Origin of the sequence: Streptomyces sp. AgN23 (assembly GCF_001598115.1) — a bacterium.
Classification (GTDB): Bacteria; Actinomycetota; Actinomycetes; order Streptomycetales; family Streptomycetaceae; genus Streptomyces; species Streptomyces antimycoticus.
Genome location: NZ_CP007153.1, coordinates 9516482 through 9574152 on the forward strand (window position 1 = coordinate 9516482; position 57671 = coordinate 9574152).

Here is a 57671-nt window from a genome sequence, read left to right on the forward strand (position 1 = left end):
GCCACACGTCCGGGCGTCCGCTACCGCGCCTTCGACCTGGTCCCCGACGCCGGGCCGGACCGCATCGGGGAAATGCTGCGCGAAGTGAGCGAGCTGTTCGCGGCCGGAACGCTGCGGCCCGCCCCCGTACGGCCGTGGCCGCTCAGCCGGGCGCGGGACGCGCTACGGCAGCTGAGCCAGGCCCGGCACACCGGCAAGCTGGTGCTGGACGTACCCGCCGCGGTCGACCCGGAGGGCACCGTACTGATCACGGGCGGCACCGGCACCCTGGGCGCCTACATCGCCGAACACCTCGTCCGCACCTGGGGGATGGGCCATCTGCTGCTGGTGAGCAGGCGCGGGCCGGATGCCCCGGGCGCCCGCGACCTGGCCGCCCGGCTGGAGGAGCTGGGCGCGCGGGTGCGCCTCGCGGCGGTGGACGTCACCGACGGCACGGCGGTGGCGGAGCTGGTGGCGGGCATCGACCCCGGGCATCCGCTGACCGGAGTCATCCACGCCACCGGTGTGCTGGACGACGCGGTGGTGACCTCACAGACGCCCGAACGGCTGGCCCGGGTCTGGACGGCCAAGGCCACGGCCGTGGCCCATCTGCACACGGCCACGGCCCATCTGCGGCTCGGCATGTTCGTCCTCTTCTCCTCCGCCGCGGGCACACTCGGCAGCCCCGGACAGGCCAACTACGCGGCGGCCAACGCCTTTTGCGACGCACTCGCCGCCCATCGGCGGGCCGCCGGGCTGCCCGGCGTATCGATCGCGTGGGGCCTGTGGGCGGACGCCAGCGGGATGACCGGACACCTGGCCGGGGCGGATCTGGCCCGCATGTCCCGTACCGGCGTCGCCGCCCTGAGCACCCGACACGGCCTGGCCCTGCTCGACGCCGCCGTCCAGCACGGCGGTGACCATCTGGTCGCCGCCCACATGGACACCCGCACCCTCGCCGGACTGCCCGCCGACAGCCTGCCCGCCACGCTCCGCGCCCTGGCCGCCACGGGCGGCGGTGGCGGCACCGGGCGGCGCACCGCGGCGGCGGCCGGGGAAGGCCGCCAGGTCGACTGGGGCGCCCGGCTCGCGGGCCTGTCCCCGGCCGAACGGCACCGACTCGTGCTCAACCTGGTCCGCGGCCACGCCGCCACGGTCCTCGGACACGCCGATGTGGACGCGGTACAGGCCGAGGCCAGCTTCAAGGAGCTGGGCTTCGACTCGCTGACCGCCGTCGAACTGCGCAACCGGCTCGCCGCCGCCACCGGTCTGCGGCTGCCCGCCGCCCTCGTCTTCGACTACCCGGAGGCGGCCGTACTCGCCGACTACCTGCTGGAACGGCTGGCACCCGGCGACGGAGCCGCGCCGGGCCGGGACGGCGTCGACCCGGTCCTCGGCGAGCTGGCCAGGCTGGACACCACCTTGGCCACCCTCGTCACGGACGACGAAGGCCGGCAGCGGATCGCCAAACGGCTGGGCGCCCTGCTGGCGACATGGAACGGCAGCGGGTCCGGCGCCCCGGCCGACGCGACCGACTTCGACGCCCTCGAAGCCGCCTCGGACGACGAGATGTTCGAGCTCATTGACCGTGAACTGCCCTGATGGAGGCGCGGAACTGATGTCGGGTACCGAAGAGAAGCTCCGCCAGTACCTCAAGAAGGTCACGGCCGATCTGGGACAGACGCGTCGGCGGCTTCGCGAGATGGAGGAGCGATCACAGGAGCCGGTGGCCATCGTGAGCATGGCCTGCCGGTTCCCCGGCGGGATCGCCTCGCCCGAGGACCTGTGGGAGCTGGTCGCCTCGCGCGGGGACGCGATCGGGGAGTTCCCGACCAACCGCGGCTGGCACCCCGAGGCCCTCTACCACCCGGACCCCGACCACTCCGGCACCAGCTACGTCCGCCACGGCGGATTCCTGGACCGGGCCGACGGCTTCGACGCCGCCTTCTTCGGCATCAGCCCGCGCGAGGCCCTGGCGGCCGAACCCCAGCAGCGCCAACTGCTCGAAGTCTCTTGGGAGTTGCTCGAACGCGCGGGAATCGATCCCACCTCGCTCAAGGGCACCCAAACCGGGGTCTACGCGGGCGCCGGAATTCTCGGCTTCGGCACCCCGCAGATCGAAAAGAGCGCGGAAGGATATCTGCTCACCGGAAACACCCTCAGCGTCGTCTCCGGCCGGGTGGCCTTCACGCTCGGTCTGGAGGGGCCGGCGGTGACGGTGGACACCGCCTGCTCGTCATCGCTGGTCGCCATGCACCTCGCCTGCCAGGCGCTGCGGCAGGGCGAATGCACCCTGGCCCTGGCCGGTGGCGTGACCGTGATGACCACCCCGAACACCTTTGTGGAATTCTCCCGCCAGCGCGGACTGGCCCCCGACGGCCGCTGCAAGCCCTTCGCGGCCGCCGCCGACGGCACGGGCTTCTCGGAGGGCGTCGGGCTCCTGCTGCTGGAGCGGCTCTCCGACGCACAACGCAACGGACATCGGGTGCTCGCGGTGATCCGGGGCTCGGCCATCAACCAGGATGGCGCGTCCAACGGGCTGACCGCGCCCAACGGCCCGTCCCAGCAACGGGTGATCCGCCAGGCCCTGATCAACGCCCAGCTCTCCTCCGCCGAGGTGGACGCGGTGGAGGCACATGGCACGGGCACCACACTCGGCGACCCGATCGAAGCCGAGGCGCTGCTCGCCACTTACGGCCGGGACCGGCCGGAGGACCGGCCGCTGTGGCTCGGCTCGCTGAAGTCCAACATCGGCCATACGCAGGGTGCGGCGGGTGTGGCCGGTGTGATCAAGATGGTGATGGCGCTGCGCCATGAACTGCTGCCCGCCACGCTGTACGTCGATGAACCGACCCCGCACGCGGACTGGTCCGGCGGCGCGGTACGGCTGCTCACAGACCCGGTGGAGTGGCCGACGAACGAGCAGCCGCGCCGTGCCGGGGTCTCCGCGTTCGGGATCAGCGGCACCAATGCGCATGTGATTGTGGAGCAGGCGCCTGAGAGGGATGTGGAGTCGGCGTCCTCCGAGGTGAGTGGGGTGGTGCCCTGGGTGGTGTCGGGGCGGAGTGTGGAGGCGTTGCGGGGGCAGGCGGCGGCGTTGGCTGAGTGGGTGGGTGGCTCGGCGGAGTTGTCGTCTGTGGATGTGGGTTGGTCGTTGGTGACGACGCGGTCGGTGTTTGAGCATCGGGCGGTGGTGGTGGGTGAGGGCTGTGGTGAGTTGGTGGCGGCGGTGGAGGCGTTGGCGGGGGGTGTGTCGCATCCGGGTGTGGTGGAGTCGGGTGGGGCGGCGTTGGCGGGTGATGTGGGTCCGGTGTTGGTGTTTCCGGGGCAGGGTTCGCAGTGGGTGGGGATGGGTGCGGAGTTGCTGGCGGTGTCGCCGGTGTTCGCGGCGCGGGTGGGAGAGTGTGAGCGGGCTCTTTCGCCGTATGTGGACTGGTCGCTGGGGGATGTGCTGCGCGGCGCGGAGGGTGCGGCGGATCTGGGGCGGGTGGATGTGGTCCAGCCCGTTCTGTGGGCGGTGATGGTGTCGCTGGCTGCGGTGTGGGCGGGGTATGGGGTGTGTCCTGGGGCGGTGGTGGGTCATAGCCAGGGTGAGATTGCGGCTGCGGTGGTGGCGGGGGCGTTGTCGTTGGAGGACGGCGCGAAGGTGGTGGCTTTGCGGAGTAGGGCGTTGCGGCGGTTGGCCGGTGGTGGGGCGATGGCGTCGCTGGGTGTGGGTGAGGAGCGGGCGGGCCAGTTGCTGTCGGGTCTTGGCGATCAGGCCGCTGGTGTAGGCGTGGCGGCTGTCAATGGGCCCTTTTCCAGGGTGGTTTCGGGTCCGCCGGAGCAGGTGGCTGCTGTCGTAGCCGCGTGTCTGGAGGTGGGGGAGCGGGCGCGGTTGATTGAGGTGGATTATGCCTCGCATGGTCCTCAGGTGGAGGAGATCCGGGATGAGTTGAACGAGGTCCTGGCTGGCATCCGTCCGCTTGATGCGTCGGGTTCGGGTACGGCGTTCTATTCGACGGTGACCGGTGGTCGTGCTGTTACTACCGGCCTGGACTCGGGCTATTGGGTGTCGAATTTGCGGGAGCGGGTGCGGTTCACCGATGCGGTTCAGGCGTTGCTGGCGGACGGGCATCGGGTGTTCATCGAGGTCAGTACGCATCCCGTGCTCACTCTGGGTCTTCAGGAGACCTTTGAGGAAGCCGAGGTCTCGGCCGTCACCGTGCCGACCCTGCGCCGCGATCACGGCGGCCGGGCCCAGCTCCTCCACTCACTGGGCCAGGCGTTCATCGCTGGGGTCGAGGTGGACTGGCGGGCCGCGTTCCCGGCCGACCCCACGCCTCGTACGGTCGACCTGCCCACGTACGCCTTCCAGCACCAGCGTTACTGGATGAACGGCTCGGGCGCGGTCGGCGACCCCAGCGGCCTCGGCCTCGTCGCCGCGGACCATCCGTTGCTCGGCGCTGCCGTGGAGCTGGCCGATGGCAGCACCCACCTGCTCACCGGGCGTATCTCGGCCGGTGGCGGTGACGACTGGCTTGGCGAACACATCGTGGCGAACGCAGTCCTGGCCCCGGGCGCTGCGCTGGTGGAGTGGGCACTGCGGGCGGCCGACGAGGTCGGCTGCGGTGGGATCGAGGAGCTGGCTCTCCAGGTGCCGTTGGTGCTGCCGGAGTCGGGCGGGCTGCGCATCCAGGTGGTGGTGGGCGCGGCGGCGGAGGACGGGCGGCGCGATGTGCGGATCTACTCCCGTCCGGACGGCGAGGGTGACGCGGGCGCCGATGCGGGCTGGCTGTGCCACGCCGAAGGGGTGCTGAGCCCGGCACCGGAAGGCGCGGGCCAGTCGGCCGAGGGACTGGGCGGAACATGGCCTCCAGCGGGTGCGAAACCGGTGGATCTGGTGGGGTTTTACGAGCGTTCCGAGGCGGCGGGCTATGCGTACGGGCCGTCGTTCCAGGGGCTGCGCGCCGTGTGGCGGGACGGCGCTGACCTGCTGGCCGAGGTGGCGCTGCCCGAAGCGGCGGGGGAAGCCGACGGCTTCGGCATCCACCCGGCGCTACTCGACGCGGCCCTGCACCCGGCCCTCCTGCTCGACACCGGATCCGAGCGGGAGGGGGACGGCGGCCAGGTGCTGCTGCCGTTTGCCTGGAACGGGGTGTCGTTGTGGGCCGCTGGAGCGAGCACGGTACGCGTGCGGATCACCCCGCATGGGGACGGCGCCGAGGGTGAGCGCGGGCTGCGGCTGGTGGTGGCCGATGCCGTGGGCGACCCCGTTCTGACGGTCGACTCCCTGGTGACGCGACCGGCGTCCGTAGAGCAGTTGCGGGGGGCCGCGGCGGCACGTGGTGTGGACGGTCTGTTCGTTCTGGACTGGACCCCACTGCCACAGCCCACAGGGGCCGATGGGCCGGTGGCCGGTCGCGATGATTGGGCGGTGCTGGCGACCGAGGGGGCGCATCCGGATCTGGAGGGGCTTCTCGCGGCACTCGATGACGGGAAGTCGGCCCCGGCCGTAGTCCTCGCCGAGTTCCCGCGCTCGGACGCCGACGCCGACACCGCGACCGATATGGCGGCTGCTGGTCTGGCGGTGGCACAACACGCCCTGGAACTGGTGCAGAAGTGGCTGGCCGAGCCGCGGCTGGCCGATGCCCGGTTGGTCGTGGTGACGCGTGGCGCGGTCGCCGTCACCGACGCCGAGGGCGGTACGGATGTGGCTGCCGCCGCGCTGTGGGGTCTCCTGCGGAGCGCGCAGGCGGAGAACCCGGGACGCTTCGCTCTGCTCGACCTCGGACCGGATCTCGACCTCGGACTGGATCTCGACCTCGAACTGGATGTAGATCGAGCCCTCGGCCTTCACCTGCGGGACGCCATCACACAGGCGGTGGACCTGGATGAGCCGCAGTTGGCCGTACGGAACGGCCGGGCGTGGGTGCCACGGCTGGTCCGTGCCTCCGCCGACAGCGGCCCGAAGGAGCGGGGCACCCCGGCGGCGCTCGATCCTGACGGCACCGTGCTGATGACGGGCGGCACCGGCACCCTGGGCGGCCTGGTGGCCGAGCACCTGGTGCGCACCTGGCGGGTCGGCCATCTGCTCCTGGTGAGCCGTCGCGGGCCGGACGCCCCGGGGGCCCGCGAGCTGGCCACCCGCCTGGAAGGGCTGGGTGCGCGGGTGCGGGTCGCCGCCGTGGATGTCACGGACGCGTCGGCGGTGGCCGAGCTGGTGGCGGGGGTCGATGCCGAGCATCCGCTGACCGGAGTCATCCATGCCACGGGGTTGCTCGACGACGCGGTGATGACCTCGCAGACGCCCGAACGGCTGGCCCGGGTGTGGGCGGCCAAAGCCACGGGCGCGGCGCATCTGCACGCCGCCACCGCCGGCCTCCCGCTGTCCCTGTTCGCGATGTTCTCATCGGCCGCTGGGGTGATGGGTAGCCCGGGCCAGGCCAACTACGCGGCGGCGAACGCCTTTTGTGACGCCCTCGCCGCCCACCGTCAGGCCCGTGGCCTTCCCGGGCTGTCGGTGGCCTGGGGCCTGTGGGCCCAGTCCAGCGAGATGACCGGAAAGCTCGCCGCGACGGACCGGGCTCGGATGTCCCGCTCGGGCATCGCCGCGATGTCCAGCGAGAAGGCGCTGGGCCTGCTGGACGCCGCCTGTACGCAGGGTGGCCCGCTGTGTGTCGCCGCCGCCGTCGATCCGGCTGGGGTGGCTGGTGGGGATCTTCCGGCGGTGTTGCGGGGGTTGGTGGCCGGTCGCACCGGGCGGCGGATGGCGGCTGGTGAGGCAGGGGTTTCGGGGTTGGTTGCGCGGTTGGTGGGGTTGGGGGCTGCTGCTCGGTTGGATGTGGTGGTGGAGGTGGTGCGGGGTGGTGTGGCGGTGGTGTTGGGGTTTGGTTCTGCTGGTGAGGTGCGGGTGGATGCCGCGTTCAAGGAGTTGGGTTTTGATTCGTTGACGGCGGTGGAGTTGCGTAATCGGTTGTCGGTGGTGACGGGGTTGCGGTTGCCGGCGACGCTGGTGTTCGACTATCCGACGCCTCGGGTGCTGGCGGAGTATCTGTGCACCCGGCTGACCGGCGAGACCGCCGGGTCGGCCGCGCACGCGCCCGTCGTAACGGCGGCCGACGCAGATGAGCCGATCGCCATCGTCGCGATGACCTGCCGATTCCCGGGCGGGGTCAGGTCCCCGGAGGAGCTCTGGAATCTGGTCGCCTCGGGCCGTGACGCCATCGGGGAGTTTCCGACCGGCCGAGGCTGGGATCTGGACGGGCTCTTCCACCCCGACCCGGACCACCCCGGCACCTCGTACGCGCGCAAAGGCGGGTTCCTGTACGACGCCGATGCGTTCGATGCGGCGTTCTTCGGGATCAATCCGCGGGAGGCGTTGGCCACCGATCCGCAGCAGCGGTTGCTGTTGGAGGCGTCGTGGGAGGTGCTGGAGCGGGCGGGGATCGACCCGGTGTCGTTGAAGGGAAGTCCGACCGGTGTGTATGCGGGTGTGATGTATCACGACTACGCGGCCGGGCTGAGCGGCGGCGACGCGCGGCTGGAAGGCTACGCGATGCTGGCCAGTTCCGGCAGTGTGGTGTCGGGGCGGGTGGCGTACACGTTGGGCTTTGAGGGTCCTGCGGTGACGGTGGATACGGCGTGTTCGTCGTCGTTGGTGGCGATGCATCTGGCGGCGCAGGCGTTGCGGCAGGGCGAGTGCACGCTGGCGTTGGCCGGTGGGGTGACGGTGATGGCCACCCCGGATGTGTTCACCGGTTTCTCCCGCCAGCGTGGCCTGGCTCCCGATGGCCGGTGCAAGCCCTTCGCGGCGGCCGCCGACGGGACGGGCTGGGGCGAGGGCGCGGGTGTTCTGCTGCTGGAGCGGCTGTCGGATGCCCGGCGCAACGGTCATGGGGTGCTGGCGGTGATCCGTGGGTCGGCCGTCAATCAGGATGGTGCGTCCAACGGGTTGACGGCGCCGAACGGTCCCTCGCAGCAGCGGGTGATCCGCCAGGCGCTGGCGAGCGCCGGGCTGACGGTCTTGGATGTCGATGCGGTGGAGGCGCATGGCACGGGTACGACGCTGGGTGATCCGATCGAGGCGCAGGCGCTGCTGGCCACCTATGGTCAGGATCGCCCGGCTGGGCAGCCGTTGCTGCTCGGCTCGATCAAGTCCAACATCGGGCATACGCAGGCGGCGGCGGGTGTGGCGGGTGTCATCAAGATGGTGCAGGCCATGCGCCATGGGACGTTGCCTGCCTCCCTGCATATCGATGAGCCGAGCCCGCATGTGGACTGGGACAGCGGTGCGGTGCGGCTGCTGACTGAGGCGGTGGAGTGGCCGGACGGTGAGCGGCCGCGCCGGGCCGGTGTGTCCTCGTTCGGCGCCTCCGGCACCAACGCCCATCTCCTTCTGGAACAGGCCCCCGAGCCGGTCGAGCGTGTCACGACCGGACCCGTGATCTCCCCCGACGTGCGGGCGGTTCCATGGATGCTCTCCGCGCGGACTGCGGAGGCGCTGCGTGGCCAGGCCGCCGCGCTGGCCGAACGCATGGCCAACTCCCCCGAGATGACGGCGGTCGAGGTGGGCTGGTCACTTGCCACCACGCGGTCGGTGTTCGAGCATCGGGCGGTGGTGGTGGGTGATGACCGCGCCGAGCTGTTGGCCGCCGTGGAGGCGCTGGCGAGCGGTGAGCCACATCCGGGGGTGGTGCTCCCCGACAGTGGCGCGGCGACGGGCAAGACGGTGTGGCTTTTCAGCGGTCAGGGCAGCCAGCGCCAGGGGATGGGGGCCGGGCTGTACGAACGGTTCCCGGTGTTCGCCACGGCGTTCGACGAGGTCTGCGGGCTGCTCGACCCCCACCTGGAACAGCCCCTTCGCGACGTGGTTTTCCACGGTGTGGCCGAGCGGCCGGGGTTGCTGGACCACACCACCTACGCCCAGGCCGGACTGTTCGCCCTGCATATCGCCCTGGCCCGCCTGCTCGACTCACTCGGCGTACGCCCCGACGCGGTCATCGGCCACTCCATCGGCGAGATCGCGGCCGCCCACGTCGCCGGAGTCTTCGACCTCCCCGACGCCTGCCACCTCGTCGCCGCCCGCGCCACCCTGATGGGTGGGCTTCCCGAGGGCGGAGGCATGGTCGCCATCGCGGCCACCGCCGACGAACTCGCCGAGGACCTGGCCCGATACGACGGCCAGGTGGGCATCGCCGCCCTGAACACCCCCGGCAACACCGTCGTCTCCGGCCCGGTCGAGTTGGTCGCCGACATCGGCGACGTCTGGGCGGCGAAGGGCCGCAAGACCAGGACCCTGACCGTCAGCCACGCCTTCCACTCCCCGCTGATGGACCCGATCCTGGAGCCGTTCGCGCAGACCATCGACGGCCTGACCTTCCACCGGCCCACCCTTCCGGTGCTCAGCAACCTCACCGGTGAGCCGGCCGACGAGGAGATGGCCACGCCCGGCTACTGGGTGTGCCACATCCGCCAACCCGTCCGCTTCCACCCCGCCATCTCTCATATCGCGCCCGAAACCGGTGTCTTCCTCGAACTCGGCCCCGACCCCGTCCTCGCCACCGCGACCCAGCACACCCTTCAGCACCTCACCGCCGACGAGGCGACGACCGACGCCGACACCCACGTGGGCGGAGTCGGGGCAGGGTGGCCGACTCCGCTGGTCACAGCCACTCTGAGCCGTAAGCGACCCGATGGGCACGCACTCGGCCACGCCCTCGCCCAACTGCACACCCATGGCACCGATGTCGACTGGGCCCACTGGTTCCCGGCCGACCCGGCGCCCCGGACGGTCGACTTGCCCACGTACGCCTTCCAGCGCGAGCGCTACTGGCTGGCCCAGGGCGGTGGCGTCGGGGATGTGGGCGCGGCCGGGCTGCAACGGGTCGAGCATGCGCAGCTGCCGGCGGCCGTTGGGCTCGCCGATGGCGGGCTGGTGCTCACCGGCCGGATCTCGGCCGGTGGCGCCGGGGGCTGGCTGGCCGAGCATGTGATGGCGGGCGCCGTGCTGGCGCCGGGCGCGGCGCTGGTGGAGTGGGCGCTGCGGGCCGCCGATGAGGCGGGTTGCGGCGGGGTGGAGGAGCTGGCGCTCCAGGTTCCGCTCGTCCCGCCCGCGTCCGGTGGGCTGCGCGTCCAGGTGGTGGTCGGCCTGGCCACCGAGGACGGGCGGCGTGATGTGCGGGTGTACTCCCGGCCCGACCGCGATGTCGAGCCCGGTGCCGAACCGGGCTGGGTATGCCATGCCGAGGGCGTCCTGAGTCCGCCGCCCCCGCAGGGCCCCGCGCGCGCCCCGGTGGACGAGCCGGGCGGGGTATGGCCCCCGGCGGGCGCGGAGCCCGTACGGCTCGACGGGTTCTACGAGCGCGCCGCCGCGTCGGGGTACGCCTACGGGCCGTCGTTCCGTGGCCTGCGAGCGGTATGGCGGAATGGCGCGGATGTGTTCGCCGAAGTGACGCTGCCCGAGGCCGCCGGAGAACCCGAGGGATTCGGTATCCACCCGGCACTGCTGGATGCCGCGCTCCATCCGGCGTTCCTCCTCGACCGGCCCGTGCAGGAGCACGAGGACGGCCGGGTGTGGCTGCCGTTCGCCTGGAACGGCGTGTCGCTGTGGGCGGGCGGTGCCACGACCGTACGGGTCCGGCTCTCGCCCCGGGAGCAGGAGGCGGGTGGCGCCGAGGGCGAGCGGGGTCTGCGGGTCGAGGTGGCCGACGCCCTGGGCGGTCCGGTGCTGACCGTCGACTCGCTGGTGATGCGACCGGCCGACATCGACCAACTGCGGCCCTCCGCCGGGCCTGAGGTGGACGGGCTGTTCACCCTGGAGTGGACGCCCCTGCCCGTCCCCGCACCGGACACCGGCGCCGGACATCGGGAGCCGGATCCGGCGGACGGCGGCGAGTGGGTGGTTCTGGGCTCGCAGGAGCGCGGACCGATCGTGCCGGGCGCGGTACACCATCCGCATCTGGCGTCGTTGGTGTCCGCCCTCGACGGTGACGGCCCCGTCCCCTCGGTGGCCATCGCGTATCTGCCCGCGCTCGGCGGCCCGTCCGGCGGGGACGCGGGTACGGACCTGGCGGCCGCCGGTCTGGCGGCCTCGGAGCGGGTGCTGGAACTGGTACGGGGCTGGCTGGCCGAACCGCGTCTGGTCGACGCCCGGTTGGTGGTGGTCACGCGGGGAGCGGTCGCCATCGACACCTCCGAGGCCGAGGGCGCCTCCGAGACGGGGGGCGCCTCCGACACGGACGGCGCCTCCGACACGGACGGGGCCGGAGACGGTGGCCTGGACGTGGCCGGGGCCGCCGTGTGTGGGCTGGTGCGCAGTGCGCAGGCGGAGAACCCGGGGCGATTCCTTCTGGTCGATCTCGACCCGGACTCCGAGCCGCTCGAAGAGAGTGTGCGCAGCGCCGTGGTGTGGGCGGCGCACCTGGACGAGCCGCAGGTCGCGCTGCGGGCGGGGCGGCTCCGGGTGCCCCGGCTGATGCGTGCCGGTGGCGTGAGCAGCGGGGGTGTGGCCGCACCGGTGGGACAGCCCGCATGGCGGCTGGAGCTGACCGGCGCGGCCACGGTGGAGAACGTGAAGCCGGTGCCGTGCCCGGAGGTGCTCGAGCCGCTCGGACCGCGTCAGGTGCGTGTGGCGGTGCACGCGGCCGGTATCAACTTCCGCGACGCGCTCATCAGTTTGGGCATGGTCCCGGGCCAGACCGGGCTCGGTGGCGAGGGCGCCGGTGTGGTGCTGGCCCTCGGCCCCGAGGTGACCGGGCTCGCGGTGGGCGACCGGGTCATGGGGGTCTTCGACCGCGCGTTCGGTCCGACGGCGGTGACCGACGCCCGCATGGTGGCGCCCGTTCCCACCGGGTGGACCGCTCCGCAGGCGGCCTCGGTGCCGGTGGCGTTCCTGACCGCCTGGTACGGGCTTGTGGAGCTGGCCCGGCTCCAGGCCGGAGAGACGGTCCTGATCCATGCCGCGACCGGCGGTGTGGGCATGGCGGCCGTACGGATCGCCCGGCATCTGGGCGCGGAGGTCTACGCGACGGCGAGCCCCGGCAAGCATGAGGTGCTGGAGGCGATGGGCATCGACGAGGCGCACCGGGCGTCGTCACGCGATCTGGACTTCGAGGAGGCGTTCCGCGAGGCCACCGGCGGGCGTGGCGTCGATGTGGTGCTCAACAGCCTCGCCGGCCCCTTCGTCGACGCGTCGCTGCGGCTGCTGCGCGAGGGCGGCCGGCTGATGGAGATGGGCAAGACCGACCTCCGTGACCCCGAGCGCGTCGCGGAGCAGCACCCCGGGATGACGTACCAGGTCTACGACCTCATCACCGACGCCGGGCCCGAACACATCGGCCGGATGCTGGGCGAACTGGGCGAGCTGTTCGCCACCGGAGCTCTGCGACCGCTGCCGGTGCGGACCTGGCCGCTCAGCCGGACACGTGAGGCGCTGCGCCATCTCAGCCAGGCCAAGCACACCGGCAAGCTGGTCCTGGACGTCCCCGCCCCGGTGGACCCGGACGGCACCGTCCTCATCACCGGTGGCACCGGCACCCTGGGCGCGCTGGTCGCCGAACACCTCGTACGCGCCTGGCGGATCGGGCATCTGCTGCTGGTGAGCCGCCGGGGCCCGGACGCGCCGGGCGCCCGGGACCTCGCCGACCGGCTGACCGCCCTCGGCGCGCGGGTACGGATCGTCGCCGCCGATGTCACCGACGCGGTGGCCGTGGCCGATCTGGTGGCGGGGGTCGACCCGGGGCATCCGCTGACCGGAGTCATCCATGCCGCGGGCGTGCTGGACGACGCGGTCGTCACCGCGCAGACTCCCGAGCGGCTGGCGCGGGTCTGGGCGGCGAAGGCCACCGCCGCCGCACATCTGCACGCCGCGACGGCACACCTGCGCCTGGGCGCCTTCGTGCTGTTCTCGTCGGCCGCCGGGGTCATGGGCAGCCCGGGACAGGCCAACTACGCGGCGGCCAACGCCTTCTGCGACGCGCTGGCGGCCCACCGCCAGGCACGGGGCCTGCCGACGGTCTCGGTGGCCTGGGGCCTGTGGGCCGAATCCAGCGAGATGACCGGCGGCCTCGCCGACGCGGACCTGGCCCGGATGTCCCGCTCGGGCGTCACCGCGATGACCGCCGACCATGCCCTCCGGCTGCTCGACGCGGCGGCCGAGCACGGCGGCCACCAGCTGATCGCGGCGGACATGAACACCCGCACCCTCGCCGGACTGCCCGTCGACGGCCTCCCCGCCACGCTCCGCGCCCTCGCCGCATCCGGCGCCGGTGGCGCGGCGGCGCGGCGTACGGCGGCGGCGGCCGATGCGCGGCCGGACGACTGGGCCGGCCGGCTGGCGGGCCTGTCCGCCGCCGAACAGCACCGCGCGGTCCTCCAGTTGGTCCGTGGCCATGTGGCCACCGTGCTCGGGCATGCCGACGTCGAGGCGGTGCAGGCCGACACCAATTTCAAGGAGCTGGGCTTCGATTCCCTGACCGCCGTCGAACTGCGCAACCGGCTCGCCGCCGCCACCGGTCTGCGGCTGCCCGCCGCCCTCGTCTTCGACTACCCGGAAGCGGCCGTGCTCGCCGACTACCTGCTGGAACGCATCGCCCCGGCGGTCGGGGCCGCCATGGGCCGGGACGGCGCCGATCCGGTCCTCAACGAACTGGCCAGACTCGAAGCCACCCTGATCGGCCTCGAGCTGGAAGACGACGATTCGGGGGCCGTCACGGCACGGCTCGAAAGCCTGCTGGCGAAGTGGAAGGCGACACGAAAGCCGGCGGAGGAAGAAATGACCGCCGCGGAGAGGCTGGAGTCCGCGTCCGCGGCCCAGGTTCTCGACTTCATCGACAACGAACTGGGTGTGTCCTGAATGTGCCGGGCGCGACGATCGCTGAGGCCGGGTGAAACCTCATGGTGAACGTGAATGAAGAGAAACTGGTCGAGTATCTCAAGCGCGTCTCCGCGGATCTGCACGATACGCGTCTGCGTCTGCGCGAGGTGGAGGAGCGATACCACGAGCCGATCGCGGTCGTGAGCATCGCGTGCCGGTTCCCGGGCGGAGTGAACACGCCCGAGGACCTGTGGCGGCTGGTCACCGACGGTGTGGACGCCATCGGGGACTTCCCCACCGACCGCGGCTGGGATCTCGACAGCCTCTATCACCCGGACCCGGACCACCCTGGCACCACGTATGTCCGCCGGGGCGGATTCCTCTACGACGCCGACCGATTCGACCCCCAGTTCTTCGGCATCAGCCCGCGCGAGGCGCTCGCCACCAGCCCCCAGCAGCGACTGCTGCTGGAAACCGCCTGGGAGGCATGCGAACGGGCGGGAATCGACCCGGTGTCCCTCAAAGGCTCCCGGACGGGCGTCTACGCCGGTACGGCGACCACCGGCGGCGCCACATCGGGTGACCTCCCGCAGAAGGGATCCGAGGGATACGCGGGCAACGCACCGAGCCTGCTGTCGGGCCGGGTCTCCTACACCTTCGGCCTGGAAGGACCGGCCGTCACGGTGGAGACGGCGTGCTCGTCATCGCTGGTCGCGATCCATCTGGCCTGCCAGGCGCTGCGGCAGGAGGAATGCACCCTGGCCCTGGCCGGCGGCGTGACGGTGATGGCCACCCCCGAGGTGTTCACCGGCTTCTCCCGGCAACGGGGGCTGTCCCCGGACGGGCGGTGCAAGGCGTTCTCGGTGAATGCGGATGGCACGGGGTGGGGCGAAGGCGTCGGACTCGTCCTGCTGGAGCGGCTCTCCGACGCCCGGCGCAACGGGCATGAGGTGCTCGCCCTGATCCGTGGCTCGGCCATCAACCAGGACGGCGCCAGCAACGGATTCACCGCGCCGAACGGCCCCTCCCAGCAGCGGGTGATCCGCCAAGCCCTCGCCGGCGCCCGGCTGGCCCCGTCCGAGGTGGACGCGGTGGAGGCGCATGGCACGGGCACCAAGCTGGGCGACCCGATCGAGGCCGACGCGCTGATCGCCACTTACGGCCGGGGCCGGCCGGAGGACCGGCCGCTGTGGCTGGGCTCGCTGAAGTCCAACATCGGCCATACGCAGGGTGCGGCGGGTGTGGCCGGTGTGATCAAGATGGTGATGGCCCTGCGGCACGGCGTACTCCCGGCCACCCTTCATGCCGAGGAGCTGACGCCCCATGTGGAGTGGGACGGCGGCGGGGTGCGGCTGCTGACCGAGGCGGTGGAGTGGCCCGCGGGTGAGCGCCCGCGCCGTGCCGGTGTGTCGTCCTTCGGGATCAGCGGCACCAATGCGCATGTGATTGTGGAGCAGGCGCCTGAGAGGGATGTGGAGTCGGCGTCCTCCGAGGTGGGTGGGGTGGTGCCCTGGGTGGTGTCGGGGCGGAGTGTGGAGGCGTTGCGGGGGCAGGCGGTGGCGTTGGCTGAGTGGGTGGGTGGTGCGGCGGAGTTGTCGTCTGTGGATGTGGGGTGGTCGTTGGTCACCACGCGGTCGGTGTTTGAGCATCGGGCGGTGGTGGTGGGTGAGGGCTGTGGTGAGTTGGTGGCGGCGGTGGAGGCGTTGGCGGGGGGTGTGTCGCATCCGGGTGTGGTGGAGTCGGGTGCGGCGGCGTTGGCGGGTGTTGTGGGTCCGGTGTTGGTGTTTCCGGGGCAGGGTTCGCAGTGGGTGGGGATGGGTGCGGAGTTGCTGGTGGTGTCGCCGGTGTTCGCGGCGCGGGTGGGGGAGTGTGAGCGGGCTCTTTCGCCGTATGTGGACTGGTCGCTGGCGGATGTGCTGCGCGGCGCGGAGGGTGCGGCGGATCTGGGCCGGGTGGATGTGGTCCAGCCCGTTCTGTGGGCGGTGATGGTGTCGCTGGCTGCGGTGTGGGCCGGATACGGCGTGCGTCCTGCGGCGGTGGTGGGTCATAGCCAGGGTGAGATCGCGGCGGCTGTTGTCGCGGGAGCGCTGTCCCTGGAAGACGGTGCCAAGGTGGTGGCGCTGCGGAGTAGGGCGTTGCGGCGGTTGGCTGGTGGTGGGGCGATGGCGTCGCTGGGTGTGGGTGAGGAGCGGGCGGGCCAGTTGCTGTCCGGCCTGGGCGATCAGGCCGCTGGTGTAGGCGTGGCCGCAGTGAACGGGCCTTCCTCCACGGTGGTTTCGGGTCCACCGGAGCAGGTGGCCGCTGTCGTAGCCGCGTGTCTGGAGGTGGGGGAGCGGGCGCGGTTGATCGAGGTGGATTATGCCTCGCACGGTCCTCAGGTGGAGGAGATCCGCGATGAGTTGAACGAGGTCCTGGCTGGCATCCGTCCGCTTGATTCCTCCGGTTCGGGTACGGCGTTCTATTCGACGGTGACCGGTGGTCATGCTGTTACTACCGACCTGGACTCGGGCTATTGGGTGTCGAATCTGCGGGAGCGGGTGCGGTTCACCGATGCGGTTCAGGCGTTGCTGGCGGACGGGCATCGGGTGTTCATCGAGGTCAGTACGCATCCCGTGCTCACTCTCGGTCTTCAGGAGACCTTTGAGGAAGCCGAGGTCTCGGCCGTCACCGTGCCGACCCTGCGCCGCGATCACGGCGGCCGGGCCCAGCTCCTCCACTCACTGGGCCAGGCGTTCATCGCTGGGGTCGAGGTGGACTGGCGGGCCGCGTTCCCGGCCGACCCCACGCCTCGTACGGTCGATCTGCCCACGTACGCCTTCCAACGCCAGCGCTATTGGGCCACTGCCACCGGCGGAGTCGGCGATGTGGGTGCTGCGGGGCTGCAGCGGGTGGAGCACCCGTTGTTGCGGGCGGCGGTGGGCCTTGCCGACGGCGGGCTGGTGCTGACCGGACGGGTGTCGGCCACCGGTGGCGAGGGCTGGCTCGGTGACCATGCGGTCGCCGGAGCGCCGCTGGTGCCGGGCGCGGCGTTGGTGGAGTGGGCACTGCGGGCGGCCGACGAGGTGGGCTGCGGCGGCATCGAGGAACTGGCGTTGCAGGTCCCGTTGGTGCTGCCGTCGTCGGGCGGGCTGCGGGTGCAGATCGTCGTGGGCGAGGCCGCCGAGGACGGGCGGCGCGATGTGCGGGTGTACTCCCGGCCCGACCGGGATGCCGAGCCCGGCGCGGGTCCGGACTGGGTGTCCCATGCGGAGGGTGTCCTGAGCCCGCCGGCCGCGCCGAACGCGGCCGAGGTACTGGGGGGAGTCTGGCCTCCCGAGGGTGCGAAGCCGATGGATGTCGAGGGGTTCTACGAGCATGCCGTGGCGGCGGGCTATGCGTACGGGCCGTCGTTCCAGGGGCTGCGCGCCGTGTGGCGGGACGGCGCTGACCTGCTGGCCGAGGTGGCGCTGCCCGAGGCGGCGGGGGACGCCGACGGCTTCGGCATCCATCCGGCACTGCTCGACGCCGCACTGCATCCGATGCTGCTCGCCGCCGACGCCGAGTCGGCCGACGACGATGGAATGCGACTGCCGTTCGTCTGGAACGGTGTCTCCCTGTGGGCGGCGGAGGCGACCACGGTCCGGGTCCGGCTTTCGCCCCGTCAGCCCTCTCCCGATCAGGACGGTGCGGTGACAGAGGGCGGGCTGCGGGTGGTCGTGGCCGATGCCATGGGCGCCCCGGTGCTGACGGTCGACTCCCTGACGATGCGGCCCGCCGATCCTCGTCAGCTGCGGTCCGGGGACGGACGTGGCGTCGATGGGCTGTTCACACTGGACTGGATCCCGATGCCCGACGTGTCGGAGCTGGACACCTCCGACGCGATGGGCTGGGTCGTGCTGGGCGAGGACGTCCTGCACCTGGCCGAGGAGCCCGGACTCGGTGATGGGGGAGTGGTGTGCCATCCGGGTCTCGAAGCCTTGGTCGCCGCGCTCGATGACGGAGCGCCTCCTCCCGCCTTCGCCGTGACCCACCTGCCCGCAGGCGGTGGCCTGCCGGAGGCCGGAGCCGCGGCGAGGGCGGCTGATGGCTTGGCTGCCGTCGGCCGAGCGCTTGAGCTCGTGCAGAGGTGGCTGGCCGAACCGCGGCTGACCGACACCCGGTTGGTGGTGGTAACGCGCGGTGCGGTGTCGACCGAAGCCCCTGAAGATGGGGATACCGGCGCCGAAGAGCTGAATGTGGCCGCGGCAGGGCTGTGGGGCCTGCTGCGGAGTGCGCAGGCGGAACACCCGGACCGGTTCGTCCTGCTCGATCTCCACCAGGCCACCGATCCGACGGTGGGTGATGTGGCGGATGCCGTGGCTCGTGCCGTACGGGCGGATGAGCCACAGGCGGCTCTGCGTGCCGGGCGGTGGATGGTGCCCCGGCTGATGCGCGCACGCCACACCGAGGGTGCCGCCGAGAGCGAATCCGGCGGGCTGACCCCTGGCGGGCTCGACCCCGACGGTACGGTGCTGATCACCGGTGGCACGGGCCTGCTGGGCGGTCTGGTGGCCGAGCACCTGGTGCGTACGTGGCAGGTCAAGCATCTGGTCCTGGTCAGCCGACGTGGCTTGGACGCGCCCGGCGCACCGGAGTTGGCCGAGCGGCTGAGCGACCTGGGCGCGCAGGTGCGAATCGCCACGGTGGATGTCACGGACGGTGACGCGGTCGCCGACGCGGTGGCCGGTATCGACCCGGCGCGTCCGCTGACCGGTGTCATTCATGCGGCCGGGCTGCTGGATGACGCGGTGGTCACCTCGCAGACCCGGGAACAGGTGGCCCGGGTGTGGGCGGCGAAGGCCGCAGCGGCCGCCCATCTGCACACCGCCACGGCAGATCTTCCGCTTCGTATGTTCGTGATGTTCTCCTCGGCAGCCGGGGTCGTGGGCAACGCGGGTCAGGCCGGATACGCGGCGGCGAATGCGTTTGTCGATGCCCTGGTCGCCCATCGCCGGGCGCTGGGACTGCCCGGACTTTCGCTGGCATGGGGGCTGTGGGCCCAGGCCAGCGAGATGACCGGGCATGTGGGCCAGGCGGACCTGACGCGACTGCGCGGGATGAGGCCGTTGTCGTCCGAGCGCGGGCTGGCTCTGCTGGACGCCGCATGCAGGTTCGCGAGCCCGCTGATGGTGGCCGTGGACTTCGATCCGGCTGGGGTGGCTGGTGGGGATCTTCCGGCGGTGTTGCGGGGGTTGGCGGCCGGTCGTACCAGGCGGCGGACCGCCGAGGGCGGCCCGTCGGCCTCGGGGTTGGCTGGGCGGTTGGTGGGGTTGGGGGCTGCTGCTCGGTTGGATGTGGTGGTGGAGGTGGTGCGGGGTGGTGTGGCGGTGGTGTTGGGGTTTGGTTCTGCTGGTGAGGTGCGGGTGGATGCCGCGTTCAAGGAGTTGGGTTTTGATTCGTTGACGGCGGTGGAGTTGCGTAATCGGTTGTCGGTGGTGACGGGGTTGCGGTTGCCGGCGACGCTGGTGTTCGACTATCCGACGCCTCGGGTGCTGGCGGAGTATCTGTGCACCCGGCTGACCGGCGAGACCGCCGAGTCCCGGGCACCCGTCGCGGCGAGGGCAGATACGGACGATCCCGTGGCGATCATCGGCATGACCTGCCGTTTTCCGGGAGGCGCGAACTCCCCCGAAGCGCTGTGGGACCTGGTCGCCTCGGGGAAGGACGTGATCGGGGAGTTTCCGACCGGCCGAGGCTGGGACCTGGACGGGCTCTTCCATCCGGATCCCGATCACCCGGGCACCAGTTATGCCCACGAGGGCGCCTTCCTCCATGACGCCGATGCGTTCGATGCGGCGTTCTTCGGGATCAATCCGCGGGAGGCGTTGGCCACCGATCCGCAGCAGCGGCTGTTGCTGGAGGCGTCGTGGGAGGTGCTGGAGCGGGCGGGGATCGACCCGGTGTCGTTGAAGGGAAGTCCGACCGGTGTGTATGCGGGTGTGATGTATCACGACTACGCGGCCGGGCTGAGCGGCGGCGACGCGCGGCTGGAAGGCTACGCGATGCTCGCGGGTTCGGGCAGTGTGGTGTCGGGGCGGGTGGCGTACACGTTGGGCTTTGAGGGTCCTGCGGTGACGGTGGATACGGCGTGTTCGTCGTCGTTGGTGGCGATGCATCTGGCGGCGCAGGCGTTGCGGCAGGGCGAGTGCACGCTGGCGTTGGCCGGTGGGGTGACGGTGATGGCCACCCCGGATGTGTTCACCGGTTTCTCCCGCCAGCGTGGCCTGGCTCCCGATGGCCGGTGCAAGCCCTTCGCGGCGGCCGCCGACGGGACGGGCTGGGGCGAGGGCGCGGGTGTTCTGCTGCTGGAGCGGCTGTCGGATGCCCGGCGCAACGGTCATGAGGTGCTGGCGGTGATCCGTGGGTCGGCCGTCAATCAGGATGGTGCGTCCAACGGGTTGACGGCGCCGAACGGTCCGTCGCAGCAGCGGGTGATCCGCCAGGCGCTGGCGAGCGCCGGGCTGTCGCCGTTCGACATTGATGCGGTGGAGGCGCATGGCACGGGTACGACGCTGGGTGATCCGATCGAGGCGCAGGCGCTGCTGGCCACCTATGGTCAGGATCGCCCCGCCGGGCAGCCGTTGCTGCTCGGCTCGATCAAGTCCAACATCGGGCATACGCAGGCGGCGGCGGGTGTGGCGGGTGTTATCAAGATGGTGCAGGCCATGCGCCATGGGACGTTGCCTGCCTCCCTGCATATCGATGAGCCGAGCCCGCATGTGGACTGGGACAGCGGTGCGGTGCGGCTGCTGACCGAGGCGGTGGAGTGGCCGGACGGTGAGCGGCCGCGGCGGGCCGGTGTGTCCTCGTTCGGCGCCTCCGGCACCAACGCCCATGTGATCCTCGAACAGGCTCCCGCTCCGCCCGAGGCGGATGAACAGACGGAGCCGGTCTCCTCCGACACGGGCACGGTCTCATGGGTGCTCTCGGCGCGGAGTGCGGAGGCGCTGCGCGGCCAGGCTGCCGCCCTGGCTGCTCGTGTGGACGGTGCAGCCGAGCTCTCATCCGTCGATGTGGGGTGGTCGTTGGTCACCACGCGGTCGGTGTTTGAGCATCGGGCGGTGGTGGTGGGTGATGACCGCGTCGGGCTGTTGGCGGCGGTGGAGGCGTTGGCGGGGGGTGTGTCGCATCCGGGTGTGGTGGAGTCGGGTGCGGCGGCGTTGGCGGGTGTTGTGGGTCCGGTGTTGGTGTTTCCGGGGCAGGGTTCGCAGTGGGTGGGGATGGGTGCGGAGTTGCTGGTGGTGTCGCCGGTGTTCGCGGCGCGGGTGGGGGAGTGTGAGCGGGCGTTGGCGCCGTATGTGGAGTGGTCGCTGACGGATGTGTTGCGTGGTGCGGAGGGTGCGGCGGATCTGGGCCGGGTGGATGTGGTCCAGCCCGTTCTGTGGGCGGTGATGGTGTCGCTGGCTGCGGTGTGGGCCGGACACGGCGTGCGTCCTGGGGCGGTGGTGGGTCATAGTCAGGGTGAGATCGCGGCGGCTGTTGTCGCGGGAGCGCTGTCCCTGGAAGACGGTGCCAAGGTGGTGGCGCTGCGGAGTAGGGCGTTGCGGCGGTTGGCTGGCGGTGGGGCGATGGCGTCGCTGGGTGTGGGTGAGGAGCGGGCGGGCCAGTTGTTGTCCGGCCTGGGCGATCAGGCCGCTGGTGTAGGCGTGGCCGCAGTGAACGGGCCTTCCTCCACGGTGGTTTCGGGTCCGCCGGAGCAGGTGGCCGCTGTCGTAGCCGCGTGTCTGGAGGTGGGGGAGCGGGCGCGGTTGATCGAGGTGGATTATGCCTCGCATGGTCCTCAGGTGGAGGAGATCCGGGATGAGTTGAGTGAGGTTCTGGCCGGTGTCCGTCCGCTTGATGCGTCGGGTTCGGGTACGGCGTTCTATTCGACGGTGACCGGTGGTCGTGCTGTTACTACCGACCTGGACTCGGGCTATTGGGTGTCGAATTTGCGGGAGCGGGTGCGGTTCACCGATGCGGTTCAGGCGTTGCTGGCGGACGGGCATCGGGTGTTCATCGAGGTCAGTACGCATCCCGTGCTCACTCTCGGCCTTCAGGAGACCTTTGAGGAAGCCGAGGTCTCGGCCGTCACCGTGCCGACCCTGCGCCGCGATCACGGCGGCCGGGCCCAGCTCCTCCATTCCCTCGCCCAGGCGTTCACCGCCGGGGTCGACGTCGACTGGCCCACGCTGTACCCGAGTTCCCCGGCACCCCGTGTGGTCGCACTGCCCACCTACGCGTTCCAGCGCGAGCGCTACTGGCTCGACGGCCACGGTGGACGCGTCGGGGACCCGGCCGACCTCGGGCTCGTCTCCGCCGGACATCCGCTGCTGGGCGCCGCTGTGGAGCTTGCCGACGGCCGTGGCCATGTGCTGACGGGCCTGATTTCGGCGCGTACGCATGCGTGGCTCGGTGAGCATGTGGTGGCGGACGCGGCGCTGGTCCCGGGCGCGGCGCTGACCGAATGGGTGCTGCGGGCGGCCGATGAGGTCGGCTGTGGCGGTGTGGATGAACTGGCCCTGCGGGTGCCGCTGGTCCTGCCGTCGTCGGGCGGGCTGCGGGTGCAGATCGTCGTGGGCGAGGCCGCCGAGGACGGGCGCCGCGATGTGCGGGTGTACTCCCGGCCCGCCGGTGAAGGGGACTCCGCCACGGGATGGGTGTGCCATGCGGAGGGCGTGTTGACCGCACCCTCGGACCGTTCCGACGAGGCGCTGGGACTGGGCGGGGCGTGGCCCCCGGCAGGCGCGGCACCGCTCGGCGTCAAGGGGTTCTACGACCGGGTCGCCGCCTCGGGGTATGCCTACGGGCCATCGTTTCAGGGGCTGCGGGCCGTATGGCGGGACGGCGCGGATGTGTGCGCCGAGGTGGCCCTGCCCGAGGCCGCCGGGGAGCAGACCGGATTCGGCATCCACCCGGCGCTGCTGGACGCCGCGCTGCATCCCGCACTGCTGATCGACCAGCTCGACGCGGACAACACCGAGACCGGTACCGAAGCCACCCATGGCCGCGTCTGGCTGCCGTTCGCATGGAACGGTGTGACGTTGTGGGCGGCCGGGGCCAGCACGGTCCGGGTTCGGCTCTCTCCCCAGCAGGAGAATGCCGAGGGCGAGCGCGCACTGCGGCTGACCGTGGCCGATGCCGTCGGCGCTCCGGTGCTGACCGTGGACTCCGTGGCGATGCGGCCCGCGAACGTCGATCAGTTGCGGGCGGCGGTGGCCCACGGCAGCCACGGTACGGACAGCCTGTTCACCGTCGATTGGACTCCCCTGCCGCTCGCGGCCGGGGCCGAAGAGGCGGCGGCCGGGGACGACGGCTGGGCTGTTGTGGGCGCCGGCGGCCACCAGGATCCGGCTGCGCTGGTCGCGGCACTCGCTGATGAGGAGCCCGTCCCGCCGGTCGTCCTCGCCGATATGACCGTCCTGACCAGCTCCATCGGTGCGGGCGCCGAGGAGGCGTCGGCCGAGGCGCTCTCGGCGACGGAACGGGCGTTGGAACTGGTGCGGAGGTGGCTTGCCGAACCGCGGTTGGCGGAGGCCAGGTTGGTGGTGGTCACGCGAGGCGCGGTCGTGGTCGACGGCCCCGAGAGCACCACCCGGGTGGACCTGGCCGCGGCCGCCGTGTGGGGCCTCGTACGCAGCGCACAGTCGGAGAACCCCGGCCGGTTCGTCCTCCTCGACCTCGACGACGACGACCTGGACGCCCAGGCCAACGCCGACCCCAATGCCGACCCCGACGCCACCCCCCACACCGACGCCATGCGCATCGCCGTGGCGCGCGCCGTGGAGATGGACGAGCCCCAGCTGGCCCTGCGTGCCGGCCGGGTGCTGGTGCCCCGTCTGGTCCATGCCGGTGCCGGCGGCGCCGGGCTGGTGGGCCCCGTGGAGCAGCCGGAGGCATGGCGGCTGGACACGGCGGGCACGGCGACGCTGGAGAACGTCGTACCCGTGCCCTGCCCCGAGGTGCTGGAGCCCCTGGGCGCTGGCCAGGTACGGATCGCCGTGCGCGCCGCCGGTGTCAACTTCCGTGATGTGCTGGTCGGTTTGGGCATGGTGCCCGGACAGACCGGACTCGGCGGTGAGGGCGCCGGAGTGGTGGTGGACATCGGCCCCGAGGTGACCCATGTGTCCGTGGGCGATCGGGTGATGGGCGTTCTCGACCAGGCGTTCGGACCACTGGCGGTCACCGACGCGCGGTTGCTGGCGCCGATTCCGGACGGCTGGAGCTTCCGGCAGGCGGCGGCCGTACCGGTGGCCTATCTGACCGCCTGGTACGGACTGACCGGCCTCGCCGGGCTCCGGCCAGGGGAGTCGGTGCTGATCCATGCCGCGACCGGTGGTGTGGGGACGGCCGCGGTGGGGATCGCGCGCCATCTGGGCGCGGAGGTCTACGCCACGGCGAGCCCGGGGAAGCATGCGGTGCTGGACGCGATGGGCATCGATGAGGCGCACCGGGCCTCCTCACGGGATCTGGACTTTGAAGCGACGCTCCGGGAGGCCACGGGTGGCCGAGGCGTGGATGTGGTGCTCAACAGTCTCGCCGGGCCCTTCGTGGACGCCTCGCTCCGTCTCCTCCGCGAAGGCGGCCGGTTGCTGGAGATGGGCAAGACCGATATCCGCGACCCGGAGTTCATCACCGCCGAGCATCCCGGGGTGTCCTACCGGGTCTATGACCTGATCACGGATGCCGGTCCGGACCGTCTCGGGCACATGCTGCGCGAATTGGGCGAGTTGTTCGCCTCCGGACTCCTTGAGCCGCCACCGGTACGGGCGTGGCCGCTCAGCCGGGCGCGTGAGGCGCTGCGGTATTTCAGTCAGGCCAAGCACACCGGCAAGCTGGTCCTGGACGTCCCCGCCCCGGTGGACCCGGACGGCACCATGCTCATCACCGGTGGCACCGGCACCCTCGGCCGACACGTGGCCGAACACCTCGTCCGGGCCTGGAACATCCGCCACTTGCTGCTGGTGAGCCGCAGCGGTATGGACGCCCCCGGTGCGCCGGAGCTGCTGGCCCACCTCACCGACCTGGGCGCCGAGCCCCGGATCGTGGCCGTGGATGTCACCGATGGCGCCGCGGTGAACGACCTCGTCGCGGGCGTCGATCCGGCGCACCCCCTGACCGGTGTCGTCCACGCGGCGGGTGTGCTGGACGATGCGATGGTCACCTCGCAGACCCCGGAGCGTCTGGCACGGGTGTGGGCGCCCAAGGCCGCGGCCGCGGCCCATCTCCATGCCGCCACCGCGCAGCTGCGGCTGGGCATGTTCGTGATGTTCTCCTCTGCCGCGGGGGTGATGGGCAGCCCGGGCCAGGCCAACTATGCGGCGGCCAACGCCTATTGCGACGCCCTGGCCACCCACCGCCAGGCCATGGGCCTCCCGGCGGTCTCGGTGGCCTGGGGACTGTGGGCCGACGCCAGCGGGATGACCGGGCATCTGGACGAGGCGGACCTGGCCAGGATGTCCCGCTCCGGCATCGCCGCCATGTCCGGTGACCAGGCGCTGGGGCTGATGGACGCCGCCTGCTGGCACGGTGCCCCGCAGCCCGCGGCCGTTCAGCTCGACCTCCGGTCCCTGGCCGCCCAGCCCGCGGACACCCTGCCCGCCCTGCTGCGCACACTCCTCGCCAACGGAACGACCACACGTCGTACCGCCGCCACTGGGGCGCCCGCCGCCGGACTGGTCGCCCAGCTCGCGGCGGTGCCCGTGGAGGAACAGCACCGGATCCTGCTCACGCTGGTGCGCACGCAGGCCGCGGCGGTCCTGGGCCACACCGACGCCGGGGCGGTGTCCGCTGACACCCCCTTCAAGGATCTGGGCTTCGACTCGCTGACCGGCGTCGAACTGCGCAACCGGCTCGCCGCCGCCACCGGGCTGCGGCTCCCCGCCACCGTCGTCTTCAGGCATCCGACCCCCTCGGCCATCGCCGCCGAACTGCGCGAGAAGCTGTGCCCCGCGCAGGCGGAGACCTCGGCCTCGGCGCCCGTCTTCGGCGAGCTGGAGAGGCTGGAGGCGGCGATGGCGCGCCTCGTACCCCACGACGAGGCCCGCGACCGGCTGGCGAAGCGCCTCGAGGCGCTGTTGTGGCGCCTGACCGACGGCACACCGGCCGAGGCCACCGGCCGGCACCACCCCACCTCGGACGACGGCGCCCTCGACGCCGCGTCGGACGACGAATTGTTCGAGTTCATCGACAGGGAACTGCCCTCTTGATCGTGAGTGAGGACTGATGTCGGGTACGGAAGAGAAACTCCGCCAGTATCTGAAGCGGGTCACGGTGGATCTCGGGCAGGCTCGTCAGCGGCTGCGCGAGATGGAGGAGCGATCCCAGGAGCCGGTGGCCATCGTGAGCATGGCCTGCCGTTATCCGGGTGGTGTCGGCTGCCCCGAGGAGCTGTGGGAGCTGGTGGCCTCCGGTGGCGACGGCATCACCGCGTTCCCCACCGACCGGGGTTGGGATCTGGAGGGCCTCTACCACCCCGACCCCGACCACCCCGGCACCAGCTATGTCCGGCACGGCGGCTTCCTGGACGGCGCCGACCGCTTCGACGCGGAATTCTTCGGCATCAGCCCGCGCGAGGCCCTGGCGATGGATCCGCAGCAGCGGCTGCTGCTGGAAGTGGCCTGGGAGCTGTTCGAACGCGCGGGGGTCGACCCGGTGACGGTGAAGGGCAGCCGGACCGGTGTGTACGCGGGCGTGTCCAGCCAGGACTATATGTCCCGGATGCCCCGCGTCCCCGAGGGCTTCGAGGGCTATGCCACCACCGGCAGCCTCACCAGTGTGGTCTCCGGCCGGGTGGCGTACACCTTCGGCCTGGAGGGCCCGGCGGTGACGGTGGACACGGCGTGTTCGTCGTCGCTGGTGGCGATGCATCTGGCGAGCCAGGCGCTGCGCCAGGGCGAATGCGATCTGGCACTCGCGGGCGGGGTCACCGCGCTCACCACTCCGACCGCCTTCGCCGAGTTCTCCCGGCAGCGCGGGCTGGCCCCGGACGGCCGCTGCAAGTCCTTCGCCTCGGCGGCGGACGGCACGGGCTTCTCCGAGGGCGTCGGCCTGGTGTTGCTGGAGCGGCTTTCCGACGCGCGGCGCAGCGGGCATCGGGTGCTGGCACTGATCCGGGGCTCGGCCATCAACCAGGACGGTGCCAGCAACGGTCTGACCGCGCCCAACGACGTATCGCAGGAACGGGTGATCCGTCAGGCGCTGGCCAGTGCGCGTCTCGCCGCCGACCAGGTCGACGCGGTGGAGGCCCATGGCACGGGGACTTCCCTCGGCGATCCGATCGAGGCACACGCACTGCTGGCCACCTACGGGCAGGACCGGCCCGGTGAACGGCCCTTGTGGCTGGGATCGCTCAAGTCGAACATCGGCCATGCCCAGGCGGCCGCCGGAGTGGCCGGTGTCATCAAGATGGTGATGGCGCTCCACCACGAGACGCTGCCGGCCACCCTGCACATCGACGAACCGACCCCTCATGTGGAGTGGGAAGGCGGCGGCGTACGGCTGCTGACCGAACCGGTGGTGTGGCCGAGGGGCGAACGACCCCGCAGGGCCGGAGTGTCCTCCTTCGGGATCAGCGGCACCAATGCCCATCTGATCCTGGAACAGGCCCCCGAGCCCAGCCCCTCTGACCAGCCGGGGCCCGCCACGCCCGCGGCCGAGGCAGGGGTGCCCTGGGTGTTGTCCGCCCGCGGCGCCCAGGCCCTGCGGGGGCAGGCGGCGGCGCTCGCCCGCCGGATGGCCGCCGATCCCGGGCCGTCCATCGCCGATGTGAGCTGGTCGCTGGCCACCACCCGATCGGTGTTCGACCACCGGGCCGTGGCCGTGGGCGAGACCCGCGAGGAGCTGATGGCGGCTGTGGAGGCGCTGGCCACCGGCGGGACGCACCCGGGCCTGGTCCACCACGGTGGCGCCGCCGTGGCGGGGGACCTGGGGCCGGTGCTGGTGTTCCCCGGCCAGGGCTCGCAGTGGGCGGGTATGGGCGCCGAACTGCTCGACGCCTCGCCCGTGTTCGCGGCCCGCGTGGCGGAGTGCGAACAAGCGCTGGCGCCGTACGTCGACTGGTCCCTCACCGATGCGCTGCGCGGTGCCGACGGGGCGGCAGACCTGGGCCGTGTCGATGTGGTGCAGCCCGTCCTGTGGGCCGTGATGGTGTCGCTCGCCGCGGTGTGGGCAGGACACGGCGTACGTCCCGGGGCGGTGATCGGGCACAGCCAGGGCGAGATCGCGGCGGCCGTGGTGGCCGGGGCCCTGTCACTGGAGGACGGCGCCAAGGTGGTGGCGCTGCGCAGCAAGGCGTTGCGGCGGCTCGCCGGTGGCGGGGCGATGGCCTCCCTCGGAGTGAGCCGGGAGCGGGCCGGGAAGCTGCTGGCCGGCTTGGGCGACCAAGCGGCGGCCGTCGGCGTGGCGGCCGTCAACGGCCCCTCCTCCACGGTGATTTCCGGACCGCCCGAGCAGGTTGCGCACGCCGTGGCGGCCTGTCAGGAAGCGGGCGACCGGGCGCGGCCGATCGAGGTGGACTACGCCTCGCACAGCCCCCAGGTGGACGAGATCGCCGACGAGCTGGCGGAGGCCCTGGCGGGTGTCCGGCCGGTCGCGTCCAAGGTGGCGTTCTACTCCACGGTCACCGCCCGCCGGATCGACACCACCGGGCTGGACACCGCGTACTGGGTGACCAACCTCCGCGAGCCGGTGCGGTTCGCCGACACCGTCCAGGCGCTGTTGGCCGATGGCCACCGCGTGTTCATCGAGAGCAGCACCCATCCCGTACTGACCGTGGGAATGCAGGAGAGCTTCGAGGAGGCCGGGGCCGACGCGGTCACCGTACCCACGCTCCGGCGCGACCACGGCGGCCGGGCGCGGCTGATCGAGTCTCTCGCGCTGGCCTTCACGGCGGGCGTCGCGGTCGACTGGACCACCCTCCACCCCACAGGCCCTGTCGCCCCGCGCACGGTCACACTGCCCACCTACGCCTTCCAGCGGGAGCGGTACTGGCTGGCCGACTCGGTGTCCTTCGCCACCGAGTCCCCGGCGGACGAGGAGGAGTCCCGGTTCTGGGCCGCGGTGGAGGGAGAGGACCTGAGCGCGCTCTCCGAGACGCTGAGCCTCCCGGACGACACCGGCCACCGGACCTCCCTGGGCACCGTGCTCCCCGCGCTCTCGACATGGCGTCGCGGCCGGCGCGAGCGCTCCGCCGTGGACTCCTGGCGCTACCGCGTCGAGTGGCGGCCCGTCACCTACGCCGCCCCCGCCGCCGTAGGCTGCTGGCTCGTGGTGCACCCGAAGGGCGCCGCCGACGGCTGGACGGACGCCTGCGTACGGGCGCTGGGCGCGGATGGCGGCCAGGCGCACGGGCTGGAGCTGGCCGAGGACACCGACCGGGAGGAGCTCGCCGAGCTGCTGCGCCTCCGGTGGGCCGAGGAGATGCCACCGACCGGCGTCCTGTCGCTGCTGGCCCTGGACGACGACGCGCGGCCACCGCTGCCCGGCGTGGCCCCCGGCCTGACCGGCACGCTCACCCTGCTCCAGGCGCTGGTGGACGCCGCCGTCACCGCCCCCCTGTGGTGTGCCACCCGCGGCGCGGTCGCCATCGACGACTCCGACCCCCTGGACGCTCCCCACCAGGCCCAACTGTGGGGGCTGGGCAGGGTGGCCGCCCTGGAACACCCCGACCGGTGGGGCGGGTTGGTGGACCTGCCCGCGAGCCCGGACACCCTGGACGCGGAGCGGCTGCGCGCCGTGCTCACCGGGGCCTGCGGCGAGGACGAGGCGGCGCTGCGCCCGACCGGTGGGTACGGCCGACGGCTGGTCCCGGACCCGATCGGCGGCCGTGCCCCGCGGCGCACCTGGAAGCCCCGGGGCACCGTGCTCATCACCGGAACCGCCGACGGACCCGCCGCCCACGTCGCCCGCCACCTGGCCGCCGACGGGGCGGAACACCTCGTGATGCTGTGCCCGGGCGAAGCCTCCGGCGCCGTGGAGCTGAAAGCCGAACTGGAGCTGAAGGCCGAACTGGACGCGCTCGGCGCCGGACTCACCGTTGCCGGCCACGCGCCCGCCGACCGGGAAGGCACCGCACGCCTCCTCGAGCGTGTGGCGGAGGAGAACGGACGGATCGGGACCATCATCCACACCTCGGCCTCCGGCGAACTGGCCCCGTTGCTGGAACTCACCCCGCGGCGGCTGGCCGAGGAGATCCGCGCCCATCTGGACGACACCGGGTGCTACCTGGACGAACTCTGCGGTATGGGACCCGAGGACACCGTGGTCTACTTCTCCACCGTCGCCGCGTCCTGGGGCAGCAAGGACCACGGCGCCTACGCGGCCGCCACCGCCTGCCTCGACGCGCTGGCCCGGCACGACCGGGCCGAGGGCCGGTCCACCGTCTCGATCGCGTGGGGGCTGTGGGATCTGCCGTACGGCGGTGACACATCGGACGCGCCGACGGCTCCGCACACCGAGCGCTCCCGGCGGCAGGGCCTGTCCCCGCTGGAGCCACGGCCGGCGCTGACCGCACTGCGCCAGGCGCTCGACCACGACGATCCGCGCGCCACGATCGCCGATGTGGAATGGGAGCGCTTCGCGCCGCTGTTCACCCTCGCCCGCCCCAGCAGGCTCTTCGACGACATCCCTGCCGCCCGCCAGGCCATCGAGGCCGCGCGGGGATCCGCGGAGGACACCGGCACCGACGAGGCGTCGGCGCTGCGGCGGGAGCTGGCCGCCCTGCCCGAGGACGAGCGGGTCGAGCGGCTGCTGGCGCTGGTACGTGCCCATGTGGCCGCCGTACTGCACTATCCGGCGCGGGAGGCGGTCGAGCCGGACCGCCCGTTCAAGGAGCTGGGGTTCGACTCCATCGCTGCCGTGGAACTCAGGAACCGGCTGCGCGCCACCACGGGGCTGAGCCTGCCGACGACGGTGGTCTTCGACTATCCGACACCCCGGGCGCTGGCGGGCCATCTGCTGACCGAGGTGGATCCGGGGGAGGCAGGCGCCGCGGCACATCCGCTGTCCGGACACCTCGACGAGCTTGAGGCCGCACTCGCCGGGCTGCCGACCGGCGATCCGCGGCGGGCCGGTCTGGTGAACCGGTTGCAGGCCCTGGTGTGGAAGTACACGGCGACTGCGCAGGAGGCCGACGGACCGGCGGACGAGCAGGATCTGACAGCGGCCACCGCCGACGAGGTGTTCGCCCTCATCGACCGCGAACTCGGAGTCTGACCGGTGGTCGCGGGCCCCGCGCCCGCGGCCACCGCGCGCGCGAACTCCCCGTACGCGGACCGTACGGGGAGTTCGCGTACGGGCGGTCAGCGAGCGCCCCGGGCAGTCAGCGAGCGCCGCGGGGAGTCAGCGAGCGGCGCGGACCGGCTGGACGCCGCGGGCCAGGTCGAGCAGATCGTCGGCCACCCGCCGCGGACGCTGGGCGTGCAGATCGTGCTCGGAGTCGAGATATTCCCGCATCGTCGCGTGGCGCAGATCGGCCGTGGTCTCCCTGATGCGGGAGCGGATGCGGTCCGCCCATTTTCCGTCCGCGCCCTTGGGAATGGCGGGCATCAGCAGGGTGGGCACCGTGATGGCCGCGTACCACGGCCTCGGCGGCTCGTTCCAGATGCTGTGCAGGATCGACATGTGCTGCTCGGTGGACATGCGCCGGGACAGCGAGCCGTCCGGGTTCACCAGCATCGTGTCCACCGCGGCCTCGATCGCCGCCGGGGACCAGTCCGGGTGGATGGCGCGGAAGTACTCGCTCACGCTCTGCACGGTGGCGCCCTCCAGGGACGCGGGCCGCAGGGCTCCGACGAACGCGTCCCAGGAGGCGAACGCCTTGGCCGGCTCCAGCCAGCCGCCGTCCACGAGGGCCAGCGCGGCCACCAGCTCGGGGTGCTCGGCGGTCAGCCGCACCGAGACATTGCCGCCCCAGGAGTGACCGGCCACCACCACCCGGTCCAGCCCCAGGGCGGCGGCCGCCGCCACCAGATCCGCCACCGCGGTCGGGGTGTCGTAGCCGGTCTCCGGTGTGTCGGAGTCACCGTGGCCGCGCAGATCCACCGCGTACACCGCATGGCCCGCGGCGGCCAGATGGTCGGCCACCTCGTCCCACAGCCGGGCGCTGGAGGCCATGCCATGGACCAGGAGAAAGGGAAGCGACGCCGTTCCCGGCCGGTGCCGGAAATGCAATTTCACATCGTCGGTTACGGGCACGGAAAGATCCATGCCGGAATTCTAGCCGGGCCGCCCAATCCGATTCGACCGCTGGGGATGTGATGTCTGCGCAGATTAGCGGGGCTTAAGCGGGGCGCGAGATGCTGGGCCGCCGGGCGATTCATTTTCTCATGCCGACCCAACTCTTTTACCGACCGTAGACTCCGAGCCGAAGTGAGGCGCTGTGTATCCCCCGGAATCGAGGTTCGCCCAGGTCGACAACATCGACCTCACCGACTTGTCCTTCTGGGCCCAGCCCTACGGCGACCGTGACGCCGCCTTCGCGGCGCTGCGCCGGCGGCCGGAGCCCGTGCTCTTCCGCGAGCCGGTCATGCCCGGGTTCGGGCGTGGGTCCGGCTATTACGCGATGGTCAGGCATGCCGATATCGCCGAGGTGAGCCGCCGTCCGCAGGACTTCGGCTCGCTGCCCACCGCGATCAGCATCATCGATCTGCCGGAGGAGTTCAACAGCTTCTTCGGATCGATGATCAATATGGACAATCCCCAGCATGCGCGGCTGCGCCGCCTGGTGTCCCGCGCGTTCGGCCGGGGAATGGCTGCCGAGTTCGAGGTGGCGTCCCAGAAGGCGGCCCGGAAGATTGTCGACGACCTCATCGTGGACGGGCCGGGCGACTTCGTCCGGAACGTCGCGGCGATCATGCCGATCGCGGTGCTCAGCGGCATGATGGGGATTCCCGGCGATGACTACGAGTTCATTTACGACCGGTCCAATGTCATCGTCGGCACCTTCGACCCCGAATACGTTCCCCGGGCCGACCAGGCCACCACCGCCCTGCTGAAGACCTCACATGAACTCGCCGACTACATCTCGCGGCTCGCCGCCGACCGCACTCGCAACCCCACCGGGGATCTGGTCACCCGGCTGGTGCAGGCGCAGATCGACGGTGAGCGGCTGAGCCCCGAAGAGCTTTCCTCCTTCTTCATCCTGCTCGTCGTCGCCGGCATGGAGACCACCCGTAACGCGATCTCACGTGGTCTGGTGCTGCTCACCGAGCATCCGGAGCAGCGGAAGCTCCTGCTCTCCGACTTCGAGACCTACGCGCCGGGCGCGGTCGAGGAGATCCTGCGGGTCGCGACCCCCATCAACTGGATGCGCCGCACCGTCAAACGGGACTGCGAGGTGAACGGCCACCGCTTCCAGGAGGGCGACAAACTGCTGCTCTTCTACTGGTCCGCCAACCGGGATGAGGACGTCTTCACCGACCCGTATCGTTTCGACATCACCCGGGACCCCAATCCGCATATGACCTTCGGGTCGGTCGGCCCGCACTTCTGCCTGGGTGCTCATCTCGCCCGGATGGAGGTCACGGTCCTCTTCCGTGAGCTGTTCAGCCGACTGCCGGAGATCCGCACCGTGGGGGAGCCGCGGCGGCTGGTGGCCAGCTTCGTCGAGGCCATCAAGCACGTGGACTGCGCGTTCTGACACACCGGCGGAAGCCGCGCACCACCGACAGGAAAACGCCGCGCGGGAGGGATTCGTCCCCCTCCCGCGCGGCGTTGTGCCCTACGGGCCGGACTAGGCCGAGGCGCCGTCACCGGAGGTGACCGCGGCGTACGCCTCGGCGAGGTAGTGGCCGAGCTGGGCGGGGGTGGGGTATTCCAGAATGGCGACGAGGGGGATCTCCACGTCGGTGAGCGTCATCAGATTGCGGGTGAGTTCGAGAGCGGTCAGCGAAGTGAGGCCGTTCTCCAGGAAGTTGCTGTCGTCGTCCACCACGGCGGGTGCCAGGATGTCGGCGAGCTGCGTCCGCACGGTCTCCCGCAGGATGTCCTCGCGCTCCACGGCCGTGGCGATGGCGAGCGCCTGGTGCAGCGCCGCCCCATCGAGTGCGGTCTCGCTCTTCTCCGTCTGCATCGCGGATCCGTCTCCTTGAGGGCCGGCGTCGCCGGGGGTGTGGTTGTTGACGATGGTGTGTGCGTTCATCGGTACTCCCGCCTGGTTGGGGCCGGTCGGCGTGATCACCGACCGTGGTGCGTATGCGGCGTGGCCGAAGGGCCGGAAAGGGCATCGAAGAGCCGATCCGTTCCCAGCTCGGAGGCGTGTGCGGTCATCCAGGTCCAGTCGATGTCCGCGATGACCACGGACGCCGTGTCCGCCATGACCGCCTGCCGCAGCAGAGCGGCGGCCGAGCGGTGGGGCAGTGCGGGCATCCCGTTGGTCCGGAGCTGCTTGGCGGCGCCGACGGCCGTGTCGGGGTCGTCGATCGAACCCCAGCACACCGAGGTCGCCGGAACCCCCCGCGCCCGGCACTCCTGGGCGAGCGCGCTCAGATAGGCGTGGGCCGGTGCCTGGTTGCCCAGGCCCGGGCTGGGCAGGACGCCCGCGATCGAGCACCCGAGCACCAGGGCCGACAGCTCATGGCTGCTGCCGAGGGCGCAGAGGTTCACCGCACCCGCCACCGTCGCCGCCCACTCGTCCTCGATCCGCGCCGCGTCCAACTGCCCCGTTTCGGCGGCCAGCGGTGCCGTGAGATGCACAACGGCCGTCAGGGGGAACTCCGCGGGAATGCCGGCGACCGCCGCGGCGAGCGCCTCCCGATCCGCCACATCGACGGTGGCCACGGAGACCCGTACGCCCGAGGCGCTCAGCTCGGCCACCAGGTCGGCGGCCGGTGGTGCGGTGTCGACCAGCAGCAGGTGTTCGGCGCCGTCCTCGGCCGCCCAGCGGGCGGTGTGCGCGGTCAGTGCGGTGGGCGCGCCCGTGATGAGGACCGTTCCCCGGAGCCGTCGGGCAGGGGTGGCGAGGGCAGTGCGGATGTCGCGCACCAGGCGCCGGGCGAAGCAGCTGTCGCCGCGTACGGCCACCTCCTCTTCGCCGTACGCCCCGGCCAGGACCGCCGCGAGCCGCCGTCCCGCCCGGTCGTCGAACCGCTCCGGCAGGTCGACCAGCCCGCCCCACCAGCGCGGGCGCTCGATCGCCAGCGCACCGCCCAGGCCCCAGAACCGGGCCTGCTCCGGACGGGACAGCGGATCGCCCCGGTCGACGCCGACGCCGCCACAGGTGGCCAGCCACACCGGGGCCTCGATCCCGGCCCGCCGCAGCGTCTCGAACACGTCGAGGGTGGGGGCGAGCGCCGGGCCGCGCCCGTCCTCGGTCGGGGGCTCCACTGCCAGCAGAGAGAGCACCCCGGCGACCGGCTGTCCGGCCACGGCCTCCGACATCCGCCGGGCCCCCGCCTCGTCCTCCGGTGGTGTGGTGTCCGGGGCGAACACGATGGCCTCGGCGCCATGGTCGCGCAGCGCGGTGGTCACCGCGGCCACCATGGTGTCGCCGCTGCTGTCTCCGGGCCCGCTGTGGCCGGACGTCACGACCAGCCAGGTGCCGGTCAGCCGTGGCGACGGCGGGTCGGCGAGTGGCTTCCAGGCGATGCGGTAGCGCCACTCCCGCTGCCGCCGCCAGGTGGCCAGGGCGGGCAGGATCTCCGCGAGCACGTCCTGTCGGTCGGCGGGAACCTCGAGCGCCCGGGTCAGGGCCGCCGTGTCCGTACGGGCCACGGCGTCCCAGAACTCGGCGTCCGCCACGGTCTCCACCCGGGACACGGCATCCGCCGGGGCCTCGTTCTCCAGCCAGAAGCGCTGTCGCTGAAAGGCATAGGTGGGCAGGGCGACGGTGCGGGGAGCCGGATCGCCGTCGAACAGCGCGGCCCAGTCCACGGTGGCGCCCATGGTGTGCATACGGGCCAGGCCGCACATCAGCTTCCGCACCTCGGACCTCTCAGACCCCTCGGCGCACTCGGTCCCCTCGCCCCGGAAGGGCGACAGCACCAGCGCCGCCGGGGCGGAGGTCAGCATCGCCTCCGGCCCCAACTCCCACACCGCATCGGCCTCATCGAGCGAGGGCAGGGGTGGCCGCTCGTACTCCACCGTGCTCGGATCGGTGCCGGCGGCGACCAGGCGGCAGGCGTGGGCGAGGTCGAGAGCACCGGCGATGTGCGCCGCGGCGATCTCACCGACCCCACAGCCCACCACCGCGTCGGGGCGCACCCCCACCGAGGCCAGCAGCCGGGCCAGTGCGACGTAGAGGGCGAAGAGCCCCGCCGGGGAGGACGCGTCGCGGTTCCCCCGCAATCCCAGCAGCTCACCGGCCTCGTCGAAGGCGGTGGCGAAGACGGGGAACCGGTCGTACAGCTCGGAACCCGTCCCCGGCAGGTGGCAGCCACCCTCGCCACCGAAGGCGAACACCGCCCCGCCCACCGAGGCCGCCGCCGCGCCGGTACGGGCCACCTCGGGCCCCACCACCGAGGGATGCGGCTCACCGGCCGCCAGGGCCGTCAGCCCCGCCCTCAGCTCGCCCAGTTCCCGGCCGACCACGACCGCCCGGTGGTCGAAGGCCGACCGTGTGGTCACCAGCGACCATCCGACATCGGCAGGGGACAGCACCGGACCGGCCGCCGCCGTATGCGCGGCCAGCGCACGGGCCTGGCCGCGCAGCGCCGCCGCGCCCCGAGCGGACAGCACCCACGGCACCACCCCCGGATCGCGGGCGCCACCGTCGTCGGCAGCGGGCTCCACCACCGGTTCGGTGAACTCCTCAAGAATCACATGGGCGTTGGTGCCGCTGGCGCTGAACGAGGACACCCCGGCCCGCCGCGGCCGGCCCATCCGCGGCCAGTCCATCCGCTCGGTCAGCAGCCGCACCGCACCCTTGCGCCAGTGCACCAGCCGGGTCGGCCGGTCGATGTGGAGCGAACGTGGCAGGACGCCCCGGCGCATCGCCATCACCATCTTGATCACACCGGCCATTCCGGCGGCGGCCTGCGTGTGACCGAGGTTCGACTTGATGGACCCCAGCAGCAGCGGCCGGTCCTCCGGACGGTCCTGGCCGTACGTGGCGAGCAGCGCCTGGAGCTCGATGGAGTCGCCGAACGCGGTACCGGTGCCGTGCGCCTCCACCGCGTCCACGTCCCCCGTGGACAGCCGGGCGTCCGCCAGGGCGTCGCGGATCAGTTGCTGCTGGGCGGGGCCGTTGGGAGCGGCCATGCCCGTACTGGCACCGTCCTGGTTGATCGCCGAGCCGCGGATCACGGCCAGCACTGGATGCCCGTTGCGCCGTGCGTCCGAGAGCCGCTCCAGCAGCACCAGACCGGCGCCCTCCCCGTACACCATGCCGTCGGCGGCGTCCGCGAACGACCGACACCGGACATCGGGGGACAACTGACGCTGGCTGGAGGCCACTTGGAAAACGCTCGCGGTGTACATGATGGCGGCGCCACCGGCCAGCGCCAGCGTGCACTCGCCCCGGCGCAGCGATCCGGCCGCCAGATGCATCGCCACCAGCGACGACGAACACGCGGTGTCCAAGCTGACCGCCGCGCCCTGCAGACCGAGGGTGAACGCCACCCGGCCCGAGGACACACTGCCCGCGTTGCCGTTGCCCACATGGCCCAGCAGGCCCTCGGGGATCTCGTCCAGACGCGAGGCGTAGTCGTGGTACATCACCCCGGTGTAGACGCCGGTCCGGCTGCCCCGCAGGGTGTGCGGATCGATGCCCGCGCTCTCCGTCGCCTCCCAGGCCAGCTCCAGCAGCATCCGCTGCTGCGGTTCGATGGCCGCCGCCTCCCGGGCGCCGATGTCGAAGAACTCCGCGTCGAAGTCGGCCGCGTCATAGATGAAGCCACCGGCCCGGACGTACGAGGTGCCGTGGTGTTCCGGATCGGGGTGATAGAGGTTCTCCAGGTCCCAGCCCCGGTCGGTGGGGAAACTGGAGACGGCGTCCCGCTCGTCGGCCACCAGGTCCCACAACTGTGCCGGGGTGCGCACACCGCCGGGAAAGCGGCAGGCCATGCCCACGACGGCGATCGGCTCCGCCAGCTCCGCCTGGACCTCCCGCAGCCGCTGCCGGGTCTCATGGAGCTCGGCCGTGGTCCACTTGAGATAGTCGACGAGCTTTTCCTCGTTGCTCATGAGCCGCCCGCACTCACCGTGCTGCGCGGCGTCAGGTTCACCAGCGCCAGCTCATCGGCGGTCAGTGGCGGCTCGGTGAGCTCCGGAAGGACCCGGTCCTTGTGCATGAGCGACAGAAAGCGGCTGGACGCCAGCTCGGACTGCGGGGCGGTCAGGCTGATGACATCGGTCACCACATCACAGACCGCCGAGGAACGGATCGACCGGTCGGCGATCAGATCGGAGAAGCGCTGCCGGGCCACGGCCCCGCCGGACAGCCGCGGATCCGTCGTGCTCATCCGGCAGTTGACGTACTCCACATCCTTGGACGCGGCCATGATCCAGGGATCGTCCACGGTGGCGCTGATCGCGTGCTGGGCCCGGCGGGTCGCTCCCGCGTCGGTCCCGGACCGCTGGAACTCGGTGTCCAGCGCGGCGGCCGCACGAGCCGCGGAGCTCATCCCATGGCCGTAGATGGGGTTGAACGCGGCCAGCGCGTCGCCGAGCACCAGCAGTCCCTCGGGCCAGATGTCCAGACGCTCCGGATACAGCCGCCGGTTGGCGCCGACACGCGAGACCGCTACCGAGGTCAGCGGCTTCGCGAGGTCGATGAGATCGGCGACCAGCGGATGGCGCAGCGTCCGGGCGTAGGGCAGGAAGTCGTCGTCGTGCGCGGGCAGTCCGGCGCCCCGGGTGCACGACAGGGTCACCATCCAGGTGCCGTCCTCCTGTGGATACACCACCCCGAACCGGCCCGGCTCGCGCAGCCGGTGGTCCGCGGCCACGTTGACGGCGGGGAATCCGGTGGCGGCGCCCGGCGGCGCCTGGTAGACGCGGGTGGCGTACGCGATGCCCGCGTCGACGATGTCCTCCTCGAGCGGCGGCACCTCCAGCTCCGACAGCCAGTGCCGGAGCCGGGAACCGCGGCCGGAGGCATCGATCACCAGATCCGCCTCCAGTGTTTCCTGCGCACCGGTGTCCATGTCGCGCACCCGGACCCCGGTGACCCGTTTGGCGTCGCCGACCAGATCGAGGATCTCGGCGCGCTGACGTAAGGTGATCCGCCCGTTGGCCAGGACGCGATCGCGGACCTTCCAGTCCAGGAACGGGCGGGTGCACATCAGGGCGTACTGCCGCGGTGGAAAGCGGTGTTGCCAGCCGTGGGACGTCAAGGTCACCAGGTCCTGATGGAAACCGATCCGGCGGGCGCCCGCGTCGAGCAGTTGGTCGATCATGCCCGGCAGCAGTGTGTCCACGATGCGCGCACCGCTGGACCACAGCACATGGACATGGCGTCCCTGCGGCGACCCCTTACGGTGCCGGGGCCCGTCCGGCAGCACATCGCGCTCCACGACGGTGACGCGCTCCAGATGGCGGGCCAGCACATGGGCGGCCAGTATTCCCGCCCAGCCTCCGCCCAGAACGATTCCGTGCTTGGGTTCGGTCATGGTTCTGCTTTCGTCCCTTCACCGCTTACGGCCTTTTACATCGGACTGGGGCTGCCCTTGGCCTGGACCATCTTGGCGAGGTTCTGGGTGACCGCCATGAAATGCGCGACACCGCTGAGTTCGGGGCCGTCGCCCACTTTCGTATCCGTGATGCCCCAGAACGCCTGGGCGTGATGGACCAGGCCGTCATCACCGAGTTCGATCACGCCGATGATGCTGAAGGTGAGTTTCGCCGGTGCGTACACCGTGACCGTGGTCGGCACCGCCACCCTGCGGCCGTCCATCGAGGTGACCGGACGGCCCGGGGTCTCATGCACCTGGCATTCGATGGACCAGGCGATATGTCCGCGAAGGGCGTCCTTTCCGATGAGCGGGGGCGCGCCGACCGGGTCTTCGAAGACGATGTCGTCCGAGAACAGCTCCAATACGGCCTCGACATCACCGGCGTTCATCCGCCGCGCGTATTCCAGGGCCATCTTCTTGAGGGTCGCCTCATCGGCCATGAACGCCTCCTGCGCGGTGCCGGGGTCGTGGGGGATCAGCCGGTGATGTCAATGTCCGACCTTCCCCAGAACATCTGCAGTTCCTGAATGAGACCGCCGGCCCCCGCGCGCATCATCAGGACGTAGTCCCAGGTGATGCGGGAGTTGTCCGGCGTGTCCGGGGCCGTCAGCCAGCCGCGCTCGGCGAATCCGGGGCCTTTGGGCAGATAGCTCATGGTGGCCGTCACCGGTACCAGGACATGCACACCGTCCTGCCCGGCGACCGGCTCACCGGGAATCTCGCTGATACCCGCCGCGGCCAGCTCCTCGAAATGCTCACGCAGGGCGTCCCGCCCGGTCCTGTGCCCCGATCCGACCGGATCCTCGAAAATGACCTCGTCCGCGTAGAGTTCGAGAAGCCCGTCGATGTCCGCGGCGTTCATCCGGCGGCTGTGCTCGAGGATGAGCTTCTTCCGGCTCCGCTCATCAATCACCGTGTGCCCCCATGTGCATGCTCTCCGTTGCTGTCGCTTCGGCCAAGGTCCTGGTCGATGAACTGGAAGATCTCGTCGGCCGTGGCGTCCTGAATACGGCCGGCCGCAGGCTCTACCTCCGTTCCGCCGTCGTGCAGGGCGCCCAATTTCGACAGCGTGCTCTGAAGGCGCTTGAGCAGCGCTTCCCGCGCCGCCTCGTCCCGCGCCACGGAAAGCAGCGCGCTTTCCATCCTGTCGATTTCGCCCAGCATCGGGGCGAGCGGGTCCACGTCCTCGGGTGCCAGTTCCGTATGCAGATGCGCGGCGAGCGCGGCCGGATTCGGATGGTCGAAGATCAGGGTGGTGGCCAGCCGTAGCCCGGTCACGGCGGTCAGCCTGTTCCGCAGTTCGATCGCGGTCAGCGAGTCGAAGCCGAGCTCCAGGAAGCCGCGCTCGGTCTGGATCCGCCCGGGGTCGGAGTGGCCCAGCGCCGCCGCGGCATGGGTGAGGACCAGACTGAGCAGCGTGCGGCGCTGCTCCTCCAGTGGCAGCGTGGCCAGATGACCGGCCCAGTCGGTGTGCGGCCGGGCGGTGGCCGCGGTGCGCCGGGCCGCACCGCCACCGGTGAGCGCCCGCAGGGGAGCGGGCAGGGTGAGCGCCGGCTGCCCCGCCAGGGCGCGTATGTCCAGATCGATGGCGATCAGATGGTGGTGGCCGTGGCGCACTGCGGCGTCCAGCAGCCCCAGCGCCCGCTCACCGGACATCGCCCCGATGCCCGACCGGGCCATCCTGGCCCGGTCCGCCTCCCCCAGATGCCCGGTCATCCCGCTGGCGTCCGCCCATAGGCCCCACGCCACCGAGACCCCCGGCAGGCCGAGGGCACGGCGATGGGCTGCCAGGGCGTCGCAGTAGGCGTTCGCCGCGGCGTAGTTGGACTGCCCGGAGGCGCCCAGCGTGCCCGCCGTGGAGGAGAACATCACAAACAGGGACAGTGGCAACTCCGCGGTCGCGGCATGCAGATGAGCCGCGGCCGTGGCCTTCGGACACCACACTCGCGCCAGCCGCTCCGGAGTCTGGGTGGTGAGGACGGCGTCGTCCAGCACCCCGGCCGCGTGGACGACACCGGTCAGCGGATGCGCGGGATCGACCCCGGCCACCAGACCGGCCACCGCGTCCGGGTCGGTGACATCGACCGCAGCGATCCGCACCTGGGCGCCCAACCTCGTGAGCCTGTCGATGAGTTCATCGGCACCGGCGGCCTCCGGACCGCTCCGGCTCACCAGCAGCAGATGCCCGACCCCCCAACTGCGCACCAGGTGCTCGGCGACCAGAGCGCCGAGGGTGCCGGTGCCACCCGTGATCAGCACGGTGCCATCGGCGGCGAGTCCGGGGGTCCTCTCCTGCTCGTCCTGGTCGTCGACGGCCGGTCCCCGCGCGGCCGTCGCTGCCGTCGCGCGGACCAGACGGGGCACCAGCACCCGTCCGTCCCGCACCGCCACCTGGGGCTCATGCGACGTGATCGCGCGCACCACGGCCGCCACGACCGCCTCGCGTCCCTCATCGAGATCGAGCAGTACGAACCGGCCCGGGTTCTCCGACTGCGCGCTGCGGATCAGCCCCCACACACCGGCACCGGACGGATCCAGCGCGGTGCCATCGGAGTCCTCGGTGTCATCGGTGTGTTCGCCCGGACGGCTCGCCGCCATCGCACCCCGCGTGACGACCACCAGTCGCGCATCGGCCAGGGCCGGCCGCCTCAGCCAGGACTGCACCAGCCCCAGCAGCTCCTCGACCGCGCCCAGCCCGTCCCCGTGGCCGTCCTCAGCGGCGTACGGATGGGCCAGGACGACGGCAGGGGCGGGCTCACCCGCGTCCACGGCCGCGATCAGCGCCTCCAGGTCCGGATGGCACACCGTGGCCTCCGGACCCACCCCGGCCGCGACCGGGTCCGCCAGCCCCAGCCGGTCCTCGCCCAGCACCACCCAGCCGCCCTCGCCGACCACTGATGTCGGGGACGGTGCGGTGGCCGCGGCGGGCAGCGGCGTCCAGTCCAGGGTGAACAGCCCGTCCACGGCACGGGCGGCCGCGGCCGTGCGCAGCCGGTCCGTCGCGGCCGGACGGGTCACCAGCGAATCGACCGTGAGCACCGGAGCGCCCACCGTGTCCGCCACCGTCAGCCGCAGCGACTGCCGCTCCTCGTCCCGCGACAGCCGGACCCGTACCGTGGCCGCCTCGGTGGCCCACAGGGACACGCCGTTCCAGGCGAACGGCAACCACACCTGGCCGTCGTCCTCCTGACCCTCGGGCCGGTCCATCAGCAGCGACGGATGCAGCGCCGCGTCCAGCAGCGCCGGGTGGATGCCGAAACCGTCCCGGCCACCCGCCGCATCGGGCAGCGCCACCTCGGCGAGGACATCCCGGCCATGACGCCACGCCGCCTTCAGCCCCTGATACGCCGGGCCGTATCCGTAACCCGCCGCCATCACCTGCTCGTAGAAGGCACCGACATCCAGCGGCTCGGCGCCCGGTGGTGGCCACGCCCCGCCCAGGCCCTCCGCCGGTGCGGGGGCCTCGGCGACGGGTGCGAGCACGCCCACCGCATGACACACCCACCCCGCGTCCGTTCCGGAATGGACCAGGGCCTGGCCGGGGCCGTCGGGGCGGTCGGCGCCGTCGAGCCGGTCGGGGCGGTCGGGGCGGTCGGGGCGGGAGTACATCCGCACCTCACGCCGCCCGTCCTCCGCCGCGGCGCCCACCACCACCTGCACCCGCAGTCCACCGGACTCGGGCAGCGCCAGCGGAACCTGCAGCGCGAGCTCCTCCACCCCGCCACAGCCGACCTCGTCGGCCGCCCGCAGCGCCCACTCGACCAGCACCGCGCCCGGTGCCAGCACCGCACCCGCCACCACATGCTCGGCGAGCCACGGGTGGGACCGCGCGGAGAGGCGGCCGGTGAGCACATGGGTGGTGCCGTCGGCGAGTTCCACGGCGGCGCCGAGCAGCGGATGACCCGCGGACGTCAGACCCAGATCGGCCGGATCGCCACCCGGCCCGCCCGCTCCGTCCAGCCAGTACCGCTCACGCTGGAAGGCGTAGGTGGGCAGGTCAATGACGCGGGGCGCGGGGTCGGTGCGGAACCAGCGGGTCCAGTCGACGGCGACCCCGGCGGCGAACGCCCGCGCCACCGACCGCGCCAGCTGGTCCGGGCCGCCGTGGTCGCGCCGCAGGGTCGGCACGGTCACCGCGTCGACCCCCGCTTCCTCGAAGGTCTCCTGCATGCCGATGGTGAGGACGGGGTGGGTGCTGGTTTCGATGAATACGCGGTGGCCGTCGGCGAGGAGTGCTTGTAGGGCGTCGGCGAAGCGTACTTGTTCGCGGAGGTTGGTGACCCAGTAGTCGGTGTCGAGTCCGCTGGTGTCCATGCGGGTTCCGGTGACGGTCGAGTAGAACGCCACGTGGCCGGGCACCGGCTTGACCCCGGCCAGACGCTCATGCAACTCCTCGGCGATCTGGTCTACTTGGGCGCTGTGGGAGGCGTAGTCCACGTCGATGAGTCGGGCCCGGTGTCCCGTCTGTTCGCATGCGGCCACGGCGTGGGCGATCTGTTCCGGCGGTCCGGTTACGACGACGGATCCGGGGCCGTTGACGGCGGCGATGCCCACCCCTTCGGCGGGTTGGCCGAGGTCGGTGAGGAACTCTTTCGCCTGGTGGTGGTTGATGGTGAGGGAGGCCATGGCGCCGTGGCCGGCGAGGCGGCGGAGGGCGTGGGCGCGGAGGGCGACGATGCGGGCGCCTTCGTCGAGGGAGAGGGCTCCGGCGACGCAGGCGGCGGCGATTTCGCCTTGGCTGTGTCCGACGACGGCGGCGGGGGTGAGGCCGTGGTGGTCCCATACGGCGGCGAGGGAGACCATGACGGCCCATAGGACGGGTTGGACGACGTCGACGCGGGCGAGGTCGGCGGCGTTGATGCCGCTGCGCAGGATGTCGGTGAGGGACCAGTCCACGTGGGGTGCGAGGGCTTGTTCGCATTCGGTGATGCGGGTGGCGAAGGGGGGTGAGGTGTTGAGGAGTCCGGCGCCCATGCCGAGCCACTGTGAGCCTTGGCCGGGAAAGACCAGGACCGGTCCGATGCTTCCTGGGGTGGCGGTGGTGTCGGGTTCGATGAGGGTGGGGTGTGTGTCGCCGTTGGCCAGGGCGTTGAGTCCGGCCAGGAGTTCGTCGCGGTGTTGGCCGATGATGACGGCGCGGTGGTCGAAGACGGACCTCGTGTTGATGAGCGACCAGCCGACCTGCTCGGGGGTGAGTTCGGGGTCGGCGGTCACTCGTTCGGCCAGCGCTGTCGCCTGGCCGCGCAACGCTTCACGGCCACGCCCGGAGATCACCCACGGCACCACACCACCCGCCGAAACACCGTCCCGCGGGGTATCCGGTGCGGGGCTGGCCTCGGCCGGTTCGGGAGCCTGCTCAAGGATCAGATGAGCATTCGTACCGGAGATGCCGAACGACGACACTCCCGCACGACACGGCCGTCCGTTCGCCGCCCACTCGACCGGTTCGGTCAGCAGCCGCACCGCGCCCGCGCCCCAGTCCACGTGCGGTGTCGGCTCGTCGATGTGCAGCGAGGCGGGCAGCAGCCCGTGCCGCAGCGCCTCCACCATCTTGATGATGCTCGCCACTCCGGCGGCCGCCTGGGTGTGCCCGATGTTGGACTTGACGGAGCCGAGCCACAGAGGACGTCCCTCCGGCCGGTCCTGGCCGTAGGTGGCCAGCAGCGCCTGCGCCTCGATCGGGTCACCCAGCGTCGTGCCCGTACCGTGTGCCTCCACCGCGTCCACCTCGGACGGCGACAGCCCCGCGTTGGCGAGCGCCTGCCGGATCACCCGTTGCTGCGAGGGCCCGTTCGGCGCCGTGAGGCCGTTGCTGGCGCCGTCCTGGTTGACCGCCGAACCGCGGATCACCGCCAGCACCCGATGCCCGTTGCGCCGTGCGTCGGACAGCCGCTCCAGCAGCACCAGCCCGACGCCCTCGGAGAAGCCCGTGCCGTCCGCCGCCGCGGCGAACGCCTTGCACCGCCCGTCCGGGGACAGCGCGCGCTGACGGGAGAACTCGGTGAACCCGCCAGGCGTGGCCATCACCGTCACCCCGCCCGCAAGGGCCAGCGAACACTCGTCCTGCCGCAGCGCCTGCACCGCCAGATGCGTGGCCACCAGGGACGACGAGCACGCCGTGTCCACCGTGACGGCGGGCCCCTCCAGGCCGAACGAGTACGACACCCGGCCCGAGACGACGCTGCCGAGGTTCCCGGTGGCCACATAGCCCGCCGAGTCGCCGGTCCCCTGGCCGATGAGCGACAGATAGTGGTACGAGTCCACCCCGGCGAACACCCCGGTGTCGCTGCCGCTCAGCGCCTCCCGCGTCAGCCCCGCGCGCTCGAACGCCTCCCATGCCGTTTCCAGCAGCAGCCGCTGCTGCGGATCCATCGCCGCGGCCTCACGCGGGTTGATCCCGAAGAACTCGGCGTCGAAATCGGCCACATCGTGCAGAAACCCGCCCTCGCGCGCGCTGCTGGTCCCGGCGTGCTCGGGATCCGGGTCGTAGAGGTTCTCCAGGTCCCAACCACGGTCCTCGGGAAACGTCGAGATGACGTCCACGCCCTCGTCCACCACCCGCCACAGGTCCTCGGGGGTCGCCACATCGCCGGGGAAGTGGCAGGCCATCCCGATGATGGCGATGGGCTCCCGGGCGCGGTCCTCGACCTCGCGCAACTGCCGCCTGGCCAGACGCAGATCGGCGGTCGCCCGCTTGAGATAGCTGCGAAGCTTCTCGTCATCCGTCATATCGCATCAACCCGATCGTCACGGCGGTCCTGATTTCGGCGGTCCTGTTAGGGGTCCTGATTGAGCGGTCCTGATTTCGGCGGTCCTGTTAGGGGTCCTGATTGAGCGGTTCTGATTGAGCGGTCCTGGTTCAGCGGTCCTGGTTCAGCGGTTCATCGGAGACCCTCGTCGGAGGGGACGGACAGCTCGTTGTCGAGCGCCTGGAACAACTCCTCGTCGCTGGCCGACGCCAGATCCCCGGCGGCGGGGTCGTCGCCGTCCTCGCCATGCCACGGGCCGTCCACCTTGCGCAGCAGCTCCCGCAGCCGCACCGCGATCCGGGCCCGCTGCTCGCGGTCGGCGATTCCCCCGGTCAAGGCGGCGTCGAGGGTGTCGAGCCCGGTGAGAAGTGAGGCCCCCGGCGCCACTCCGGCGGGGACCAGGAGCTCTCCCAGCAGCCGTACCACCGCGGTGGGCGTGGGGTGGTCGAAGACCAGCGTGGCGGGCAGCCGCAGACCGGTGGCGGCGCCCAGCCGGTTCCGCAGTTCCACGGCGGTCAGCGAGTCGAAGCCCAGCTCTCGGAAGTTCTGGGCGGGGTGGATGGCATCCGCCGTGTCATGGCCCAGCACGGTCGCCGTGGCGTTGCGCACCAGCTTGAGGAGCGCCTGCTGCCGGTCCTCCTCGGTCAGAGTGGCGAACGCCTCCGCCGGTGCCGCTCCGCCCGGGCCGGCGGCTCCGGTGGCCGCCTGCGGGGTGGCGCCGCGCACCAGGCCCTTGAAGAGGGGCGGCAGATCGTCGGTGTGGGCCCCACGCCGCAGGGTGGCCAGATCGAGCTGGATGGGCGCCAGGGCCGGAAGGCCGCTGTCGAGGGCGATGTCGAGGAGTGCGAGACCCTGTTCGGTCTCCAGACCCACCATCCCGGCCCGCGCCAGCCGCGCCCGGTCGGCGTCGGTCATCCCTCCGGTCATCCCGGTGGCCTGCGCCCAGTATCCCCAGGCCAGGGAGGTGGCGGGCAGGCCCTGGGCATGACGGTGTGCGGCGAGGGCGTCCAGGAAGGCGTTGGCCGCCGCGTAGTTGCCCTGTCCCGCGGCGCCCAGCAGCCCGGCGGCCGCGGAGAACAACACGAACGCCGACAGCCCCGCGTCGCGGGTGAGGTCGTGCAGATTCCACGCCGCGTCGGCCTTGGCCCACAACACCTCATCGAGCTGATCGGACGTGAGTGCCTCGACCGTGGCATCGCGCAGCAGCCCGGCGGCGTGGACGACGGCGGTGAGCGGATGGCGCTCGGGAACCGTCTCCAGCAGCATGGCCAGGGCGGCCCGGTCGGCCGCGTCACACGCCGCGATGGTGACCCGCGCGCCGAGCCCGGTCAGCTCGGCCGCCAGCTCCGTGGCGCCCGGGGCGTCCAGGCCCCGGCGGCTGATCAGCAGCAGCCGCCGTACGCCGTGCTGGGCCACCAGATGGCGGGCGGTGGCGGCACCGAGGGTGCCTGTGCCACCGGTGATGAGCACCGTGCCGTCCGGGTCGAGGGCGGTGGGGAGCGTCAGCACGATCTTGCCGATATGGCGCGCCTGGCTGAAGTAGCGGAACGCCTCGGGAGCCCGGCGGATGTCCCACAGGGTGGTGGGCAACGGCCGCAGCGTCCCGTCCTCGAACAGGGCCGACAACTCGGCCAGCATCCGCTGGATACGGTCCGGGCCCGCGCCGCCGACCAGGTCGAACGCGCGGTAGACCACCCCCCGATAGCGGGCGCCCACCTCCTCGGGGTCGCGGACGTCGGTCCGGCCCATGTCGATGAAGCGACCACCGGGCGTCAGCAGCCGCAGGGACGCGTCCACGAAGTCACCGGCCAGCGAATTGAGCACCACATCGATGGAACCCGCGGCGGTGCGGAACCCCTCCTCGAAGTCGAGAGTGCGAGAGGAGGCGATGTGACGGTTGTCGAATCCGCGCTCCCGCAGGGCATGCCACTTGGCGGGGCCTGCCGTGGCAAACACCTCGGCCCGCCAGTGGCGTGCCAGCTGCACGGCCGCCAGGCCCACCCCTCCGGTGGCCGCGTGCAACAGCAGCTTCTCCCCGGCCCGCAGCTCCGCGAGATCGGCGAGACCGTAGTAGGCCGTGAGAAACGCGGACGGTGTGGTCGCCGCCTGGGCGTACGACCACCCCGCCGGGATCCTGGTGATCATCCGGACGTCGGTGACGACCAGCGGCCCGGTGCCGTTGAACAGCCCCATCACCCGGTCGCCCACCGCGAACGCGTCAGTGTCCGGACCCACCTCGACGACCACGCCCGCACCGTCGCCACCCAGCGGCCTGGGATCCTCCACCATGCCCAGCGCCACGACCACGTCATGGAAGTTCACCCCGCCCGCCCGCAGCGCCACCCGGACCTCGCCACGGCCCAGCGGCCGGGTGTTGTCCGGGCAGTCGACCAGCGCGAGCTGGTCCAGGCTGCCGTGGCCGGTCAGCCCCAGACGCCACGCGGCCGACCCCTCCGGCGGGGTGAGCCGCTTGGCCGCGTCGTCGTGGACCAGCCGGGGGACGTACGCCACACCGTCGCGCAGCGCCAGTTGGGGCTCGCCGGAGGCCGCGGCGGTGGCCAAGGCGCGTAGCGAGGCGTCCCGTTCATCGAGGTCGAGCAGCAGGACCCGGCCCGGGTTCTCCGACTGGGCGCTGCGCACCAGACCCCACACGGCCGAGGCGGGCAGATCGTGGACATCGTCATGGCTCTGCCGGGCCACCGCCCCACGGGTGACCACCGCCAGCCGGGCGTCGGCGAGTTCGGGGGCGGCGAGGAACTCCCGCAGCACCCCGAGGGCCTGTTTGCCGAGGTCATGGGTGCGCTCGACCGGATCGCCCGGCCCATTGTCGGGAGAGCCGAAGAAGGCGAACACCACATCGGGGGCCGGGACACCGTCCGCAACGGCCGCCCGCACGGCGGCGGGATCCGGAAGGCCCGTGGCGTCGGGCAGCGCATCGGCCAGGAGGCCGCCGTCCGGTCCGATCACGGTCGAACGGCAGGTGGGGGCGCCCTCGGCCGGTGCCATCCGCGTCCAGGCGACCTGGAACAGCGCGTTCCTGCCCGCCAAACGGGCGCGCCCCAGCTGCCCGTCCGGCACCGGGCGCAGGATCAGATCGTCCACGACAGCCACCGCGGCCCCGGTCGGATCGGCCGCGAACAGGGCGAGCCGGTCCGGTGCCGTCGGGGTGATGCGAATCCGCAGGGTGTCCGCCCCGGTGGCGCGCAGCCGCAGACCGCTCCAGGTGAACGGGAGCAGGATCCGGTGCGCCTCCTCGGAACCGGGGGTGACGTCCAGGGCCCGGGCGTGGAGCGCGGCGTCGAAGAGGGCGGGATGGATGCCGTACGCGGCCGCGCCGTCGCGCTCCCCTTCGGGCAGGGACACCTCGGCGTAGACGTCGCCGTCCAGCCGCCAGGCGGCGGTGAGGCCCTGGAAGGACGGTCCGTAGTGATAGCCGTGGTCGGCGAGCTGCCGGTAGAAGTCCTCGACGGGGAGCGGCGTGGCCCCGGGAGGCGGCCAGGCGCCTTCCAGGGCCGGGGAGTCGGCCGCGGACGAGGCGGCGAGCGCGCCGGTGGCATGCCGGGTCCAGGTCGCATCGCCCGCGTCGCCCGCGTCGTTCGCGTCGTTCGCCGGCCGGGAATGCACCGTGATCGGACGCTCCCCGGTGTGATCGGGAGCGGCCACGGCGATCTGTACATCGACCGCCTCACCCTGCGGAATCACCAGCGGCGCGTGCAGGGTCAGCTCCGACACCTGGTCACACCCGGTCCGCGCGGCGGCGTGCAGGGCGAGCTCGGCGAAGGCCGTGCCCGGGAGCAGAACGGTGTCCAGGACCCGGTGGTCGTTCAGCCAGGAGTGGGTCCGCGGCGAGAGCCGACCGGTGAGTACATGGGCGCCGCCCTCCGCGAGTTCCACGGCGGCGCCGAGCAGCGGATGACCGGCGGGCCCCAGCCCGAGGTCGCCCGGGTCGCCGCTGTGGCCACCCCGCCCGTCCAGCCAGTACCGCTCACGCTGGAAGGCGTAGGTGGGCAGGTCAATGACGCGGGGCGCGGGGTCGGTGCGGAACCAGCGGGTCCAGTCGACGGCGACCCCGGCGGTGAACGCCTGCGCCACCGATCGCATCAGCTGTGCGTGGTCGCCGTGGTCCCGTCGCAGGGTCGGCACCGCGGCAGCGGGCACACCGGCTTCCTCGAAGGTCTCCTGCATGCCGATGGTGAGGACGGGGTGGGTGCTGGTTTCGATGAATACGCGGTGGCCGTCGGCGAGGAGTGCTTGTAGGGCGTCGGCGAAGCGTACTTGTTCGCGGAGGTTGGTGACCCAGTAGTCGGTGTCGAGTCCGCTGGTGTCCATGCGGGTGCCGGTGACGGTCGAGTAGAACGCCACCTCCGCCTGGACGGGTTCAATCCCGGACAGTACCTCCCTCAACTCCTGGGCGATCTGGTCTACTTGGGCGCTGTGGGAGGCGTAGTCCACGTCGATGAGTCGGGCTCGGTGTCCCGTCTGTTCGCATGCGGCCACGGCGTGGGCGATCTGTTCCGGCGGTCCGGTTACGACGACGGATCCGGGGCCGTTGACGGCGGCGATGCCCACCTCCTCGGCGGGTTGGCCGAGGTCGGTGAGGAACTCTTTCGCCTGGTGGTGGTTGATGGTGAGGGAGGCCATGGCGCCGTGGCCGGCGAGGCGGCGGAGGGCGTGGGCGCGGAGGGCGACGATGCGGGCGCCTTCGTCGAGGGAGAGGGCTCCGGCGACGCAGGCGGCGGCGATTTCGCCTTGGCTGTGTCCGACGACGGCGGCGGGGGTGAGGCCGTGGTGGTCCCATACGGCGGCGAGGGAGACCATGACGGCCCATAGGACGGGTTGGACGACGTCGACGCGGGCGAGGTCGGCGGCGTTGATGCCGCTGCGCAGGATGTCGGTGAGGGACCAGTCCACGTGGGGTGCGAGGGCTTGTTCGCATTCGGCGATGCGGGTGGCGAAGGGGGGTGAGGTGTCGAGGAGTCCGGCGCCCATGCCGAGCCACTGTGAGCCCTGGCCGGGAAAGACCAGCACGGGGCCCAGGCTGCCGGTGGTCGCGGTGGTGTCGGGTTCGATGAGGGTGGGGTGTGTGTCGCCGTTGGCCAGGGCGTTGAGTCCGGCCAGGAGTTCGTCACGGTGTTGGCCGATGATGACGGCGCGGTGGTCGAAGACGGACCTCGTGTTGATCAGCGACCAGCCGACCTGCTCGGGGGTGAGTTCGGGGTCGGCGGTCACTCGTTCGGCCAGCGCTGTCGCCTGGCCGCGCAACGCTTCACGGCCACGCCCGGAGATCACCCACGGCACCACACCACCCGCCGAAACACCGTCCCGCGGGGTATCCGGTGCGGGGCTGGCCTCGGCCGGTTCGGGAGCCTGCTCAAGGATCAGATGAGCATTCGTACCGGAGATGCCGAACGCGGACACACCGGCCCGGCGCGGACGCTCGCCACGCGGCCAGGGAACCGGCTCGGTCAGCAGCCGCACCGCACCCGACGCCCAGTCGGCGTGGGGCGTCGGCTCGTCGATGTGCAGCGAGGCGGGCAGCAGCTCATGTCGCAGCGCCATCACCATCTTGATCACACTGGCCGCACCGGCGGCGGCCTGGGTGTGCCCGATGTTGGACTTGACGGAGCCGAGCCACAGCGGCCCGTCCTCCGGCCTGCCCTGTCCGTACGTGGCCAGCAGCGCCTGCGCCTCGATCGGATCGCCGAGCGTGGTCCCGGTGCCGTGTCCGTCGACCGCGTCCACCTCGGCGGCGGACACCTGCGCATTGGCCAGCGCCTGCCGGATCACCCGTTGCTGCGAGGGCCCGTTCGGTGCGGTGAGGCCGTTGCTGGCGCCGTCCTGGTTGACTGCCGAACCCCGGATCACCCCGAGAATACGGCGGTTGCGTCGCTGCGCCTCGCACAGGCGCTCCAGGACGATCAACCCGGCGCCCTCGCCCCATCCGGTGCCGTCGGCGGCCGCCGCGAACGGCTTGCACCGGCCGTCCGGGGCCATGCCACGCTGCCGGGAGAACTCGATGAACGCGCCGGGCGTTGCCATCACGGCCACCCCGCCGGCCAGGGCCAGATCGCATTCGCCGTGGCGCAGCGCCTGAGTGGCCAGGTGGATGGCGACCAGCGACGAGGAACACGCGGTGTCCACCGTGACCGCCGGACCCTCGAGGCCGAGCGAGTACGCCACCCGGCCGGACACCACACTGCCGAGGTTCCCGGCGCCGACGTAGCCCTCCACCTCGCTGGTGATGTTGCCGATGACCGACAGATAGTCATGCGAACCCACCCCGGCGAACACCCCGGTGTTACTGCCGCTCAGCGAATCCCGATTGAGCCCGGCGCGCTCGAACGCCTCCCACGCGGTCTCCAGCAGCAGCCGCTGCTGGGGGTCCATGGCCTGGGCCTCGCGGGGGCTGATGTCGAAGAAGGCCGCGTCGAATTCGGTCGCGTCGTAGCAGAATCCGCCCTGGTCCACATAGGACTTCCCATAGCTTTCGGGATCCGGGTCGAACAGCTCCTCGGTGCCCCATCCCCGGTCCGTGGGAAAGCCGGAGACGGCGTCCTCCCCGTCCCGCACCAGCCGCCACAGCTCCTCCGGCGACCGCACCCCACCCGGATAGCGGCAGGCCATGCCCACGATCGCGATGGGCTCCGGATCCTCGGACTCGGCCTCGCGCAGACGCTCACGGGTCTGGCGCAACTCGGCCGTCACCCACTTGAGGTGGTCGAGCAGCTTCTCTTCGTTCGACATCTAGCGGAGGCTCCTTGGCGCGTCGCGGAGGATGGGGGGCGTCGGGCTCACGACTTTCCGAACTCGTCGGAGATGAGGTCGAAGATGTCCTCTGCCGTCGCCGTCTCGAGCTCGCTGTGGGCCGCGGAACGCTCCGTTTTCCGTTCCGTGTCGTTCCACTTGGCCAGCAGCAGCCGCAGTCGCCCGGTGATCCGCCGACGGGCCGCCTCGTCCACCGCCGAGGGCGCCGAGACCGCGTCCCACCGGTCGAGCTCCGACAGCAGATGTCCCTCGGAGGTCAGCTCCCCCTCGACGAGCCGCTCGCGCAGAAAGTCGGCCAGCTCCTTGGGGGTGGGGTGGTCGAAGACCAGCGTGGGCGGAAGGTCGAGACCGGTGGCGGCGGAGAGCCGATGACCGAATTCGACGGCCGTGAGGGAGTCGAACCCCAGCTCCTGGAACGGCTGGGTGGGGGGAACGGCATCGATGGTGGGGTGGCCGAGGATCGCCGCGGCATGCGTCTGGATGTGGTGGAGGAGAAGCTGATGCTGCTGGGTGGGGGTGCTGGTGGCCAGCTGCCGCTGAAGTGAACCGTTCACGGCCGCGGCGTCGTCCGGGGTGGCATCGACGCCCGGCGACGCGGCGGCGGCCAGGTCGGACAGCAGCGGGCTGGGCCGCTGGGCGGTGAAACCGGCCGGGAACCTCTCCCAGTCGATGTCCGCGATGGTGACCGTGGTGTCGCCGTGGTCGAGGGAGTGCTGGAGCGAGGCGATGGCGAGATCGGTGTCCAGGGGACGCATCCCGCGCCGGCGGTAGTACTCGACGACGGCCTCGTCGGCGGCCATCCCCGCATCGCTCCATGGCGCCCAGGCGAGGCTGGTGGCGGGGAGTCCGCGGGCGCGGCGGTGCTCGGCGAGGGCGTCGAGATAGGCATTGGCGGCGGCGTAGGAAGGCTGTCGGCTCCCGCCCCATGCGGCCGCGCCGGATGAGAAGAGCACGAACGCGCTGAGGTCGAGACCCTCCGTGAGTTCATGGAGCAGGGCGGCCGCGAGCGCCTTGGGCCGCAGCACCGCCTCGATCCCCGGAAGATCCAGCTCGGCCAGCGGGGTGTTCTCCGCGATCCCGGCGGTGTGGATGACGGTGGTGAGGGGGTGTTCCGCCGGGATGGTGTCGAGGAGGTGTTGGAGCGCGGTGCGGTCGGTGACGTCGCAGGCGGTGATGGTAACGGTGGTGCCCAGGGTGGTGAGTTCTTGGGTGAGTTGGGTGGCGCCTGGGGCGTCGGGGCCGGAGCGGCTGATGAGGTGGAGGTGGAGGTGGGGTGCGCCGTGGTGGGCGAGCCAGCGGGCGACATGGGCGCCGAGCGCCCCGGTGCCGCCGGTGATCAGGGTCGTCCCGGTGGGGCGCCACGCGGTGGGTGCGGAGTCCGGGCAGGCGGCGCGCTCCAGCCGGCGGGCCAGGGTGGTGGAGCGGATGGCCACCTGGTCCTCGGGCTGTCCGGGCACCAGCACGGAGGCGATACGGGCGGTGGTGCGGGCGTCGACGACGGTCGGGAGGTCGATGAGGCCGCCCCAGAGGTGAGGGTGTTCCAGCGCGGCGACCCGGCCCATACCCCAGATCTGGGCCTGATGGGGGTGGGGGAGCGGATCGGTGGCGACGGCGGCCACCGCACCCTGAGTGACACACCACAGGGGCGCGACCGGCGCCGTTTGGCTGAGGGCCTGGACGAGCGCGGCCGTCGCGGCCAGTCCTAGGGGGACGGCGGAGTGGTCGGGGTGCGGCGTCTGGTCGAGCGCGAGCAGACTCAGAATGCCCTCGGGTGTGCTGCCGTCGGGCAGATGCGAGACAAGTGGGGCAAGGCCGTCGCGCCGGGCGTCCGCACCATCGACCGACAGAAGCTCATGGGCCGCGCCATGGGCGTCGAGCGCCCGGACGGCGGCGCGGACGGCCGGGTGCTCCTCCAGCCCGGACGGGACGAGCAGCAGCCAGGTCCCGCTGAGCGTTGGCGCGGTGGCGGGGTCCGGCAACCGCCTCCACGCGACGCGATAGCGCCAGGAGTCGATGGTGGAACGTTCGCGGTGCCGACGCCGCCAAGTCGAGAGTACGGGGAGCGCGGGCAGCAGGGCGTCGATGCCGGGGCTGTCCTTCTCCAGCTGGAGTGTGCTGGTGAGGGTGTCGACATCGAGCTCTTCGATGGCGTCCCAGAGCCTGGCCTCGGCCGGGTTGTGGCCATTGGCAGTGGCGTCGGCGCGCGGAGCGGGCGGGGCGAGCCAGTAGTGCTGGTGTTGGAAGGCGTAGGTGGGGAGGTCGATGGTGCGGGGGGTGGGGGTGGCGGGGTACCAGCTGGTCCAGTCGACCTTGACGCCGTTGGTGTGGAGTTGGGCGAGGGTGTGGGCGAGGGCCTGTCCGTCGGGTTGTTTGTGGGTGAGGGTGGAGGTGGTCAGGGGTGTCGGCTGGTTGGTGGGGTTGTTCTGCTCGGTGGTGTTGGTGTTGGTGGTGGTGTGGTGGTGGAGGGTGTGGTGGGTTGCGGTGGTGAGGATGGGGTCGGGGCTGAGTTCGAGGTAGGTGTTGGTGTGGGGTGCGGTGTGGGTGATGGCGGGGTGGAAGTGGACGGGTTGGCGGATGTGTTGGGTCCAGTAGTCGGGGGTGGTGATGTGGTTGTCGGCTGGTTGTCCGGTGAGGTTGCTGATGAGGGGGATGGTGGGTGGGTGGTAGGTGAGTTTGCTGATGGCTTTTTTGAAGGGTTCGAGGATGGGGTTCATCAGGGGGGAGTGGAAGGCGTGGCTGACGGTGAGGGTTTTGGTTTTTCGGCCTTTGGCTGCCCAGGTGGTGGTGATGTCGGTGACGGGTTGGAGGGGGCCGGAGATGACGGTGTTGCCGGGGGTGTTGTGTGCGGCGATGCTCACGTGGTTGTTGTGTCGGGCGAGGTCTTCGGTGAGTTCGTCGGGGGTGGCGGCGATGGTGGCCATGCTTCCGCCTTCGGGGAGTGTTCCCATGAGGGTGGCGCGGGTGGCGACGAGGTGGCAGGCGTCGGGGAGGTCGAAGACTCCGGCGATGTGGGCGGCGGCGATTTCGCCGATGGAGTGGCCGATGACGGCGTCGGGGCGTACGCCGAGTGAGTTGAGTAGGCGGGCCAGGGCGATGTGCAGGGCGAATAGCCCTGTCTGGGTGTAGGTGGTGTGGTTCAGCAGTGCGGCGTGTTCGGGGTCGTGGCTGAAGACCACTTGCCGTAGGGGGTGTTCCAGGTGGGGATCGAGGAGGGCGCAGACGTCGTCGAAGGCTTCGGTGAAGACGGGGAAGCGGTTGTAGAGTTCGGCGCCCATGCCGGGGCGTTGGCTGCCCTGCCCGCTGAACAGGAACACGGTCTGGCCGGTCGTATCGGCGGTCTGTCCGGGTCCCACCAGGCCCGGATGGGGCTCTCCGGAGGCGAGGGCTTCGAGCCCCGCCACCAGTTCGTCGCGGTCCTGGCCGATGACCACGGCCCGGTGGTCGAAGAGTGTCCTGGTCCGCAGCAGGGACCAGCCCACCTCGGCCGATGTCACTTCCGGGTCGCCGACGATGTGCCCGGTCAAGGCTCGCGCCTGGCCCCGCAACGCCGCGTCGCTCTGTGCGGAGATCACCCACGGAGCCACACCAGCGGTATTCGACACCTGGGTGGGCTCGATCGGCTCGGGGGCCTGTTCAAGGATGAGATGGGCGTTCGTACCGGAGATGCCGAAGGAGGAGACCCCCGCCCGCCGGGGCCGTTCGCCCTGGGGCCATGGGACGGGTTCGGTGAGTAGGCGCAGGTCGCCCGCGTTCCAGTCGACATGTGGGGTCGGTTCGTCGATGTGCAGTGAGGCGGGCAGCATCCCGTGGCGCATTGCCATCACCATCTTGATGACACCGGCCACTCCGGCGGCGGCCTGCGTGTGGCCGATGTTGGACTTGATGGAGCCGAGCCACAGCGGACGTCCCTCCGGTCGGTCCTGGCCGTAGGTGGCCAGCAGCGCCTGCGCCTCGATCGGGTCACCCAGCGTCGTGCCCGTACCGTGTGCCTCCACCGCGTCCACCTCGGACGGCGACAGCCGGGCGTTGGCGAGCGCCTGCCGGATCACCCGTTGCTGCGAGGGTCCGTTCGGCGCGGTGAGGCCGTTGCTGGTGCCGTCCTGATTGACGGCCGAGCCACGGACGACAGCCAGCACTCGGTGCCCGTTGCGGCGCGCGTCCGACAGTCGTTCCAGCAGTATGAGCCCGGCGCCCTCGCCCCACACCATGCCGTCCGCCGCAGCCGCGAACGGCTTGCACCGCGCGTCGGGCGCCAGACCACGCTGGCGGGAGAACTCGATGAACGCGCCCGGGGTGGCCATCACCGTCACGCCGCCCGCCAGCGCCATCGTGCATTCGCCCTGCCGCAGCGCCTGGGCCGCCAGATGCATCGCCACCAGCGAGGACGAACACGCCGTGTCCACCGTCACCGCGGGCCCTTCGAGGCCGAACGAGTACGCCACCCGACCGGACACCACGCTGCCGATATTGCCCGTGGCCACATAGCCTTCGACGTCGCTCGCCGTATCGCCGGTGAGGGACAGGTAGTCCTGGGACGTCACCCCCGCGAACACTCCCGTGTCGCTGCCCGCGAGCGTGTCCCGGTCCAGGCCCGCGTTCTCGAAGGTCTCCCAGGCGGTTTCCAGGAGCAGACGCTGCTGGGGGTCCATGGCGACCGCCTCGCGCGGGCTGATGCCGAAGAACCCGGGGTCGAACTCGGCGGCCTGATAGAGGAAGCCGCCCTCCCGGACGTAGCTCGTCCCCGCGCGGTCGGGGTCGGGGTCGTAGAGCGCGTTC

Annotated in this window: 14 protein-coding genes (2 of these 14 running past the window's edge); 5 read left to right on the forward strand and 9 right to left on the reverse strand. The window is 71.6% G+C overall.

Annotated features, from left to right (window positions below; translation table 11 throughout):
- The 4 genes in view from AS97_RS41100 to AS97_RS41115 are tightly spaced (at most 41 nt apart) and all read left to right on the forward strand, a layout consistent with a single transcriptional unit that may run on beyond the window.
- Positions 1-1581: the 3' end of a type I polyketide synthase gene (locus AS97_RS41100; protein ID WP_210566672.1), read on the forward strand. Its footprint begins 10563 nt before the window's first position; the window shows 1581 of its 12144 coding nt (coding positions 10564-12144); its start codon lies off the left edge, out of view; its stop codon occupies positions 1579-1581.
- 16 nt (positions 1582-1597) lie between these two features.
- Entirely contained in the window at positions 1598-13813 is a 12216-nt protein-coding gene (locus AS97_RS41105) for a type I polyketide synthase (protein WP_210566673.1), read from the forward strand.
- Between the two features lie 41 nt (positions 13814-13854).
- Complete coding sequence (locus tag AS97_RS41110; RefSeq protein ID WP_210566674.1) at positions 13855-25980, forward strand: type I polyketide synthase; 12126 nt, start codon at positions 13855-13857, stop codon at positions 25978-25980.
- A 16-nt stretch (positions 25981-25996) separates the two neighbouring features.
- Entirely contained in the window at positions 25997-30985 is a 4989-nt protein-coding gene (locus tag AS97_RS41115) for a type I polyketide synthase (protein ID WP_210566675.1), read from the forward strand.
- 126 nt (positions 30986-31111) lie between these two features.
- Here the strand turns inward: AS97_RS41115 and AS97_RS41120 are convergent, their stop codons facing one another.
- Positions 31112-31978: an alpha/beta hydrolase gene (locus AS97_RS41120; protein ID WP_210566676.1), complete on the reverse strand. Its 867-nt coding sequence runs from the start codon at positions 31976-31978 to the stop codon at positions 31112-31114.
- A gap of 172 nt (positions 31979-32150) precedes the next feature.
- Here AS97_RS41120 and AS97_RS41125 point away from each other — a divergent pair, with 172 nt between their 5' ends.
- The gene (locus tag AS97_RS41125; RefSeq protein ID WP_210566677.1) at positions 32151-33410 is read left to right on the forward strand and encodes a cytochrome P450; all 1260 of its coding nucleotides are present in this window, start codon (positions 32151-32153) and stop codon (positions 33408-33410) included.
- 93 nt (positions 33411-33503) lie between these two features.
- Here AS97_RS41125 and AS97_RS41130 read toward each other — a convergent pair whose 3' ends face one another.
- From AS97_RS41130 to AS97_RS41165, 8 genes are all read right to left on the reverse strand, one after another.
- Positions 33504-33911: an acyl carrier protein gene (locus tag AS97_RS41130; protein WP_210566678.1), complete on the reverse strand. Its 408-nt coding sequence runs from the start codon at positions 33909-33911 to the stop codon at positions 33504-33506.
- A gap of 35 nt (positions 33912-33946) precedes the next feature.
- Complete coding sequence (locus AS97_RS41135) at positions 33947-37891, reverse strand: SDR family NAD(P)-dependent oxidoreductase (protein WP_210566679.1); 3945 nt, start codon at positions 37889-37891, stop codon at positions 33947-33949.
- Positions 37888-39318, reverse strand: coding sequence for an FAD-dependent oxidoreductase (locus tag AS97_RS41140; RefSeq protein WP_210566680.1), 1431 nt, complete (start codon positions 39316-39318; stop codon positions 37888-37890). The genes AS97_RS41135 and AS97_RS41140 overlap by 4 nt, the downstream gene beginning before the upstream one ends.
- Positions 39319-39353: 35 nt before the next feature.
- On the reverse strand, positions 39354-39821 hold the full coding sequence (locus AS97_RS41145) for a nuclear transport factor 2 family protein (protein ID WP_059149499.1): 468 nt from the start codon (positions 39819-39821) through the stop codon (positions 39354-39356).
- Positions 39822-39856: 35 nt separating this feature from the next.
- Positions 39857-40294 carry a nuclear transport factor 2 family protein gene (locus AS97_RS41150; protein WP_059149500.1) on the reverse strand — a complete coding sequence of 146 codons (438 nt, stop codon included), beginning with the start codon at positions 40292-40294 and terminating at the stop codon, positions 39857-39859.
- On the reverse strand, positions 40291-46110 hold the full coding sequence (locus tag AS97_RS41155; protein ID WP_210566681.1) for a type I polyketide synthase: 5820 nt from the start codon (positions 46108-46110) through the stop codon (positions 40291-40293). Before AS97_RS41155 ends, AS97_RS41150 begins: the two co-directional genes overlap by 4 nt.
- Before the next feature lie 152 nt (positions 46111-46262).
- On the reverse strand, positions 46263-52874 hold the full coding sequence (locus AS97_RS41160; RefSeq protein ID WP_210566682.1) for a type I polyketide synthase: 6612 nt from the start codon (positions 52872-52874) through the stop codon (positions 46263-46265).
- A 47-nt stretch (positions 52875-52921) separates the two neighbouring features.
- Positions 52922-57671: the 3' end of a type I polyketide synthase gene (locus AS97_RS41165; protein WP_210566683.1), read on the reverse strand. 9689 nt of this gene lie beyond the right edge of the window; 4750 of the gene's 14439 nt are visible here — the last part of the coding sequence; the start codon falls outside the window, past its right edge; it ends in the stop codon at positions 52922-52924.

Excerpts from the sequence above, each read along its gene's own strand:
- AS97_RS41115 (WP_210566675.1), top strand. The coding sequence starts at position 25,997 with ATGTCGGGTACGGAAGAGAAACTCCGCCAGTATCTGAAGCGGGTCACG.
- AS97_RS41135 (WP_210566679.1), bottom strand. The coding sequence starts at position 37,891 with ATGAGCAACGAGGAAAAGCTCGTCGACTATCTCAAGTGGACCACGGCC.
- AS97_RS41110 (WP_210566674.1), top strand. The coding sequence starts at position 13,855 with ATGGTGAACGTGAATGAAGAGAAACTGGTCGAGTATCTCAAGCGCGTC.
- AS97_RS41145 (WP_059149499.1), bottom strand. The coding sequence starts at position 39,821 with ATGGCCGATGAGGCGACCCTCAAGAAGATGGCCCTGGAATACGCGCGG.
- AS97_RS41105 (WP_210566673.1), top strand. The coding sequence starts at position 1,598 with ATGTCGGGTACCGAAGAGAAGCTCCGCCAGTACCTCAAGAAGGTCACG.
- AS97_RS41160 (WP_210566682.1), bottom strand. The coding sequence starts at position 52,874 with ATGTCGAACGAAGAGAAGCTGCTCGACCACCTCAAGTGGGTGACGGCC.
- AS97_RS41120 (WP_210566676.1), bottom strand. The coding sequence starts at position 31,978 with ATGGATCTTTCCGTGCCCGTAACCGACGATGTGAAATTGCATTTCCGG.
- AS97_RS41140 (WP_210566680.1), bottom strand. The coding sequence starts at position 39,318 with ATGACCGAACCCAAGCACGGAATCGTTCTGGGCGGAGGCTGGGCGGGA.
- AS97_RS41130 (WP_210566678.1), bottom strand. The coding sequence starts at position 33,911 with ATGAACGCACACACCATCGTCAACAACCACACCCCCGGCGACGCCGGC.
- AS97_RS41155 (WP_210566681.1), bottom strand. The coding sequence starts at position 46,110 with ATGACGGATGACGAGAAGCTTCGCAGCTATCTCAAGCGGGCGACCGCC.